The 57671-nt window shown below is 59.4% G+C and carries 50 protein-coding genes (2 of these 50 running past the window's edge); 23 read left to right on the forward strand and 27 right to left on the reverse strand.

Going from position 1 to position 57671, the window contains the following annotated elements:
• From ACR0M3_RS06970 to ACR0M3_RS06980, 3 genes are all read left to right on the forward strand, one after another.
• Positions 1-706 carry the 3' portion of an outer membrane protein assembly factor BamD gene (locus tag ACR0M3_RS06970; RefSeq protein WP_267363885.1) on the forward strand. The gene continues 158 nt to the left of window position 1, outside the view, so only the last 706 of its 864 coding nucleotides appear in the window; its start codon lies off the left edge, out of view; it ends in the stop codon at positions 704-706.
• Between the two features lie 36 nt (positions 707-742).
• Positions 743-2392 carry a DNA repair protein RecN gene (gene recN, locus ACR0M3_RS06975; protein ID WP_480910043.1) on the forward strand — a complete coding sequence of 550 codons (1650 nt, stop codon included), beginning with the start codon at positions 743-745 and terminating at the stop codon, positions 2390-2392.
• Positions 2393-2491: 99 nt separating this feature from the next.
• Positions 2492-4177, forward strand: a complete 1686-nt coding sequence (locus ACR0M3_RS06980) for a chloride channel protein (protein WP_480910044.1) — start codon at positions 2492-2494, stop codon at positions 4175-4177.
• 59 nt (positions 4178-4236) lie between these two features.
• Here the strand turns inward: ACR0M3_RS06980 and ACR0M3_RS06985 are convergent, their stop codons facing one another.
• The 5 genes from ACR0M3_RS06985 to cobS all read right to left on the reverse strand — a co-directional run bounded on the left by ACR0M3_RS06985 (position 4237) and on the right by cobS (position 10058).
• Positions 4237-4578 (reverse strand): DUF427 domain-containing protein, encoded by a 342-nt coding sequence (locus ACR0M3_RS06985; protein WP_267363889.1) that lies wholly within the window; start codon positions 4576-4578, stop codon positions 4237-4239.
• 63 nt (positions 4579-4641) lie between these two features.
• A complete protein-coding gene (locus tag ACR0M3_RS06990) occupies positions 4642-6432 on the reverse strand; it encodes an aminopeptidase P family protein (protein ID WP_480910045.1) in 1791 nt (596 codons plus the stop codon).
• A gap of 81 nt (positions 6433-6513) precedes the next feature.
• Positions 6514-8391: a cobaltochelatase subunit CobT gene (gene cobT, locus ACR0M3_RS06995; RefSeq protein WP_480545744.1), complete on the reverse strand. Its 1878-nt coding sequence runs from the start codon at positions 8389-8391 to the stop codon at positions 6514-6516.
• 158 nt (positions 8392-8549) lie between these two features.
• Complete coding sequence (locus ACR0M3_RS07000; protein WP_480910046.1) at positions 8550-9032, reverse strand: hypothetical protein; 483 nt, start codon at positions 9030-9032, stop codon at positions 8550-8552.
• Between the two features lie 39 nt (positions 9033-9071).
• Positions 9072-10058 carry a cobaltochelatase subunit CobS gene (gene cobS, locus ACR0M3_RS07005; protein WP_209504507.1) on the reverse strand — a complete coding sequence of 329 codons (987 nt, stop codon included), beginning with the start codon at positions 10056-10058 and terminating at the stop codon, positions 9072-9074.
• A gap of 447 nt (positions 10059-10505) precedes the next feature.
• On the opposite strand from cobS, the gene ACR0M3_RS07010 reads away from it, so the two are divergent.
• Positions 10506-11396, forward strand: a complete 891-nt coding sequence (locus ACR0M3_RS07010; RefSeq protein WP_480910047.1) for a Hint domain-containing protein — start codon at positions 10506-10508, stop codon at positions 11394-11396.
• A 157-nt stretch (positions 11397-11553) separates the two neighbouring features.
• Here ACR0M3_RS07010 and ACR0M3_RS07015 read toward each other — a convergent pair whose 3' ends face one another.
• From ACR0M3_RS07015 to ACR0M3_RS07025, 3 genes are all read right to left on the reverse strand, one after another.
• Positions 11554-12342: a hypothetical protein gene (locus tag ACR0M3_RS07015; RefSeq protein ID WP_480910048.1), complete on the reverse strand. Its 789-nt coding sequence runs from the start codon at positions 12340-12342 to the stop codon at positions 11554-11556.
• A gap of 101 nt (positions 12343-12443) precedes the next feature.
• Positions 12444-12992, reverse strand: a complete 549-nt coding sequence (locus ACR0M3_RS07020) for an NYN domain-containing protein (protein ID WP_480899142.1) — start codon at positions 12990-12992, stop codon at positions 12444-12446.
• Positions 12993-13123: 131 nt separating this feature from the next.
• Positions 13124-13750: a J domain-containing protein gene (locus tag ACR0M3_RS07025; protein ID WP_480475989.1), complete on the reverse strand. Its 627-nt coding sequence runs from the start codon at positions 13748-13750 to the stop codon at positions 13124-13126.
• Positions 13751-13856: 106 nt separating this feature from the next.
• Between ACR0M3_RS07025 and ACR0M3_RS07030 the strand changes: the two genes are divergently transcribed.
• On the forward strand, positions 13857-14111 hold the full coding sequence (locus ACR0M3_RS07030; RefSeq protein ID WP_267365906.1) for a BolA family protein: 255 nt from the start codon (positions 13857-13859) through the stop codon (positions 14109-14111).
• Positions 14112-14120: 9 nt separating this feature from the next.
• On the opposite strand, the gene cysK is transcribed toward ACR0M3_RS07030, so the two are convergent.
• The 7 genes from cysK to pepN form a co-directional block, all read right to left on the reverse strand.
• Positions 14121-15197 carry a cysteine synthase A gene (gene cysK, locus ACR0M3_RS07035; RefSeq protein WP_480899034.1) on the reverse strand — a complete coding sequence of 359 codons (1077 nt, stop codon included), beginning with the start codon at positions 15195-15197 and terminating at the stop codon, positions 14121-14123.
• A gap of 161 nt (positions 15198-15358) precedes the next feature.
• Positions 15359-15790 carry a DUF4177 domain-containing protein gene (locus ACR0M3_RS07040; protein WP_480910049.1) on the reverse strand — a complete coding sequence of 144 codons (432 nt, stop codon included), beginning with the start codon at positions 15788-15790 and terminating at the stop codon, positions 15359-15361.
• A gap of 80 nt (positions 15791-15870) precedes the next feature.
• Complete coding sequence (gene pepT / locus ACR0M3_RS07045) at positions 15871-17127, reverse strand: peptidase T (RefSeq protein WP_480910050.1); 1257 nt, start codon at positions 17125-17127, stop codon at positions 15871-15873.
• A gap of 147 nt (positions 17128-17274) precedes the next feature.
• Entirely contained in the window at positions 17275-18786 is a 1512-nt protein-coding gene (gene gatB / locus ACR0M3_RS07050; protein ID WP_267365910.1) for an Asp-tRNA(Asn)/Glu-tRNA(Gln) amidotransferase subunit GatB, read from the reverse strand.
• A gap of 81 nt (positions 18787-18867) precedes the next feature.
• A complete protein-coding gene (locus ACR0M3_RS07055) occupies positions 18868-20127 on the reverse strand; it encodes a hypothetical protein (RefSeq protein ID WP_480506276.1) in 1260 nt (419 codons plus the stop codon).
• Between the two features lie 129 nt (positions 20128-20256).
• The gene (locus tag ACR0M3_RS07060; protein WP_480910051.1) at positions 20257-20685 is read right to left on the reverse strand and encodes a hypothetical protein; all 429 of its coding nucleotides are present in this window, start codon (positions 20683-20685) and stop codon (positions 20257-20259) included.
• Complete coding sequence (gene pepN, locus ACR0M3_RS07065; RefSeq protein WP_480910052.1) at positions 20682-23234, reverse strand: aminopeptidase N; 2553 nt, start codon at positions 23232-23234, stop codon at positions 20682-20684. Before pepN ends, ACR0M3_RS07060 begins: the two co-directional genes overlap by 4 nt.
• A gap of 207 nt (positions 23235-23441) precedes the next feature.
• On the opposite strand from pepN, the gene ACR0M3_RS07070 reads away from it, so the two are divergent.
• The 3 genes from ACR0M3_RS07070 (at position 23442) to ACR0M3_RS07080 (ending at position 27061) form a co-directional block, all read left to right on the forward strand.
• Positions 23442-25577 carry a malate synthase G gene (locus ACR0M3_RS07070; RefSeq protein WP_480910053.1) on the forward strand — a complete coding sequence of 712 codons (2136 nt, stop codon included), beginning with the start codon at positions 23442-23444 and terminating at the stop codon, positions 25575-25577.
• 57 nt (positions 25578-25634) lie between these two features.
• Entirely contained in the window at positions 25635-26060 is a 426-nt protein-coding gene (locus tag ACR0M3_RS07075; protein WP_480481817.1) for a GlcG/HbpS family heme-binding protein, read from the forward strand.
• A gap of 221 nt (positions 26061-26281) precedes the next feature.
• The gene (locus ACR0M3_RS07080; RefSeq protein ID WP_480476009.1) at positions 26282-27061 is read left to right on the forward strand and encodes a gamma-glutamyl-gamma-aminobutyrate hydrolase family protein; all 780 of its coding nucleotides are present in this window, start codon (positions 26282-26284) and stop codon (positions 27059-27061) included.
• A gap of 59 nt (positions 27062-27120) precedes the next feature.
• Here the strand turns inward: ACR0M3_RS07080 and ACR0M3_RS07085 are convergent, their stop codons facing one another.
• Together ACR0M3_RS07085 and ACR0M3_RS07090 are read right to left on the reverse strand one after the other, a co-directional pair.
• Positions 27121-29361 carry a xanthine dehydrogenase family protein molybdopterin-binding subunit gene (locus tag ACR0M3_RS07085; protein WP_480910054.1) on the reverse strand — a complete coding sequence of 747 codons (2241 nt, stop codon included), beginning with the start codon at positions 29359-29361 and terminating at the stop codon, positions 27121-27123.
• 3 nt (positions 29362-29364) lie between these two features.
• A complete protein-coding gene (locus tag ACR0M3_RS07090; RefSeq protein WP_480506281.1) occupies positions 29365-29829 on the reverse strand; it encodes a (2Fe-2S)-binding protein in 465 nt (154 codons plus the stop codon).
• Positions 29830-29927: 98 nt separating this feature from the next.
• On the opposite strand from ACR0M3_RS07090, the gene ACR0M3_RS07095 reads away from it, so the two are divergent.
• The gene (locus ACR0M3_RS07095) at positions 29928-30506 is read left to right on the forward strand and encodes a TetR/AcrR family transcriptional regulator (protein ID WP_480506282.1); all 579 of its coding nucleotides are present in this window, start codon (positions 29928-29930) and stop codon (positions 30504-30506) included.
• Here the strand turns inward: ACR0M3_RS07095 and kynU are convergent.
• Positions 30499-31692: a kynureninase gene (kynU, locus tag ACR0M3_RS07100; protein WP_480506283.1), complete on the reverse strand. Its 1194-nt coding sequence runs from the start codon at positions 31690-31692 to the stop codon at positions 30499-30501. The two genes, ACR0M3_RS07095 and kynU, sit on opposite strands and share 8 nt — an antisense overlap.
• 172 nt (positions 31693-31864) lie before the next feature.
• Here kynU and ACR0M3_RS07105 point away from each other — a divergent pair, with 172 nt between their 5' ends.
• From ACR0M3_RS07105 to ACR0M3_RS07130, 6 genes are all read left to right on the forward strand, one after another.
• Positions 31865-32314, forward strand: coding sequence for a methyltransferase family protein (locus ACR0M3_RS07105; protein ID WP_267364290.1), 450 nt, complete (start codon positions 31865-31867; stop codon positions 32312-32314).
• Positions 32315-32443: 129 nt separating this feature from the next.
• Complete coding sequence (locus ACR0M3_RS07110) at positions 32444-34015, forward strand: Re/Si-specific NAD(P)(+) transhydrogenase subunit alpha (RefSeq protein WP_480481810.1); 1572 nt, start codon at positions 32444-32446, stop codon at positions 34013-34015.
• Between the two features lie 13 nt (positions 34016-34028).
• A complete protein-coding gene (locus tag ACR0M3_RS07115) occupies positions 34029-35483 on the forward strand; it encodes an NAD(P)(+) transhydrogenase (Re/Si-specific) subunit beta (RefSeq protein ID WP_480910055.1) in 1455 nt (484 codons plus the stop codon).
• A 155-nt stretch (positions 35484-35638) separates the two neighbouring features.
• Positions 35639-35995 carry a VOC family protein gene (locus ACR0M3_RS07120; RefSeq protein WP_209504483.1) on the forward strand — a complete coding sequence of 119 codons (357 nt, stop codon included), beginning with the start codon at positions 35639-35641 and terminating at the stop codon, positions 35993-35995.
• A 109-nt stretch (positions 35996-36104) separates the two neighbouring features.
• Positions 36105-37382, forward strand: a complete 1278-nt coding sequence (locus tag ACR0M3_RS07125; RefSeq protein ID WP_480910056.1) for a DUF3422 family protein — start codon at positions 36105-36107, stop codon at positions 37380-37382.
• A gap of 107 nt (positions 37383-37489) precedes the next feature.
• Positions 37490-38587: an MFS transporter gene (locus ACR0M3_RS07130; RefSeq protein WP_480910057.1), complete on the forward strand. Its 1098-nt coding sequence runs from the start codon at positions 37490-37492 to the stop codon at positions 38585-38587.
• A gap of 6 nt (positions 38588-38593) precedes the next feature.
• Here ACR0M3_RS07130 and ACR0M3_RS07135 read toward each other — a convergent pair whose 3' ends face one another.
• The 3 genes from ACR0M3_RS07135 to ACR0M3_RS07145 all read right to left on the reverse strand — a co-directional run bounded on the left by ACR0M3_RS07135 (position 38594) and on the right by ACR0M3_RS07145 (position 42374).
• Positions 38594-39574, reverse strand: a complete 981-nt coding sequence (locus ACR0M3_RS07135) for an ABC transporter permease (RefSeq protein WP_267366742.1) — start codon at positions 39572-39574, stop codon at positions 38594-38596.
• A complete protein-coding gene (locus ACR0M3_RS07140) occupies positions 39567-40574 on the reverse strand; it encodes an ABC transporter permease (RefSeq protein WP_209504480.1) in 1008 nt (335 codons plus the stop codon). Before ACR0M3_RS07140 ends, ACR0M3_RS07135 begins: the two co-directional genes overlap by 8 nt.
• Positions 40575-40667: 93 nt before the next feature.
• Complete coding sequence (locus tag ACR0M3_RS07145; protein ID WP_480486243.1) at positions 40668-42374, reverse strand: peptide ABC transporter substrate-binding protein; 1707 nt, start codon at positions 42372-42374, stop codon at positions 40668-40670.
• Between the two features lie 285 nt (positions 42375-42659).
• Here ACR0M3_RS07145 and ACR0M3_RS07150 point away from each other — a divergent pair, with 285 nt between their 5' ends.
• From ACR0M3_RS07150 to ACR0M3_RS07170, 5 genes are read left to right on the forward strand one after another with little or no spacing between them, the layout of a single operon-like run.
• Positions 42660-44480: an ABC transporter ATP-binding protein gene (locus ACR0M3_RS07150; RefSeq protein ID WP_480910058.1), complete on the forward strand. Its 1821-nt coding sequence runs from the start codon at positions 42660-42662 to the stop codon at positions 44478-44480.
• 4 nt (positions 44481-44484) lie between these two features.
• Entirely contained in the window at positions 44485-45651 is a 1167-nt protein-coding gene (gene argE / locus ACR0M3_RS07155) for an acetylornithine deacetylase (protein WP_480831594.1), read from the forward strand.
• Between the two features lie 43 nt (positions 45652-45694).
• Positions 45695-46861 (forward strand): M20 aminoacylase family protein, encoded by a 1167-nt coding sequence (locus ACR0M3_RS07160; protein WP_480910059.1) that lies wholly within the window; start codon positions 45695-45697, stop codon positions 46859-46861.
• A 15-nt stretch (positions 46862-46876) separates the two neighbouring features.
• Positions 46877-48040: a M20 aminoacylase family protein gene (locus tag ACR0M3_RS07165; RefSeq protein WP_480557501.1), complete on the forward strand. Its 1164-nt coding sequence runs from the start codon at positions 46877-46879 to the stop codon at positions 48038-48040.
• A gap of 24 nt (positions 48041-48064) precedes the next feature.
• Positions 48065-49228: a M20 aminoacylase family protein gene (locus tag ACR0M3_RS07170; protein ID WP_480910060.1), complete on the forward strand. Its 1164-nt coding sequence runs from the start codon at positions 48065-48067 to the stop codon at positions 49226-49228.
• 42 nt (positions 49229-49270) lie between these two features.
• Here the strand turns inward: ACR0M3_RS07170 and ACR0M3_RS07175 are convergent, their stop codons facing one another.
• Both ACR0M3_RS07175 and moaA read right to left on the reverse strand, forming a co-directional pair.
• A complete protein-coding gene (locus ACR0M3_RS07175) occupies positions 49271-50593 on the reverse strand; it encodes a 3-deoxy-D-manno-octulosonic acid transferase (RefSeq protein ID WP_480910061.1) in 1323 nt (440 codons plus the stop codon).
• 3 nt (positions 50594-50596) lie between these two features.
• Positions 50597-51604, reverse strand: a complete 1008-nt coding sequence (gene moaA, locus ACR0M3_RS07180) for a GTP 3',8-cyclase MoaA (protein WP_267362895.1) — start codon at positions 51602-51604, stop codon at positions 50597-50599.
• 90 nt (positions 51605-51694) lie between these two features.
• Between moaA and ACR0M3_RS07185 the strand changes: the two genes are divergently transcribed.
• On the forward strand, positions 51695-52126 hold the full coding sequence (locus tag ACR0M3_RS07185) for a hypothetical protein (RefSeq protein WP_480481801.1): 432 nt from the start codon (positions 51695-51697) through the stop codon (positions 52124-52126).
• Here the strand turns inward: ACR0M3_RS07185 and ACR0M3_RS07190 are convergent.
• From ACR0M3_RS07190 to glmU, 4 genes are read right to left on the reverse strand one after another with little or no spacing between them, the layout of a single operon-like run.
• Positions 52114-52800, reverse strand: coding sequence for a DNA alkylation repair protein (locus tag ACR0M3_RS07190; protein WP_480481800.1), 687 nt, complete (start codon positions 52798-52800; stop codon positions 52114-52116). The genes ACR0M3_RS07185 and ACR0M3_RS07190 overlap by 13 nt on opposite strands.
• Positions 52794-53348, reverse strand: a complete 555-nt coding sequence (locus ACR0M3_RS07195; protein WP_480481799.1) for a pyridoxamine 5'-phosphate oxidase family protein — start codon at positions 53346-53348, stop codon at positions 52794-52796. The genes ACR0M3_RS07190 and ACR0M3_RS07195 overlap by 7 nt, the downstream gene beginning before the upstream one ends.
• Positions 53349-53351: 3 nt before the next feature.
• Positions 53352-55175: a glutamine--fructose-6-phosphate transaminase (isomerizing) gene (glmS, locus tag ACR0M3_RS07200; protein WP_480910062.1), complete on the reverse strand. Its 1824-nt coding sequence runs from the start codon at positions 55173-55175 to the stop codon at positions 53352-53354.
• Between the two features lie 3 nt (positions 55176-55178).
• Entirely contained in the window at positions 55179-56531 is a 1353-nt protein-coding gene (gene glmU, locus ACR0M3_RS07205; protein WP_480910063.1) for a bifunctional UDP-N-acetylglucosamine diphosphorylase/glucosamine-1-phosphate N-acetyltransferase GlmU, read from the reverse strand.
• 134 nt (positions 56532-56665) lie between these two features.
• Between glmU and ACR0M3_RS07210 the strand changes: the two genes are divergently transcribed.
• The gene (locus ACR0M3_RS07210) at positions 56666-57337 is read left to right on the forward strand and encodes an HAD-IA family hydrolase (RefSeq protein WP_480506297.1); all 672 of its coding nucleotides are present in this window, start codon (positions 56666-56668) and stop codon (positions 57335-57337) included.
• A gap of 39 nt (positions 57338-57376) precedes the next feature.
• A protein-coding gene (locus ACR0M3_RS07215) for a DegT/DnrJ/EryC1/StrS family aminotransferase (protein ID WP_480910064.1) crosses the window boundary here: on the forward strand, positions 57377-57671 show its start. Its footprint extends 896 nt past the window's final position; 295 of the gene's 1191 nt are visible here — the first part of the coding sequence; it begins with the start codon at positions 57377-57379; its stop codon lies off the right edge, out of view.

Raw genomic sequence — 57671 nt, forward strand, 5'->3', positions numbered from 1 at the left:
CGAATACGAACTGTCGCAGAATCGCTCGGATGACGCGGCCTGGTATTTCTCCGAGGTCGAGCGTCTGTATCCCTATTCCGACTGGGCCAAGCGTGCGCTGATCATGCAGGCGTTCTCTTTCCATTCCGACAAGAACTACGAAGAAAGCCGGGCCGCGGCCCAGCGGTATATCGACTTCTATCCAACGGACGAAGACGCGGCCTATGCCCAGTATCTGCTGGCGCTCAGCTATTATGACCAGATTGACGAGGTCGGGCGCGATCAGGGGCTGACTTTTCAGGCGCTGCAATCGCTGCGCACTGTGATCGAGGTTTATCCCGACAGCGAATATGCCACCTCGGCAGTGCTGAAATTCGATCTGGCCTTTGACCATCTGGCCGGCAAAGAGATGGAGATCGGGCGCTATTACCTGCGTCAGGATCACTTTGTTGCCGCCATCAACCGCTTCCGCGTCGTGGTCGAGGATTTCCAGACCACATCCCACACCGCCGAAGCGCTTTATCGTCTGGTCGAGGCTTATCTGTCCCTCGGCCTGCTGGACGAGGCGCAAACCGCAGGTGCCATCCTTGGCTACAACTACCAATCCTCGGAATGGTATGACGATGCCTACAAGCTGCTGACCTCACGCGGGCTCCAGCTCAAGAGCCGTGGCAACAACTGGCTCAGCACGATCTATCGTCAGACCATCAAGGGTGAGTGGTTGTAATCGCCATGGCATTAGGCTTGGGACGCTGAAGACCCGATGCTGCGCGCCCTTGATATCCGCGACATGCTGATCATCGACCGGCTGGAACTCAGTTTTCAGCCGGGCCTGAATGCGCTGACCGGCGAAACCGGCGCGGGCAAGTCGATCCTTCTGGATTCGCTGGGCTTTGTTCTGGGCTGGCGCGGGCGGGCCGAACTGGTGCGGCAGGGTGCGGCGCAGGGCGAGGTTGTGGCCGAGTTCGAACTTTCCGCCGATCATCCCGCACATGCGATACTGGCCGAAGCGGGCTTGCCGGGCGGGGATGAGCTGATCCTGCGCCGGATCAACACCGCCGAGGGGCGCAAGACCGCCTGGGTCAATGACCGCCGCTGCTCGGGCGATGTGCTGCGGGCGCTGTCGGAAACCCTGATCGAACTGCACGGCCAGCACGATGACCGCGGGCTGCTGAACCCGCGTGGCCACCGGGCCATGCTGGACGATTTCGCCGGGGTTTCGAACCGGCTGACATCCGTTCGTGCGGCCTGGACCGACATGTCACGCGCCCGCAAGGCACTGGCCGAGACCGAGGCCGCTCTGGCTGCCGTCCGAAGTGAGGAAGATTTCCTGCGCCACGCGGTTGCCGAGCTGGATCAGCTTGATCCTCAGCCCGGTGAGGATGCCGAACTTGATGCCCGTCGCCGCATGATGCAGGGGGCCGAGCGTATCCGCGATGATGTCGCCCGCGCCTATGCCATGCTGACCGGGGACGGTGCCGAAGGGGCGATGTCCGACGCTATCCGCTGGCTGGAAGGTGTGTCCGGCAACGCAGGTGGTCAGCTGGACGAACCGATTGCCGCGCTGGGGCGCGCGATGATTGAGCTAGGCGAGGCGCAGGATGGCGTGAACGCCTGCCTTCAGGCGCTGGACTTCAACCCCTCGGAACTGGAACAGGCCGAGGAACGCCTGTTTGCCATCCGCGCACTGGCCCGCAAACATGACGTGGCCCCGGATGATCTGGGCGCGTTTGCTGACACTCTGCGCACCCGCCTCAACCAGTTGGAAGCAGGCGACGCCGACCTGGCGGACAGACGTGCTGCCGTGGACGCGGCACAAAAGGCTTATGACAACGCCGCCGCCGACCTCAGCGCGGCCCGCGCAGCGGCTGTGGGGCGGCTGGACGCTGCCGTCATGGCGGAACTGGCCCCGCTCAAGATGGAACGCGCGGTGTTCCGGACCGAACTCACCCCGGCGGAACCCGGCCCCGAAGGGACCGACGCGGTGGCCTTTACCGTGGCCACCAATCCGGGCGCGCCTGCGGGGCCGCTGAACAAGATCGCCTCGGGGGGTGAACTCAGCCGCTTCCTGCTGGCGCTCAAAGTGTGCCTGTCGGGCGATGACAGCGCTCGCACGATGATCTTTGACGAGATTGACCGCGGCGTCGGCGGGGCCACTGCCGACGCGGTCGGGCGCAGGCTGGCGTCATTGGCACAGGGCGGGCAGGTGCTGGTTGTCACCCATTCCCCGCAGGTCGCTGCCCGTGCGGCGCATCACTGGCGGGTGCAGAAACAGGTCACGGACGGACAAACCCTGTCCACCGTCATCCCTCTGGCCCAACCCGACCGGGTGGACGAGATTGCGCGCATGGTGGCGGGCGACACCATCACGGACGAGGCCCGCGCCGCCGCCCGGGCTCTGCTGCAGGCCTGATGCGCCCGTGGCACGAATTGGCCTCACACTGTCGCTATCTCACTTTTATTAGGGTGCTCCGTGGCTTACTAAGGGTTACGTGATGATCCCCGAGAGCCAATGACCCAGTCGACCCGCACCGTTCTGCGCAACCAGCTCAATCAGGCTCTGGCCGCGATCAGGGATGCGTGGCGGGTGATGCTGCGCCGGGGGCCAAGCCAGATCCAGTTCTGGTTCATCGCGCTGGTCATTGGTATCGCTGCCGGATTCATGGCGCTTGGGTTCCGCAAGGCCATCCGCGCGTTGCAGGCCTATCTCTACGACACCGACGACGTTCTGCTGCTGCACAGCCATGCCGAGAAACTGCCGTGGTTCATGGTCCTGATCATCCCGATCATCGGTGGGCTGGTCGTGGGCGTGATCCTGAACCGGTTCACCAGTGACGGGCGCGTCAGGTCTGTCGCTGATGTGATCGAAGGATCCGCCATCACCGACGGGCGGGTCGAGGTCAAGGCCGGAATTGCCTCGTTCTTTGCCTCGCTGATCACGCTCAGTTCGGGTGGGTCAACGGGCCGCGAAGGCCCCGTGGTGCATATGGCAGGGGTCATCTCCACCTGGGTCAGCAACCGCATCCATGCCGACGGGATCACGGGCCGCGACTTGCTGGGCTGTGCTGTCGCCGCCGCCGTATCAGCCAGCTTCAACGCCCCCATCGCCGGGGCCCTGTTCGCGCTCGAGGTCGTGCTGCGCCACTTCGCCGTGCATGCCTTTGCCCCGATCGTCATCGCCTCGGTCGCCGGAACGGTGATCAACCGGTTGGAATATGGCGACGTTACCGAGTTCACGCTGGAAACGCCCGGATCGCTGCAATTCTATGTCGAACTTCCCGCCTTCCTGATCCTCGGCCTGATCTGCGGCTTTGTCGCGCTGCTGCTTATGCGGTCGATCTTCTTTGCTGAAGATATCGGCAGCCATATCCAGAACCGCTTGTCCATTCCGGGCTGGCTGCGCCCGGCCGTGTCCGGCGCGATGCTGGGGCTGATGGCGATTTGGTTCCCGCATATCATCGGTGTCGGCTACCAAACCACGATCCGCGCCCTGACCGGTGATCTGGTGCTGACTACCGCGATCCTGTTTGCGGTGACCAAGACAGTGGCTGTGGCGATCACCATGGGCGGGCGCATGGGGGGCGGGGTGTTTTCACCGTCCCTGATGATCGGCGCGCTGACCGGGCTGGCGTTCGGACTGATCGCCACTGGGCTGCTGCCGGATGTGTCCGGCACGCATACGCTTTATGCCTTTGCCGGAATGGGCGCGGTGGCTGCTGCCGTTCTGGGTGCCCCGATCTCGACCACTCTGATCGTCTTTGAACTGACCGGAGACTGGCAGATCGGCCTTGCCGTGATGGTGACTGTATCCATATCCACCGCATTGGCGTCGCGCCTTGTGGACCGGTCGTTCTTCCTGACCCAGCTGGAACGCCGCGATGTCCACCTGGCCGCCGGGCCGCAGGCTTATCTGCTGGCGATGCTGCGCGCCGGGGCGGTGATGCGCCCCATCGGGGATGACCGCTCAATCACTGCGGACGAGGCGCGCGCCCTGATCGAACAGGGCCTGTGCATTCAGGCCAGCGCCACGCTTGAGGCCGCGATGCTCTATTTCGACCGCGACGACATACCCTGCATTCCGGTTATCGTTCTGGAACAGGACGGGTCCGAGACACCCGTCGGCGCGCTCTACCATGTCGACGCGCTCAAGGCGTACAACCGGGCCCTTGCAGCCACCGCGGCCGAGGAACATTCATAAGGCTCCCGCGACCGGGACAAGCGTTCCCAAAGCCTCCGCTGAAACCCTGTCCGGCACCTCTAGATCTGCTCCACCTTCACCGAGTCTACCGGATAAAACGCCAGATATCCCTTGATCTCGGCCACGGCGGAAATCGGGTCCTCATAGCTCCAGACCGCGTTTTCGGTCACCGAGGATTTGTTGACGATGGAAAAATGCGTCGCGTCACCCTTGCCGGCGCAATGCGTCACCTTGTCGGTCTGGTCCAGAAACGCCATCGCAACATCGCCGCGCGGAAAGTAAATCACCGGAGCTTTGTCGCCTTCGTGCAGTTCCAGCGCGTTGCTCGTTTCGCCCAGAATCGCGCCGCCCGAACGGACAGTCCATTTGCCCGGCGCTTTTTGGATCGTGATCTCAGTCATTTCTATTCCTTCCGTCGACGTATTGGGGCCTCTCCTCTGCCCGTTCTATGTAACAGGCGGGTGTCAGATCGGCGCAGTTGCGGCATCCAACCACAGTTGCGCGTCATGTCCCAGCCTTGGGCGGATTTTTTCCGCGACGTCGCGATGATAGGCGTTCAGCCAGCGGCGTTCGTCAGGCGTCAACATATCAACCATGATCAGCCTGCGGTCAATTGGCACAAATGTCAGGGTGCGCCAGCACAGCATCGCGCGTTCCGCATCGCCACCGGGCAGGGCCGGGGCTTCTTCCACAACCACAAGGTTTTCGATGCGGATGCCAAAGGCCCCTTCGCGGTAATATCCCGGCTCATTCGACAGGATCATGCCGGGTAGCAAGGGGACATGGCTGACCTTCGACAGGCGCTGAGGCCCCTCATGCACGCTCAGATAGGCCCCGACGCCGTGTCCGACACCATGGTTGAAATCCTGCCCCGCCGCCCATAGCGGCGTGCGGGCCACGCATTCGATATCGCGCCCGGCCAGCCCTGCGGGCCAGCGCAGCATCGACATGGCAATCATGCCCTTCAGCACGCGGGTGAAGCAGGTCTTTTCCTCCGCCCCGACAGAGCCGATGGCAAGCGTCCGCGTGATATCGGTGGTGCCATCCAGATATTGTCCGCCACTGTCCAGCACCAGCAGATGACCGTCCTGCAACCGGCTGTCGGTCTCGTCCGTCACGCGGTAATGCATGATCGCGCCGTTCGGACCCGTCCCGGCAATGGTATCGAACGAGATATCCTGCAACACATTGTCCCTGCGGCGGTTTTCTTCCAGCCGCGTGACCACCTGCGTCTCGGACAGGCTGCCGGGGGGCTGTGCGTCCAGCCAGCACAGGGTCTCGACCACCGCCACCGCATCGCGCAAATGCGCCTCGGCGCTGCCCGCGATTTCGGCCGGGTTCTTGCAGGCCTTGGGCAGGGCACAGGGGTCGCCGCCATCCACCATGGCATCGCCCAACGCGTCCGCCACGATCTGCGGCACCGTGCTCAGGTCCACCTGTACCGCACCGTCCAGCGCTGCCACCGCGTCCAGAAACTCCGCAGGGTTGTGCACCGTCACCTTCGGGTCCAGATGATCCTGCACCTCCAACAGTTTTGCCGCTGCCATGAACAGATCGACCCGGCCGTCGTCATGCAGGGTCGCAAACCCGTGGGCCACGGGGTTGTAAGCGATATCCGACCCCCGAATGTTCAGCAGCCACATGATCGAATCCGGCAATGTAATCACCGCAGCCTTTCGCCCGGCCTGCCGCAGGTCTGCGGCCAGTCGGGTAATCTTGCTGTCAGCGGTTTCGCCCGCAAACTCGATCGGATGCGCCTTGACCGCCTGCATCGGCGGTTCAGGCTGATCCACCCAAATGCGGTCCACCAGATTGCCGCAGCGCACCAGTTCGATGCCTGTACCCTCAAGCTCGCCAAGCGTGGACGAGATTTGCCCTGCCGCGTGCAACCACGGATCAAAGCCCACCTTACCACCACCGGGCAACTGCTCCTTCAGCCATGCACTCAGGCTGATGTCAGGCCACGGCACCGGCGTGAACACATCCGCGACCTGCGCCTTGACCTGCGTGCGATACCGCCCGTCGATGAACACACCGGCCATGCCGGTCAGCGCAGCACAGAACCCGGCCGATCCCGTAAACCCGGTCAACCAGGCCAGACGCTCATCCCGCGGGGCCACATACTCGCCCTGATGCGCATCCGCACGCGGGATCAGAAACCCGTCCAACCCTTCGCGCACCAGCTCAGCGCGCAACGCAGCCAGACGCGGCGGCCCCTGCTCGGGCCGCGCGGTCACCTCAAAGGACTGGAACATGCTACACCTCCCTCAGCCGGGCGGTCGATATCGCCGCCTTTTCATCTTTTGGGAAATACTCCCGCCGGAGGCAAGGCCAGCCTAGCTGACCTTCTTCATCCCCATCACCCGTGCCCGCGCGCGCGGATCACTGTCGAACAGGGCCGCCAGTTGTTCCGTCATCGCACCGGCCAGCTGTTCCACATCGGTGATCGTCACCGCACGGTCGTAATACCGGGTCACATCATGACCGATGCCAATCGCCAGCAGCTCGACCATCTTGCGCTTCTCCACCATGGCAATCACATCGCGCAGGTGCTTTTCCAGATAGTTGGCGGGGTTCACGCTCAGGGTTGAATCATCAACCGGAGCCCCATCCGAAATCACCATCAGAATCTTGCGCTGCTCGCGCCGCGCGATCATCCGGCGATGCGCCCATTCCAGCGCCTCACCGTCGATGTTTTCCTTCAGCAGGCCCTCTTTCATCATCAGGCCCAGATTGGGCCGCGCCCGCCGCCACGGCGCATCGGCGCCCTTGTAGATGATGTGGCGCAGGTCGTTCAGACGGCCAGGCTGCTGCGGGCGGCCATCGTTCAGCCATGCCTCGCGCGCCTGTCCGCCTTTCCACGCCCGCGTGGTAAAGCCCAATATCTCGACCTTCACATTGCAGCGTTCCAGCGTCCGCGCCAGAACATCGGCACAGATGGCCGCGATCGAGATCGGACGCCCCCGCATCGACCCTGAATTGTCCAGCAGCAGCGTCACCACCGTGTCGCGGAACTCGGTGTCTTTTTCGACCTTGAAACTCAGCGGAGTGGTGGGGTTGGCGACAACGCGCGCCAGACGGCCCGCATCCAGAATGCCTTCCTCGCGGTCGAATTCCCAACTGCGGTTCTGTTGCGCCTGCAACCGGCGCTGCAACTTGTTGGCAAGGCGCGAAACCGCCCCTTTCAAAGGCTCAAGCTGCTGATCCAGATAGGCCCGCAGACGTTCCAGCTCGGCCGGTTCCGCCAAATCCTCAGCGGCAATCTCTTCATCATGCGTGCTCAGATAGACTTTGTAATCCGGATCGGCCTCGGATGCGGGCGGCGGGGCAGGCGGCTCCAGCGGCGCTTCGCCATCAGGCATCTCGGCCTCGTCACCCAGCTCATCCTCGGCCATCTCATCCATCGAGACCTGCGCCTGAGATTGATCCTGCTGCTCTTCCTGCGTCTGCTCAGGCGTCGCATCCGCGTCCTGCTCGTCCTGATCATCCTGACCGGTGCTGTCGGGATCGGGCTGTTCCTCGGCGTCGTCCTCGGCCTGATCCTCCTGCTCGTCGTCCAACTCGTCGGGGTCATCACCCAGCTGGTCGCCATAGCCCAGATCCTTGATCATCTGCCGCGCGAACTTGGCAAACTCCGCCTGATCCGACAGCACGTCATCAAGGTTCTCCAACACGCCACCGGCCTGTTCCTCGATGAACCCGCGCCACAGGTTCATGATGTTCTCGGCCGCAGGCGGCAGATCGCGCCCGGTGGCCAGATGCCGGATCAGATATCCCGCCGCCACCGACAAGGGCGCATCGGCAGGCTGCTTGCACTGGTCATATCCGCGCCGGATCGCCTCATGCCCGATCTTGACGTCGATATTGCTGGCAGTGCCGGGCATGTCCCGCGCGCCCATCGCCTCGCAACGCGCCGTTTCCATCGCCTCGTACAAGTCCCGCGCCATATCCCCCGGAGGCGCATAGCGCGCATGGGTTGCGTCATCATGATACCGGCGCTGCAACGCCAAAGCGTCCGCCGTGCCGCGCGCCAGCAGAACCTCTTCCCGCGTCATACGCCGAGACACCTGCGGCAGCCGCATCGACTCGCCCGACAGGCCCGACGGATCGACGGTATAAGTTACCGACAGCTCAGGATCATCAGCCATGACCTTGGTGGCCTCGGCCAGCGCTTTCTTGAACGGATCAGCGGGGTTGTCGTTGGGTTTGCTCATCAGGCAGGTCCGGTCTTGTTCTGTCCCGGCAACCTAGTGCTATTCAGGGGCCTTGACCATAGGGCCAACCCCCTTTTCCCATCGAACCAGCACACCTGTACAGCAGGTTCTTATGCAATCAGATGCACTTGCCCCATTTAACCTATAGTCCCAGCTAATCACTCACCAGTTGGGAGATACTCAGGTAGCGAAACTTCCTGGGTGTTTTTCGAGTAGAAATCGCGACCATACTTAATAGTGATAGCGTGCGTGAATTCCGCACATGCAATTGTGTGGGCAGCGAGAAGTCTGCCTTCGTGAGCATTGTAAGGTTCGCCATCGTTAAGTTTGATTGGTGCCCAGTAGGTTTCGCCTTGGCTTCGCCAGTTTTTTTCCCAGCCGAGTGCTACTTTTTGCGCATCTGCTAAAACCGACATTCCTCCTATGGCCTCAAGTATCCAGTCGGCGGGTAGGTTGGTCTGAACTGTGTCGCCAAAGTAGATTTCGCGTGGCTTGGAGGACAAGTTGGCTATCTCCGAACCAACTAGTCCAGCTAGTGCGTTGGCATAGTTCACAGCCACACAGTGTTTGATCTTCTCGATTTCTGAAGCACCGGTCGGAAAAACGCTTGAAGATAGTTCGGCGTGCGCCAGAGTGGGCAACGAAATTAACGCTGCACCTATCGTTAGTCGTATCACCAATTAGCCCAAGCTCGCGCTCGCGGCGCTCTCCGGCAGCTCTTCATCAAAACAGCGCTGATAGAACTCGGCCACGGTCTGACGTTCCAACTCGTCGCACTTGTTCAGGAACGACAGGCGGAACGCATAACCCACATTGCGGAAAATCTCGGCATTCTGGGCCCAGTTGATCACGGTTCGCGGGCTCATAACCGTCGACAGGTCGCCATTCATGAAGGCGGTCCGGGTCAGATCAGCCACGGTGACCATCTGGCTGACGGTCTTGCGGCCCTCGGCGGTGTTGTAATGCGGCGCCTTCGACAGCACGATCATCGTCTCGGCGTCATGGCTCAGATAGTTCAGGGTCGAGACCAGCGACCAGCGGTCCATCTGTGCCTGGTTGATCTGCTGCGTGCCGTGATACAGACCCGTGGTATCGCCCAGACCCACGGTGTTTGCGGTGGCAAACAGGCGGAAACACGGGTTCGGCGTGATGATCTCATTCTGGTCCAGCAGGGTCAGCTTGCCATCATGTTCCAGCACCCGCTGGATCACGAACATCACGTCGGCACGGCCCGCGTCATATTCGTCGAACACGATGGCGACGGGGTTGCGCAGGGCCCAGGGCAGGATGCCCTCGTGGAATTCGGTCACCTGCTTGCCGTCGCGCAGTTTGATCGCGTCCTTGCCGATCAGGTCGATCCGGCTGATGTGGCTGTCCAGGTTCACGCGCACGGCGGGCCAGTTCAGGCGGGCGGCGACCTGCTCGATATGGGTCGATTTGCCGGTGCCGTGATAGCCCTGAATCATCACCCGGCGATTATGGGCAAAGCCCGCCAGGATCGCCAATGTCGTCTCGGGGTCAAACTTGTAGGTCGGGTCGATGACGGGCACACGGTCGGTGGCTTCGGCAAACCCTTTGACCTTCATATCCGTCTCAATGCCAAATACGTCACGGACCGAGATATCTTCGGTGGGTTTTGCGTTTACATCGATCGATCCGTCAGCCATTCGCCTTGTCCTTATCCTTTGGCCCGTATTGCCGGGTTTGAACCCGTGTGTGGTGCAACATATTGCGGGCAAGGGCAAGGGAAAGCCGCCCGCTCGGAAAGGTGAGCAGGTTTTTCTTTCAAACTGGCCCTATTGACGCGCGGGTGATCCTCAACTGCGACGGGTACAAGGCACAGATCACGCCGCGTTTCTCAATGACAGCGCGGCCTGATCGGATGCAGATGCCGAACCATGTGTCCGAAATGCTGCATGCAGGTGGGCATTCGGCAAACTATATGTTGTGGAAAGTGACCTTATCAGACATATAAAATGGTCTTATGGGGCGTTTTATAAGTGATCGGGTGTTGGTGAAACGGGAATGCCGGGTGCGGCTCCGTCTGCAATGTTGCTCTGGGTCGAGTGATCAGCAGGCGTCGATATCTGCCAACATGGCCTTGGTGACGCCAGGTGGCATTTAGCGTTCTTCTCCATACGGCCAAGACAACGGGCCAGAACGATCTCATCGTCCAGAACACGACACAATCCGCGATCATCAGCGGATCGATGGTGTCGTTTGACGGGGGCGCGACTTTCCAGCCTTACACCTATCTGGGGCAAGGAAACTACCGCGGAACCGGGGAAACCGGAGAATTCATTCAGGTCGGCGGGCAAATCTACGCCTGGGATGCCAATAACCCAACCGGTCCGATGACCACGGGCAACTGGAAGATCACCCCGAATGATCTGAACCCGACCGATCCGCCCTGTTTTGTTTCGGGCACCCTGATCGAAACGGATTGCGGCCCGCGCCCGGTCGAGGATTTGGCTGTGGGCGACCGGGTTTGCGTGGCCGGTGGGACCACGCTGCCCATCGAATGGATCGGCAAACGAACACTCAGCGCGCAAATCCTGCGCATCCGGCCCCAATACAACCCGGTTTGCATCCGGCGCGATGCGTTGGGCAAGGGCCTGCCGGACAGGGATCTTTACCTCTCTCCGCAACACCGGGTTGTGCTGGGGGGCTGGCGGGCCGAGCTTTATTTTGGCGCGCCAAGCGTGTTCTGCGCGGCCATTCATCTGGTCAACGATGATACCATCCGGCAGGTGACGACGGATGAGGCGGTGACATACTACCATATCGCCTGCGCCGAACATGTGATCCTCACCTCGCACGGTCTGCAAAGCGAAAGCCTGTTTCCGGGCGACATGGCGCTGAAATCGCTGCACCGCGACGATGTCGAGGAACTGCGCGCGCTCTTTCCGGGGTTGCTTTCAGACGCAGGACCGCCCCCCCAAACGCGCCTAAGCTGCCTGACCGGGCGCGAGGCACGCGCGTTGCGAGACGTGTTCGCAGATTAGTCCCGCGTTGCGGAAATCGTGGCGCCACTGATAGGCGCGCGTACCCGGACGATACCTCGCTGTTGGACGCTATGGCGCAGTAGTTGCTAATCAGGGACCAATCAAACAAGGATTGACGTCTTCATCCGCCGGGGATCACACCGGCATGGCACAGGTTTCAAGACCCGCTCATCCCACCCATTGCCCAATCGGCATGGGTCTCGATAACACTGGCCACGGAAAGTGCCTTTTCCGCGATATCCTCCGGTGTGTCCTCTGCGAACGCAATGCGGGTCATCCTGTCGTGCATCGCTTCCGAGGTGTAAAACTCAAAGGCCCGCGTATTGCCGGGGCTGTTCCAGAATGCGGTAATCCAGATCGAGTCCCGCCCCGGAATACAATATGCACACCAATCGCGCCACAGACGCAGCACCAATTCGGTATCCGGGCTTGCGGCGACCTGTTCGAACAGCGACTCCAGCGGCCATCCTGCCAGGGCGAACATGCACAGCGTATCGTCCAGACAACCGCGATCCCGTGCCATCTCGCGTTTCAGATATGCGCGCTGGAACCGGTCTAGAACCTGCCATTCCTCGGGCGACCAGTTCTTCGGGTTGCCGGTTTCATACCGGTTCAGGCTCACCTCCAGCCCAACGCTGGCGGGGTCTTCGTCCACGGCCAGAATCTCAAGGATCCGGGGCAGCAGGTATCCCCATGTGTTGCGGGCTATCCCCGCAGGATCACAAGCGGCAAAGAACCAGTCCTGAACGTAATGCAGGGGCAGCTCGGCAATGGGCGGCGTGAAGAAATCCGCCTCAATATCGGCGTCCATGCAGCAGCCTTCGCAAACTTCGATACTGCTCGGCTTTGGATAGGCGAAAACCCTGTAGGCTTCGCTGACGATGTCAGAAAACGGATGATCCGGCGGGATCTTGGCTTTTGGCGGTTTCTGCTCTTTGCGTGCCACGGTGCTTGCATCCAACACGGTTATTTCGGGGCAGGGGCCCGTCGGTATCACTCCTGAACGCTACGAAACCCGGATCGTTGCGTAAAGCTGTGGTCGCGTGTTCAAAGCGAAAACCAAAGCTCGTCCTTGCGAAAACCACCTTTCACAAGGCGATCCGCTTTCAACACATCCGGAAACTCGTCCTCCCAGTCGCGGAACCTGTCATTTGTCACGATACGCGCCCTGCTGTCCCGCGCGGCCTGCAAGATCAGGGGATCTGCCGGCGTGCCTTTGGGCGCCACCATGACTCGCTTGGCCCGCAAGCCCAGGGCGCGGCTCAGCGCCCGGTCGTTCATGTATTCCCCTTCGACCTTGTACCCGACATTCGCATCGAACACGACGCCCGGTTTGAACCCGGCTTGCTTCAGGCTGGCCAGAACCTGCCGCAACGTAGCCAGATCCGGTGCGCCGTCTTTCCAGTGCATCACGTTCGACCCGTCGACGATGATCCATGTGTTGGCCCTGCGCCAGCCGAACCAGGCCCGGATCAGAAGGATCGTACTGGCGAACACACAAAGCAGGGCCAAAAGGAACAGCCAGTCCATCTCGGTTGGATAGAACTGCGCCACGACCAGCCCGCAAAGTGAGGCAAGCAGCAAAAAGAAAGGCATACGCACAGCGGTTGCTCCGGGAAAAGCACTGTTTCAATTCCCACTACTATTGCGGGAATTGAAACAGGTTTCCAGACAGCATCCTCACAATCCGTTCAAACTGTGTAAACAGCTGGCGACTGACGGCGGCCCTACTTGAAATTCCGGCTGTCCTTGATCTGGTCCCAGGCCCAGACGACCTCTTGCAACTGCTCTTCCTGCGACCGGTCGCCGCCGTTCATGTCCGGATGCAGCACCTTGATCAGCTTCTTGTACGCCTTGCGCACTTCGGTTTTGGACCAGCTGTCATGGGCTTCCAGAATCTCGATTGCACGGCGTTCAGTGGGGGGCAGGCGACGTCCGCCACCACCCGAGGTGCGCCCCTTGTTCTGCGTGCTGTTAGCGCCCAGAACCTGATGCGGGTCCTCAATGCCCAGACGGGCCCAGGCGCGCGCCTCCGGGTCTCCCATCGGCTTGGTCTCACGTTCCCAAACCTTGTCCTTCGAGCGTTGCGCGTTCAGCTCGGCCTCGGTGGTGCCGTCGAAGAAATTCCACTTCTGGTTATACTCGCGCACGTGCTGCTGGCAGAACCAGAAATAGTCATCCAGCACATCCGGTGCCTTGGGGGCGCGGAACTTGCCCGGCTCGTCACACCCGTCGTGATCGCAGATCCGGACCGAGGTCTCGGACGCGCCCGACATGCCCCGGCGCCCACGCGGGTTCTTTTTCTTGGCGCTGGAAACGGACATATCGAATCCGAAGGGGTCTGATTTCGCCATGCTCTATCCTCACGAACGCATCTTTTCGACTCGGAGGCAGCAGTTTAGTCTAAGCAGCCGAAAGTAGAAGAGGGGGGCGGCAAAAATTTTGCCGCTGAGCAAAAAAATGAGCGTGACCGACGAAATCCGAACCTGCCTGCAAGCCGCCTTTGACCCGCATGAACTTGACGTGATCGACGACAGCGAAAGCCATCGCGGCCATGCAGGCCACAGGGAAGGCGGCGAAAGCCATTTCAACGTCCGCATCCGCGCCGCCGCATTCGCCGGTCAATCCCGCGTCGCCCGCCACCGGGCCGTGCACAAGGCGCTGGGCGATATCGTGCCCCGCATCCACGCGCTGGCGCTGGATATCGGAACCTGACGCTGCGCCCTATTCTGCGCTCATCTGCGCGGATGGGGTCGAGGCCGAGATCGCATATTCCTCATCCGTCATGACGTCTTCGATCCCCTCGAACAGAGGCGTCGACAGGTAACGCTCGCCCGTATCCGGCAGCATCACCAGCATGACGGATCCCGGCGCCGCGGTTTCCGCCAGATTCATGGCCACCGCAAAGGTCGACCCGCCCGAGATCCCGGTGAATATCCCCTCTTCCGAGGCAAGGCGGCGCGCCCATTCAATCCCTTGCGGCCCCGGAACAGGGATCAGCTGGTCGTAATAGGCGTTGTCGATGGCTTCCTGAAGGACCCATGGAATGAAATCCGGCGTCCAGCCCTGAATCGGGTGCGGCTCGAAATTGGGGTGGCTTTCGGTGGGCTGGTGATCGTCGTTGCGCGTGTTTACATAGCCTGATGACACGATGGCGGCATTTGCCGGTTCGGTCAGGATGATTTTCGTATCGGGCCGCTCTTTGCGCAAAACCCGTGACACTCCGGCGACCGTGCCGCCGGTGCCATACCCTGTCACCCAGTAATCCAGCTGCTTGCCTTCGAAATCCGCAAGGATTTCCCGCGCGGTCGTGTTCTCGTGAATATCGGCATTGGCGGCAGTCTCGAACTGGCTGGCCAGAAACCACCCGTTTTCCTCGGCCAGTTCCTTGGCCTTGGTATACATGCCGAACCCCTTTTGTGCCTTGGGGGTCAGAACAACCTTCGCGCCCAGAAAGCGCATCAGCTTGCGCCGCTCGACCGAAAAGCTTTCGGCCATCGTCACAACCAGCGGATATCCCTTGGCCGCACAGACCATGGCAAGCCCGATCCCGGTATTGCCCGATGTCGCCTCGACAACCGTCTGGCCGGGTTTCAGCCGCCCATCCCGTTCTGCCGCCTCAATGATATTCAGCGCCAGCCTGTCCTTGACCGACCCCGCCGGATTGAACGCTTCGAACTTCACATAAACGGTCACATGCTCCGGCGCGATCCGGTTGATCCGGATACAGGGCGTGTCGCCGACTGTATCAAGGATGCTGTCATACAGGCGTGCCCGCCCCTGTGTCTGCCGAATACCCATTTCAAAGTCCCTCCCGGTTGTCCGGCTAACATGCCACAGATTTCGCTGGGTTGATAAGCACATATCGCGCCCGCAGCGCCAAACCTGCCCGCAGGACAGCTGCTCAATCTCCGGTCGACAGCGTGTTTCAGGTGTGACCGCGGGTCAAACCCTGATCCGTCTCAGGCGTCTTTCTTGTCGCCCGCGGTATCCGTGTCCTGGTCAACCTGTTCCCGGCTTTTCAACGACAAGGGCGGCTCATGCGCGTCTTCCGAAATTGGTTTCGGCGCGGCCACCACACCGGGGCCGGGGATCGGTTGGGCCAATGGGGTGTCGTCAAACTCGGGTACGTCTCCGATCACCGACGCATCGACTTCCTCGGCCACGACCCGCCGGAACACCAGCACATTGCGCCAGTTTGTGGTCGATCCGGTCAGGCCCGAGCGTTCCTCGCTGGGCAGCAGCTCGGCGCGCTGGTATTCCCAGCCGTCCTGCGCCATCTGGTTCAGAACCTGTTCGACCGAGACCGCAAAGCGGCCCTCGGCCGTTTTCACGCCCTTGGCTTTCACGCCCTTTTGCGGCGCGGGGACGACCTTGTATTCAAAAAGCTGCATCAAGTGTTCCTAAATACCTGTTCACGCCAACTTACCACGCTGACCCCCGGGTGAAAGAGCCGTCGCCCGACCGTCGGTTTTCAGCCCTGATTATTGCCGCCAGCCTGTGCCGCCTTGGTCACAACCGACAGGCACAGCTCGGTCGCCACTGCCATGTCCTGTACCGATATCCACTCCAGCGGCCCGTGAATGCACTGCATTCCGGTGAACAGGTTGGGGCAGGGGGTGCCGAACTCGGTCAGGCGCGACCCGTCGGTGCCGCCGCGGATCGGGACCGACAGCGGCTCGATCCCCAGCTCGCGGCAGGCGTCGCGCGCCAGATCAACCGGTGTCATGTCGTTTTCCAGCCAATAGCGCATGTTCCTGTACTGGTGGCTGATATCGCAGGTGATGGTCGCGCGCGGTTCCGTGGCCTGCACGGCCGCACAGACCTGCCGCACGATGTCACGTTGCGCCTCAAGGCCCTCCATCTCGAAATCGCGCAGGATCAGCTTGATTTCCATCTCGGACGACCCGCCGCTCATGTCGGTGACATGGATGAACCCGTCGCGGCCATCGGTTGTTTCGGGTGTCATGGTGGCCTGCGGCAAGGTCTGCACGATCTTTGCCGCCAGATGGGTCGCGTTCACCATCTTGTCCTTGGCCAGTCCGGGGTGGATTGATACCCCCTCGATCCGGATCACGGCACGGTCGGCCGAAAAGCTTTCATATTCGATCTCGCCCACTTCGGCACCGTCCAGAGTATATGCGAAATCCGCCCCCAGATCCTTGGGCAGCTGTTCGGTAACGCCGCGCCCGATTTCTTCATCCGGGGTAAAGGCAATGCGGATAGGCCCGTGCGGGATATCCGGGTTTTCGATCAGATGCCGGGCCATAGTCATTAGGATCGACACCCCGGCCTTGTCATCCGCGCCCAGCAGGGTGGTGCCCGATGCCGTGATCAGATCATGTCCGATCTTTTCGGCCAGATAGGGGTTCTCGTCCGGAGACAGCACCAGATCCGGGTCGTCCGGAAAGGAAATGTCGCCACCGTTATACCCCTTGATCACCCGCGGCTTGACGCCCGTTGCATTGAACTGGGGGGCCGTATCCACATGCGCAAGAAAGCCTACCGTCGGGCCGGGTGCGGTGCCGGGGATGGTCGCGACGACCACGCTGTCACCTGTCAGCGTCACATCGCTGGCGCCGATCTCGGTCAGTTCCTGCTTCAGCAGGTTCAGCATGTCGAACTGTATCTGTGTGCTCGGCGTGGTCGCCGAGGTCTCGTCGCTCTGACTGTCGATCGCCGCGTAACGCACCAGCCGATCTTTGAGTTCCTGATCAAATCTGTTCTGCATGATACCTCACCTCTCTGGGTCGGAAGAAAGGGTGCAATCACAGGCGAAGTCAAGCCGATGAGCTGACCCCATTTCTTAAGAAATCGTGGAAATCTGATTGTACAAACCTGACAATTGCCACTGGCAGGCTTGTACAAAATGTAAGGTTCAGGAACTCAGCTTCTTGCTGACCAAATCGTTAACGGCCTTCGGGTTGGCCTTGCCGCCGGTCGCTTTCATCACCTGACCCACGAACCAACCCGCCAGTTTCGGGTTTACCTTGGCCTTCTCGACCTGTGCCGGATTGGCCGCGATGATCTCGTCCAAAGCGGCCTCGATTGCGCCGGTGTCGGTGACCTGTTTCATTCCGCGATCTTCGACGATCTGCGCCGGATCACCGCCTTCGGTATAGACGATTTCAAACAGGTCCTTGGCGATCTTTCCCGAGATAGCATCAGAGGAAATCAGGTCGATAATCCCACCCAGCTGCGCCGGAGAAACCGGCGACTCCGTGATGTCGTGGTCTTCTTTTTTCAGACGTCCGAACAGCTCGTTGATCACCCAGTTCGCGGCCAGTTTGCCATTGCGGCCCTGCGCGACTTCTTCGAAATAGGCCGCCGATTCAACTTCGGCAGTCAGTACCGAGGCGTCATAGTCGGTCAGGCCGAACTCACTGATAAAGCGCGCTTTTTTGTCGTCAGGAAGCTCTGGCAGATGGGCGGCGATATCGTCCACCCATGCCTGTTCGATCTCCAGCGGCAGCAGGTCGGGATCGGGGAAATAGCGGTAATCATGCGCTTCTTCCTTGGACCGCATCGACCGGGTTTCGCCCTTGTCCGGATCATACAGGCGGGTTTCCTGCTCGACCTTGCCACCGGCTTCGACAATAGCGATCTGGCGGCGGGCTTCGACCTCAATGGCTTGCTGGATGAACCGCATCGAGTTCATATTCTTGATCTCGCAACGGGTGCCTAGATGCGAAAAGTCCTGTGTTTCCTGATACTTCTCATACGCGCCCGGCAAACAGATCGAGACGTTCACATCCGCCCGCAGGTTGCCGTTCTGCATGTTGCCGTCACAGGTGCCCAGATAGCGCATGATCTGGCGCAGCTTGGCAATGTATGCAGCGGCCTCTTCCGGCCCGCGAATATCAGGGCGGCTGACGATCTCCATCAGGCAGACACCGGTCCGGTTCAGATCGACAAAAGACATGTGCGGGTCCATGTCGTGGATCGATTTGCCGGCGTCCTGCTCCATGTGGATACGTTCAATCCGCACCATGCGCGCAGTGCCGTCACCCATCTCGACCAGAACCTCGCCTTCGCCCACAATGGGATGATAAAGCTGGGAAATCTGGTAACCTTGCGGCAGGTCAGGGTAGAAATAGTTCTTGCGGTCAAAGGCCGATTTCAGATTGATATCCGCCTTCAGGCCCAGCCCGGTGCGCACTGCCTGTTCCACGCAGAACTCGTTGATCACCGGCAGCATTCCCGGCATTGCCGCATCCACGAAAGCCACGTTCGAGTTCGGCTCGGCCCCGAATTTTGTGGACGCGCCCGAGAACAGCTTGGCATTGGATGACACCTGCGCATGCACCTCCATCCCGATCACCAGTTCCCAATCGTGCTTGGCCCCGGCAATGGTTTTGGGTTTGGGCATTTCGTATGTCAGGTCGAGCATGGCGCGCCTCATTTCCGCAGAAGTCTAAACCTGCGTATTAGGCCCGGCAGGGCCTAGGGGCAAGGGGGAATCCTGACGCGTTCAGTTCTTGGAAAACTGCAGACCGGACGGTGTGAAGGTTACATCCTTGCCGCTGCGCAGTTCATCCCGGAACAAATCCGAGATGGCGCGCAGCGCGTCGCGCTGACCGCGCGCAGCAAACCGCTCGGGCGAGTTGATGCGGACAGAGTTGTTGAACCCGTTGGCGGCATGGGCCCAGATCAGGGGGTGAAGCTCGGTCAGGTGATCGCGGATCAGCCAGTTTGCGGTGTCGCGCATATGGGCACGGACATTGTCTGCCTTTTCGTTCAGCCCGCGACCATTCTGAATGGTGATTGCACAATAGGCCGACAACATATTGATCATCTGTTGGTCAGGGCGCAAACCTACGATATCGCGCAATCCTTCAAGGAAATATTCGACATCGACCTGCGCGCAGGCCTCTTCGTCCAAAGCGATGGCATCGAATTGCACCCACGTATATCCACCTGCGCCCCAGACATCCTGTGTCCGGACGGCATTGCGCAAGGCTTGCAATTCCAGTTCTGCGTAGCTGCCGAACCACCGGGGCAAAAGGTGGCTGCCCATCGCGCGCATGTGACGCTGATTGCGCGGGTCCAGTGTGATCAGGCGCTCGTACTCATCGGCAACGCGGGCGTTTGACTTGCGCTGCCCGGCCAACAGGGCACAACCGGCGGCCGCAATCAGAGGGCTGTCCGGTGCATCCGCCTTGCATTTGGGAAGGATCGCAGCGGCCCGGTCGAAATGAGCGGCGCATCGCGAGCGGTGCAAGGGCGGCAAGGCCGTGTCCGTGGCGTTCCCGCGCCAAGCCCAGGCCAGATCGATATGGGCCAGCGCCACAACAGCAGCGATCATCGGATCGCCGGGATTGTCTGACAACTCGCCTTCCAGTTCCGAAATACCACCCAGCAAATCGTAGTCAGATATGGCCTTGCCGTCCGACAGCGCATGTTCCGCAGCCAGAACCACGTCAGATCGGGCCCCGAACGCCAAAAGATCGGCAATCGGCATACCATCCGACACGGCAGCACGATCCTGATCCGCTGCACGCATTTCGTCGGACAACTCGGTCCAGCGATCCTGTCTGGCCAGATAGCGCCCATGTTCGATTGTTGAGTGTCCAATCAGATTGTCGCAATTCGACGTTGCCACTGGAATGTTGAGCTGCCCATGTTCAGGCAGTGCAGCAGCCAACGCGGATTTCGTTGCGCACAGATCTTCTGAGGCGTCCGTGGGATTGGATGAAGGCTGGGCAAACAGCGCCCTTATCGACCGAAACATGGTAAAACTCAAAACTGTAAAAACACTTAACTGAGTCCGAATTCTGGCGAGGTCTTGGGTTCAATTCAAGTAATTTGCTTAATAAACTTTGTTTTTTGTGTCCAATGAGCCCGTAGATCACGCAGTGTTTCAGAAAACAGTGAAATGATGACGGTCTACGCGAAAACCTTCCTGTTTTAGAATGGTTTCCAGATTCCGATGCGGTGGCAGAGACTCATCTGGCAGCCGGATTCGTTTCTCGGATTTCAGGACGATGGATACGCGAACGGAAAAGTCCCACCGGGTGTCAAATCGGAAATGGTCGATATCCCGCACTGGGATATCGCCCTGCCGATTGCCCGTGAACCAGCGTACGGCATCCCGGTCCAGCTGCACGCCTGCGCTGGTATTCTGGATCACGTCCCATAGCGCGGGGAGGGTGGCCAGAGACAGCAGACCGACAACCCACCAAGCCGCGTCGAACAGGATGACCAGCGCCAGCAGGGCCGCGTAGACATTGGCCAGAATGACCAGTGTTCGTGTGTTCCGGTTGCGGCGGGTAAAGCTGTAGGGTGTCATGCGCCGAGGATGCGGGATACCATTTCCGTCGTGTCGCGCGACAGGTTCGGCGTTTCCGCAATGCGAGAAAGCTGCGTGCGCATCAGGTTCTGACGCCCGGTGTCGTACCGTTTCCAGGCCTGGAAGGCAGAACACATCCGTGCCGTGGTTTGCGGGTTCACAGGATCAAGGCGGATCAGCCAATCGGCCAGCAGGCTGTACCCGGCGCCATCCGACTGGTGGAACCCCGCGTGGTTCATCGCCAAGGCCCCCATGACAGCGCGGAACCGGTTCGGGTTCTTCCAGTTGAAGTCGGGATGCCAGGTCAATGCCTTCGCTGCTTCCGGTGTCGCCTCGGGGGCGGCCATGGTCACCTGCAAGCCAAACCATTTGTCCATGACCAGCCGGTCATGCTGCCATTGGTCATAGAAGGCGGCCAGCTGCGCCTCGCCCTTGCGGGCGCGCAGCAGGCAGGACAGGGCTGTCAGTTGCAGGGTCATGTTATCCGCTTTGGCATACACAGTGGCCGCCATTGCCCCTCCGTCCAGACGAGAGGTCAGTGCCAGTGCCGCACTGCCAAGGGCGCGTTTTCCGGATTGCTGGGCATCCGGGCTGTAGGGGCCATCAACCAACGCCTCGCTGTGCAGGCGGGGCAGCAGATCCTGCACATGCTGCGCCGTGGACTGCCGCAGCGTTTCGACCGCTGACCAGATTGCCATCGGATCGGGCGTCTGGCCGCGTTCATGCAACGCCGCAGCCAGTTCGGATTGCGTCGGCAGCCCAAGCATCAAGGCGCGATAGGCCGGGTCCAGCGTGTCGTCGCGCAGCACGGCCAGCAGCCCGTCAAGGTAATCGGCGTCCGGGGTTGCTTCGTCCAAGATCATCCGCAGCAAGGTGTCCTGCGCCAGCGATCTGCCAGCCTGCCAGCGGTTGAACGGATCTGTGTCATGCGCCAGCAGAAACGCGCGTTCGGCGTTTGAATGATCGTGTTCCAGAATGACCGGTGCCGAGAAATCGCGCAGGATCGAAGCTGTGGGCCTTGTCGCAAGCCCGGTGAACTGAAAACTCTGCTCGGCCTCTGTCAGTTCCAGCACTTCGGTCGCGCGGACCTCATCCCCGTTTGACCCCAGCAGGCCAATGGCGACCGGGATCACCTGGGGCAGTTTCTCTGCCTGACCCGGTGTGGGATCGGTGCGCTGTTTCAGCGTCAGGGTAAAGGTCCCGTCGGCCCAATCTTCAGATACGGTCAAACGCGGTGTGCCCGACTGGCTGTACCAACGTTTGAACTGGGTCAGGTCGCGGCCCGTGGTGTCTTCGAACACTTTCAGCCAATCCTCGATCGTGCAGGCCTGCCCGTCATGGCGGTCAAAATAGAGGTCCAGCGCCTTTGCATAGGCCTCATCCCCGACCAGCCGCTTTAACATGCCGATGACTTCGGCACCTTTTTCGTAAACCGTGGCCGTGTAGAAATTGTTGATTTCCTGAAAGCTTTCGGGCCGGACCGGGTGCGAGAGCGGGCCGTTATCCTCGGGGAATTGCCGCGCGCGCAGGTCGATGGCGTCGTGAATGCGTTTCACAGGGCCCGAGCGCATGTCGGATGTGAATTGTGCATCGCGGAAGACGGTCAGACCTTCTTTCAGACACAGCTGGAACCAGTCGCGGCAGGTGATGCGGTTGCCCGTCCAGTTGTGAAAATACTCATGCGCGATGATCGCCTCGATCCGTTCGAAATTGGCATCGGTCGAGGTTTCAGGACTGGCCAGAACAGCCGAAGAGTTAAAGATGTTCAGCCCCTTGTTTTCCATCGCGCCCATGTTGAAGTCATCGACGGCGACGATGTTGAAGACGTCCAGATCGTATTCCCGGCCATAGACATCTTCGTCCCATTTCATGGACTTCTTCAGCGCCTCCATGCCGAAGGCGCACTTGCCTTCATCCCCCGGACGCACCCACAGGTTTAACTCAACATCCCGGCCTGATCTGGTGGTGAACCGATCAGGATGGGCCACAAGATCCCCAGCGACAAGCGCAAACAGATAGGCAGGCTTGGGCCACGGGTCGGTCCATTCGGCCCATCCTTCGCCCTTGCCCGAGGGGTTGCCGTTCGACAGAAGAACCGGCAGGTCGCCATTGATGCGCACGGTAAAGGTGGACATGACATCGGGGCGATCCGGAAAATATGTGATCTTGCGGAAACCTTCCGCCTCGCACTGGGTGCAATACATGCCGTTCGACATATAAAGCCCCTCCAACGCCGTGTTGTTGCCCGGATCGATCTCAACCTCGGCTTCCCAGAGGAACGGGGCGTCGGGAACACCGGCGGTCAGGCCCTTGTCCGTGACGTCAGGTGAAACTTCGGATCCGTTGATGGACGCGCGGATCAGGTTCAGATCTTCGCCGTGCAAAAAAAAGGTGCGGTCGGTCGCGTCGGGGTTTGGACGAAACGCGATACGCGACTTGACCCGTGTGGCATGTGCAGACAGATCGAAGGTCAGGTGCACGCTGTCCAGCAGATAACCAAACGGAGTGTAGTCTTTCAGGAAGATCGTGGTGGGGGCAGCGTCGCGCATGGGGACCTCGCATCGGTTCGTGTCTGGCGCGACGTTAGGGGTATCGTTCCAGAGCTGCAACTGGCCCCCGCCATTCCCTTGATGTTTTTGAAACAGCTTCCGTTCGATCCGAATAACCCAAACGCTAAGTCGAAAGTTGCCTATCGGAAACTTTCGGCCTAAGTCACTTACGCATACAATGGCACACAATCGCAGGAGAGCAGGAAGATGAGTGGCAGACAAACCCTGAGCGGGCTGCAGATCGATCCAATACTGGCAGAGTTTATCGAGACGCAGGCATTGCCGGGTACGGGTGTGTCGGCACAGGATTTCTGGGCGGGTCTGGCGCGACTGGTGTCTGAACTGGGGCCGAAGAACCGCGCGCTTCTGGCCAAGCGGGCCGATATTCAAGGGCGCATCGACAGCTGGCAAATAGCGCGCAAGGGTCAGAGCATTGATCCCACTGACTATCAGGCTTTTCTAAAGGAAATTGGTTATCTGGTCGAGGAAGGCGACGGGTTTCAGGTCGACACGACGCATGTCGACCCCGAGATTGCGCTGACGCCGGGTCCGCAGCTGGTTGTGCCGATAACCAACGCGCGCTTTGCGCTGAACGCGGCGAATGCGCGATGGGGCAGCCTGTATGATGCGCTTTATGGCACCGATGCGATAGGCGATCTGCCAACAGGCGGTGGGTATGATGCGGCGCGCGGTGCACGGGTGATTGCATGGGCGAAAGCTTTTCTGGATGACGCTGTTCCTCTGGCTGGTGGGTCTTGGGTCGACGTGTCGGGACTGCATGTCGAAGAAGGTGTTCTTTCCCCAGCACTGGCAAACCCTGCTCAATTTGTTGGTTTCGGTGGCGCGGCAGACAAGCCGGATTTTGTGCTTCTGAAAAACAATGGCCTGCATATTCAGATCATGATCGATCCGACTGGCGCTATCGGTGCCACTGATCCCGCAGGTATCGCCGATGTCCGGCTGGAATCCGCTCTTTCAACGATTATGGACTGCGAGGACTCGGTCGCTTGTGTTGATGCAGCAGATAAGGTCGCGGCCTATGGCAACTGGCTGGGCTTGATGAAGGGTGATCTGACTGAAGACGTCACCAAGGGCGACGCAACGTTTACCCGCAAGCTGGCAGAAGATCTGAGCTTCACCACACCGACAGGTGAGCAGGCGACCCTGAAAGGCCGTTCGCTGATGCTGGTGCGGAATGTCGGCCACTTGATGACGAACCCGGCCGTTCTGGACGCCGAAGGGCGCGAGATTGGCGAAGGGCTGATGGACGCGCTCTGCACCACTCTGATCGCAATGCATGACCTGCAACGGGATGGGGGTAACTCGGTCGAAGGGTCGGTCTACGTGGTGAAACCCAAGATGCACGGTCCGGAAGAGGTTGCCTTTGCGGTTGAGATTTTCGACATGGTCGAAGACATCCTTGGCCTGCCGCGCAACACCGTGAAGCTGGGCATCATGGATGAGGAACGCCGCACCTCGGTCAACCTCAAAGAATGTATCCGCGCCGCAAAATCGCGCGTCGCCTTCATCAATACCGGTTTCCTGGATCGCACGGGGGATGAGATTCATACCTCAATGGAGGCTGGCCCGATGCTGCCCAAGGGCGACATCAAGAACACGCCCTGGATTGCGTCTTATGAAGACCGCAATGTCGATATCGGTTTGGCCTGTGGCCTTAAGGGCAAGGCGCAGATCGGCAAAGGCATGTGGGCGATGCCGGACCGGATGGGCGATATGCTTGAGGCCAAAATCGGTCACCCGCTGGCCGGTGCTACCTGCGCCTGGGTGCCGTCGCCTACTGCTGCGACGTTGCACGCCACGCATTACCACAAGGTCAACGTACTGGCCCGTCAGGACGAGATCGCAGCGGCGGGTGCCCGAGGAACGCTTGACGATTTGCTGACCATTCCCCTGCTGGGGGGCCGCAACCTTGGTGACGAGGAAATCTCGCGCGAGGTCGAGAATAATGCACAAGGCATTCTGGGCTATGTCGTGCGTTGGGTCGATCAGGGCGTGGGATGCTCCAAAGTGCCCGACATCAACGACATCGGGTTGATGGAAGACCGTGCGACCTGCCGGATTTCGTCTCAGGCGCTGGCCAACTGGTTGCATCATGGCATTGTCGACGAAGCACAGGTGATGGCTGCGATGCAGAAAATGGCGGCTGTTGTGGACCGCCAGAATGCAAGTGATCCGGGTTATGTCCCGATGGCGCCGGGCTTTAACGGAATCGCTTTTCAGGCGGCTTGTGACCTTGTGTTCAAAGGTCGTGTGCAGCCCTCGGGCTACACCGAGCCGGTCCTGCACGCGCGCCGTCTGGAATTGAAGGCGGCCACAGCGTAAAACGAAGGGGGCGATCCGCCCCCTTTCTTCTTTCGACATGCAGACACAGGAATGCACATGGAAGTTTCCCTTCGCAAAGCCCGCACCATTATCCGCAAAGCGCTTGAGAAAGGCCGCGAGATGGAGCTTAAGCCACTTTCGGTGGTTGTTCTGGACGCAGGCGGCCACGTCATCGCGTTCGAGCGTGAGGATGATGCAGCACCGGGCCGCTTTGCGATTGCGCATGGCAAGGCATATGGCTCTGTCATGCTGGGAATGGCGGGCACGGCACAGATGCAACGGGCCGAGGCGCAAGCCTACTTTATGGCGGCGGTAAACGGAGTGTATGGCGGGCAGGTCGTACCAGTTCCGGGCGGGGTCTTGCTGCGGGGTCGAAAAGGGGACGTGATCGGTGCCGTTGGGGTAACCGGCGACACGTCAGAAAACGATGCTGCCGTTGCGATGGCGGGAATTGAGGCCGCCGGGTTGGACGGCGAGATTTAAGTCCGACCATTGAGAGCAGCTCCGTCAAAGCAATGACTTGGCGCATGTTTCCGACTTGAAGTTTTAGGCGGGGAAAACGAGCCGTGACTTGACTGATCGCGGGGGGTATTTGTGCACCCCTGAACACGTCCCTGCGCTGTCACGCAGGAGGTGTATTCTTGCACGACTGTGAAGCTGCGGTTAGCTTCCTTTTCAAGGGGATGTATAACAAGGAAAGCGGAATGTCTCGACCCGTTGTTGGTATTATCGGCAACTCATACCTCATGAACGATCAATACCCGACCCATGCAGGGGGGACGATGAATTCGGACGCTGTGGCGAACGTATCGGGATGTTTGCCGCTGCTGATCCCCGCCGATCCCCGTTATGTGTCGGTTGAGGAGTTGCTGGAGGTTTGCGACGGCTTTCTTCTGACCGGCGGTCGCCCCAATGTGCATCCCGAAGAATATGGTGAACCGGCTACCGAGGCGCATGGAGAGTTTGACCGCGCGCGTGACGCGATCACCCTGCCGCTGGTTCGGGCCTGTGTGGAACGGGGTCAGCCGTTTCTGGGCATTTGCCGCGGATTTCAAGAGGTCAACGTGGCCATGGGCGGAACACTCTATCCGGAAATTCGTGATCTGCCGGGGCGGATGAACCACCGGATGCCGCCCGATGGTACACTTGAGGAAAAATTTGCGCTGCGCCACGTGGTGAAACTGACGGAAAACGGTGTGTTCCACGACTTGTTTGGTGCGCAGGAGGTCATGACAAACACGCTGCACGGGCAGGGGATCAAGTGCATCGGACAGCGTGTGGTGATCGATGGGCATGCGCCGGACGGAACGCCCGAGGCGATCTACATCAAGGACGCGCCCGGATTTACGCTGTCCGTGCAATGGCATCCCGAATGGGATGCGATCAACGACCCGGTTTCACGCCCCTTGTTCGAAGCCTTCGGCATGGCTGTGCGGGGATGGGCGGCGGGGATTGCCTGTCAGGCAGTTCAGAAATCAGCCTGACTTGGGCACCGGACCGTGCGGGCGCGCGACGGACCGGTGCAGGGGAAGGTGAATGGCAATCAGACCAGCAGGTTGAACTGATTGACCAGCGGCAGGCTGCGCGCGCGGTTTCCCGTCAAATCAAACAGGGCGTTGCCCAGTGCGGGCATCGAGGGGGGCGTGCCGGGCTCACCAGCGCCGCCCATATGGCGGTTGGTTTCCAGAACGCGCACCTCGACTTGTGGCGCGGAATGCATGCGAAGGGCGTCATAGTCGGGGAAATTGAACTGCTCGACTTCCCCGTCGGCAAAGGTAATCTCGCCGAAACACGCGGCTGACAGGCCATACATCATGCCGCCAAACATCTGCGCCTTGACGTTTTCCGGGTCCAGCGCCAGCCCCATGTCGCAGGCGATCCAGGCCTTGTGGATGCGGATGGCACCGTTTTCGTCGACCACTTCGATAACCTGAGCCACCGGAGTGCCGAAGCTGTAGGTGAAGGCCACGCCACGGCCTACACCGTCAGGTGTTTTTCCGGTCCAGTTGGACATTTCCCTGACCGCCTCCAGACATCCTGCAGATGGGGCATGTTCGGTTCTCATCAGTTCTAGCCGGAAGTCCAGCGGGTCGCGCCCTGCGGCATGGGCCAATTCGTCCATGAAGGTCTCGTGGAAAAAGCCGTTGTGGCTGTTGCCGACCGAACGCCAGAAGCCCACCGGGACAGCCAGATCAGCGACGTGGCCGCTCATCCGGTAGTTTGGCACGGCGTAAGGCTGGTTGAAGAACCCTTCGACCAGCACTTTGTCGGGTCCGCCTCCGGGGAAGCCGGTGTAACGCTCGACCGCCTGTTGCGTGCAGGACTGCGATGCAACCTTGCCGTCAATAAGAACGGCCTTGCCGTCCTGAACAGCGCCGCGCATCCGGGCGATGGCGCCGGGGCGGAAGTAGTCGTGACGCATGTCTTCTTCGCGGCTCCAGGTTGTCTGGACCGGTGTGCCAGGCATGGCCATGGCGACCTTGGTGGCGATTTCTCCGAAATCCAGTTCGCCCCGGCGGCCAAACCCTCCCCCCAGATAGGTGGTGTGAATCTGAACAGCCTCAGTGTCCAGATTTGCGGTATTCGCAGCGCGAAAACGGATCAGCGTCGGGGCCTGATTGCCGCACCACAGTTCCAGAGCGTTTCCGGTATAGAGCGCGGTGGCATTCATCGGCTCCATCGTGGCGTGCGCCAGATAGGGCACTTGGTATTCGGCAGTGACCTCGGTTGCGCCATCCGGCGTCACGCTGACATCGCCATCATCGCGCATGGTCGAGTTCGGCGCTTCGTCAAACGCCTCGGCAATCTTTGAGAAAATGCCATCGGTATCAGGTGGATATGGCGCATCGCCCCAGTCGATCTCAACAGCCTCAACCGCCTGATTGGCCAGCCATGTGTTGTTCGCGATCACGGCAACACCTGTGCCCAGATCAACAACTTTTTCGACCCCGGGCATGGTTATTGCAGCACTGTCGTCAAAGCTGTTCATCGCGCCGCCCAGTTTGGGGTTCATGCGCACGGCAGCAAATTTCATACCGGGCAGGCGAACATCGATGCCGAACTCGGCAGTGCCTGTCACTTTGCCCACCATGTCCAGTCGCGGTTGTGCCCGTCCCAGATAACGCCATTCGGACGGGTCTCGCAAAGGTACCTCGACGGGTTCCAGTCCGGCCGCTTCCACTGCAAGATCGGTATAAGCGATCTTGTCACCGGTCGGCGCGATGACATGGCCTGAAGCTGTTTTCAGATCCGAGGGGTCGATACCCAACCGATCAGCGGCGGCGCGTTTCAGCGTTTCACGGGCCGAAGCACCGGCTTGCCGCATCCTCTCGAACCCGTCCTTCATCGAGGTGGAGCCGCCTGTGACCTGCAGGCTAAGGGCCTTGCCAAGAACACCCAGTGCTTCACCTAAGTTGTGCTGGAAGTCCGAGATGTCGTAGCCCTTGTTTGGCAGTCCCTCGCCCATCATGGCTGAGTTGTAATAGGCGGCGGCTGCCGGACCGTGCAGAACGGTGATCTGATCCAGATCGACATCCAGTTCTTCGGCGATCAGCGCGGCCCACGTGGTTTTCACGCCCTGTCCCATCTCGGCACGGGGCGCGAACAGGGTGATGCCATTCTGATCGATCAGTACGAAGGGGTTCAGGGCCGCTTCACCCTCTTTCGGTTTCAGCGGGTTGGGGGCAGGGCGGGTGACATAATACGCGCCAAAGGCGACGCCGCCGACAATTGCGGCTGAGCCGATCAGGAACGTGCGGCGGATAATTTTGCCAACAGAAGCCATCTCTTACGCCTCCTTCAACTTGGAGGCTGCGTCGTGGATCGCGGCCCGGATGCGGGGGTAGGTGCCACAGCGGCACAGGTTTCCCTGCATCGCCTCATCGATCTCTGCGTCCGTGGGCGCAGGGTTCTCCGCAAGCAGGGCAGCGGCCTGCATGATCTGGCCCGACTGGCAATAGCCACATTGCGCCACCTGATGGTCAGCCCAGGATTGCTGGATCGTAGCCAGTGCTTCTGGCGTGCCGACGCCTTCGATTGTGGTCACGTCACCCCAGACATCCGACAGCGCCACTTGGCACGAACGTACCGCCTCGCCATCGATATGAACCGTACAGGCGCCGCAAGCGGCGACGCCACAGCCAAACTTGGTGCCGGTCAGGCCAACCTCATCCCTCAGAACCCAAAGCAGGGGGACATCATCCGGCAGGTCGATCTGATGAGGAGTTCCGTTAATCTTCAGGGCCGTCGCCATGGCGCACCTTTTGTAACTGTGGCAGGTTCTGACATAATGGTTGTGAAGTGTCAGTCTGTCAATTGACAAATTACACAAAAAATGTCAGAGATTTGCGCATGAAAGATACGAGTGACGAATCCCGGCAGAAAGCGATCCTAGCATCTGCTTTTCAGGCCTTTTCCGCATACGGGTTCCGCAAGACCTCGATGGATGACATTGCGCGCGGTGCGGGGATGTCACGGCCAGCGGTTTATCTGTATTACAGGAACAAGGAAGCGATCGTTCGCAAGCTGACTGAACGGCATTACGAGGAAAAGTCCGCAGTGGTGGCCGCGGCGCTGAACAGCGAAGGCTCGGTTTCAGAACTTGCCAGAAAGGCGATCCACGCCCAGACCGAGGGCATGGCTGCGATTTTGGCGTCGCCGCATGGGCTTGAGATGCTGGACACGACCAAATCCATGGCCATCGACATTGTCGAACGGGGCGAAGGTGAACTAACCGCGCTTTATGCCGAATGGCTGAGGCGAGAGCAGGGTGCTGGCCGCGTTCGTCTGTTCGACACGCCTGAAGAAACGGCGAAAACACTTACGGTCACGCTGAAGGGGATCAAGCTGACTGCGTCAGACGCCGAGGAATTTGAAAGGCGCACCAACCAGTTGGCGGCCCTGATCGGGGCCGGGCTGGAAATCAGGTAACGCGCTGCCGGGTTTTGTACTCGGGCGTGTCCCAAAGCTTGTTCTGCATGACATCCGCCAGAATCCCGACTGCACGCTCGACATCGCTTTCATCGATATACAGCGGCGTGAAACCAAACCGCATTGTGTCAGGTGCGCGGAAATCTCCGACGACACCACGCGCGATCAGCGCTTGCATCGCGGCATAGCCTTCCTTGAAGCGGAATGAAACCTGACTGCCACGCTGCTCGGGCGCGCGCGGACTGTCCAATTGCAAGTCTGGGCAGGTCGCCTCGACCTGACGAATGAAAAGCTCGGTCAATTCAATGGACTTGGCGCGCACATCCGCCATGTCGGCCATATCCCAGATATCCATGGCCGCCGACAGCGCGGTCATTTGGATGATCGGAGGTGTTCCCACGCGCATACGCTCAATCCCGCTTCCGGGGCGATAGTCCAGGTCAAAGGCAAAGGGCTCTTCGTGCCCCAGCCAGCCGGACAGGGCCGGGCGCACACTATCTGCCAGTCGGGGCGCAACATAAATGAACGCGGGCGCACCGGGGCCGCCATTGAGGTATTTATAAGTACACCCGACTGCGAAATCCGCATTGCACCCTGCAAGGTCAACGGGAATGGCCCCTGCGGAATGCGCCAGATCCCAAACCGTCACGACACCGTTGGCGTGGGCCAGTTCCGTCAGTGCCTTCATGTCGTGCATCCGGCCCGTGCGGTAATCCACTTCGGTCAGCATCAGGACTGCGACCTCTTCGGTGATTGCATCTGCGACGTCCTGCGGGTCGACGACGCGCAGTTCGTATGGGCTCCCAAGGGATCGCAGCAGGCCATCGACCATGTACAGGTCTGACGGAAAGTTCCCATTGTCGGAAAGCACAACCTTGCGGGTCGGGTTCAGTTCAAGGGCAGAGGACACGGCCTGATAAACCTTGATCGACAGGGTGTCGCCGGTCACGACGCTGCCTGGCTCGGCTCCGATCAGGCGGCCAATTCGATCTCCAAGCCCCATGGGAAGGCCCATCCAACCGGCTTTGTTCCAGCCGGTGATCAGCATTTGCCCCCATTCCTCGGTCAGCATGTTCTGCACACGAGACGCAGCCGTTTTAGGCAGCGGGCCCAAAGAGTTGCCGTCCAGATAAATCACGCCCTCGGGCAGGTCGAACATGGCTTTGGTTGCTGCAAAATCGGTCATGAAGGCTCACTCACTTGTGTGGTCGTCTTTTGTTGCATTTGGGGTAGCCGATCCTGACATGTCTGTCTATCGATGCGACATACTGGTCTTTTGCTAATCTGGCCGAAAAACGGTAGGACGTCGGTCAGAAGCGACACACACCCGACACCGTCGTCGTTCATGAGGGCTTAGAATGCGCTGGATAGATGTACCGCCAGTTTGGTTGATCGCTTTTGCGGTGCTGGCATGGGCACAAGCCAGATACATGGCGCTGGGCCTGTCACTAGAGAGCGGCCTGACCGACCTTCTCAGTGGAGTTCTGATCGGCGGTGGCGTTCTGATGGCCGTTCTGGCCATTGTCGAGTTTCGCCGCCATAAAACAACCGTCATTCCCCATGAGACACCGACCGCGATGGTGCAAACGGGCATCTACAAACGCAGTCGAAACCCGATCTACGTCGGGGACGTACTGATTCTTGCGGGTTTGATTCTGCGGTTTGACGCCGTGTTGTCACTGGTTTTGGTTCCGGTCTTCGTCTGGGTGCTGGAGCGCCGGTTTATCCTGCCGGAAGAAGACCGCCTGCGCCGGCAGTTCCGCACGGATTTCGCACGCTATGAACGCAAGACGCGGCGTTGGATCTAAAGTGGCTGATCTTGTGATGTCACGTAAAAAATGCTGCGCTTGCGAAATAATGTTGCGCAGGATACATCTTTGCTTAACAAAGAATACCGACCACCCGCTCGGACAGAGTAAAAATTAGGGGGACTGCCAGTGAAGATAGGCACGCCAAAGGAAATACTGGACGGTGAGAACCGGGTTGCAATGACGCCCGACTCGGCCGTGCAATTGCAGAAACTGGGCTATGAGTGCCTGATCGAGAAAGGCGCGGGCGCGGCTGCCGGTTTTTCGGATGCCGCATACGAGGCCGTAGGCGTTGAGGTGGTCAAGACCGCAGCGTCGCTGTGGAAGACTGCGGATATCATTGCCAAGGTTCGGATCCCGACTGAGGCCGAACTGAAACGGTTGACCAAGGGCAAGACCCTGATTTCGTTCTTCAATCCTGCGGGCAACGAAGAAGGAATGGAGCTGGCCAAATCCAAGGGCGCCAACGTGATCGCCATGGAGATGGTGCCACGCATCTCGCGCGCGCAGAAGATGGACGCGCTGTCGTCGATGGCAAATATCGCAGGCTATCGCGCCGTGATCGAGGCAGGCAACAACTTTGGCCGTTTCTTCACCGGCCAGGTGACCGCCGCCGGTAAAGTTCCTCCTGCCAAGGTGCTGATCGTTGGGGCCGGTGTGGCCGGTCTGGCCGCAATCGGGACGTCCACGTCGCTGGGCGCGATCACCTACGCGTTCGACGTGCGCCCTGAAGTGGCCGAACAGGTCGAATCGATGGGGGCTGAGTTCGTCTATCTGGACTTCGAAGAAGAGCAGCAGGACGGCGCGGCCACAGGCGGGTATGCCTCGGTCCAGTCGGAAGAATTCCGCAACGCCCAGCTGGCCAAGTTCCGCGAACTTGCGCCCGAGATGGACATCGTTATCACCACCGCCCTGATCCCCAACCGTCCGGCGCCCAAGCTGTGGCTAGAGGATATGGTCAAGGCGATGAAGCCGGGTTCGGTCATCATCGACCTTGCAGCCGAGCGTGGCGGTAACGTCGAAGGCACCGTGCCGGATGAGAAAGTTGTCACCAACAATGGCGTGACCATAATCGGTTATACCGACTTCCCCAGCCGGATGGCGGCACAATCCTCGTCGCTTTATGCCACCAACATCCGTCACATGATGACAGACCTGACGCCCGAAAAGGACGGTCAGATCAATCACAACATGGAAGACGATGTGATCCGCGGCGCGACCGTGACGCATGAAGGTGAAATCACCTTCCCGCCACCGCCGCCCAAGATTCAGGCGATCGCCGCACAGAAAAAGCCCGAGGTCAAGGAACTGACCCCGGAAGAGAAAAAGGCGCAGGAGATTGCGGCCTTCAAGGCGCAGACCAGGCAGCAGTTTACATTGTTGGGTGTCGGCGGTGCGCTGATGCTGCTGGTGGGGCTGGTTGCCCCGGCCAGCTTCATGCAGCATTTCATCGTCTTCGTGCTGGCCATTTTCGTGGGCTTCCAGGTGATCTGGAATGTCTCGCACAGCCTGCATACGCCGCTGATGGCGATCACCAACGCGATCTCGTCGATCATCATCGTTGGGGCCTTGATGCAGATCGGATCGGGGTCGTTCCTGGTCATTCTGCTGGCGGCACTGTCTGTCTTCATGGCCGGGATCAACATCTTCGGCGGCTTCCTCGTAACCCGGCGCATGCTCGCCATGTTCCAGAAATCTTAAGGAGGCCGGGCACATGGAATTTGGCTTCACCACTGCCGCCTATGTTGTTGCGGCTGTTCTGTTCATCCTTTCCCTTGGCGGGTTGTCGAACCAGGAAAGCGCCAAGCGCGCGGTCTGGTACGGCATCGTCGGTATGGCGCTGGCGGTCTTTGCCACGCTGGTTGGCCCCGGTTCTGGGCTGTGGCTGCTGTCGATCCTGCTGATCATTGGCGGCGGTCTGATCGGTCAATACGTGGCGCAGCGCGTCCAGATGACCGAGATGCCGCAGCTGGTGGCCGCGATGCATTCACTGGTCGGTCTGGCGGCTGTGTTCGTCGGCTTCAACGCGCATTTTGAAATCGGCAACGTGGCACAAGTCATGGCAATTGCGGATACGGCGAAAGAGGCGGATCTGCATGATCTGGGCACCTTTGCCAAACTGATCGCCAAGAAGACGCCGGCCGAACTGGCAATCCTGCATGTGGAACTGTTCCTTGGCATCTTCATTGGTGCGATCACCTTTACCGGCTCGGTCGTGGCCTATGGCAAGTTGGCGGGTAAGTTGACTTCGGCGGCGACAAAGCTGCCCGGTGGTCATGCGCTGAACGCGGCGGCAGCGGGTCTCTCGCTGATCTGTCTGATCTGGTACACTGCGTCTGGCGGGCTGTTGCCGCTGATCCTGATGACCCTGGCGGCGCTGTTCATCGGTTATCATCTGATCATGGGTATCGGTGGCGCGGACATGCCGGTGGTTGTGTCGATGCTGAACAGCTATTCGGGCTGGGCCGCGGCGGCGATTGGTTTCTCGCTGGGCAATGACTTGCTGATCGTGGTCGGTGCGCTGGTGGGCTCAAGCGGTGCAATCCTGTCCTACATCATGTGCAAGGCGATGAACCGTCACTTTGTCAGCGTGATTCTGGGCGGCTTTGGTGGCCCGCAGGGTGAACAGATGGCCGTTGAGGGCGAGCAGGTGGCCATCGAGGCGGATGGCGTTGCTGCAGCCCTGAACGATGCCGACAGCGTTATCATCATTCCCGGTTATGGGATGGCGGTGGCGCAGGCACAGCAATCGGTCAGTGAACTGGTCCGTAAGCTGCGCGCCAAGGGTAAAGAGGTGCGTTTTGCGATCCACCCGGTCGCGGGCCGTTTGCCGGGCCATATGAACGTGCTGCTGGCCGAGGCGAAGGTGCCCTATGATATCGTTCTGGAAATGGACGAGATCAATGACGACTTCCCGGATACGGATGTGGCCATCGTCATCGGCTCGAATGACATCGTGAACCCTGCGGCGCAGGAAGATCCCAACAGCCCGATTGCCGGTATGCCGGTTCTGGAATGCTGGAAGGCCAAGCAGGTCTTCGTGTCCAAACGCGGTCAGGGTACAGGGTATTCGGGTATCGAAAACCCGCTGTTCTTTAAGGAAAATACCCGCATGTTCTATGGCGACGCCAAAGCATCGCTGGACAAGCTGCTGCCGATGATCGATTGATCCACCGGTCTGATCCAATTGCAAAGGGCGCCTTTGGGCGCCCTTTTCTTTACTTGTACTATTGGGGGCTTTGCCCCCAAACCCCCAGGATATTTATGGCCAGATGAAGCGGGCGGGTTGTGGTATAATAGACATGCGTATTGTTGGAGCGAAGCATGGAGAAAGTGAACGGTATCGGGGGCGTATTTTTTCGGGCCAGTGATCCCGAGGCATTAAGCCGCTGGTACGAAGAACATCTGGGCGTAAACCACTATGATCCGGTGCCCTGGAAGCAACGCGAAGGGTATACGGTGTTTGCGCCGTTCGCGAAAGACACTGAGTATTTCGGAAACCCGGATCAGCAATGGATGATCAATTTTCGGGTCGACGATCTGGGCGCGATGATACAGCAGCTTGAAGCTGCCGGAATCGCTGTTGAGACCCGCCCCGACTGGGACAGTGAGATCGGAAAGTTCGCGCGGCTTCACGATCCGGAAGGTAATCCGATCGAGCTGTGGCAGCCAAATCAATGAGATAGTCGGTTTGTATACCTTTGTATTCGTGTAAGTATATGAAATAAAATAAGAATTGATGTATCCGAGTTGTGACGTATAGTGCGGACACCGCTATCGGAGCCTCTGAATGACGCCAATCGATGATCACCCGCTGCGCTATGCGCTGGCCAATGAACTTCATGCCCGCCCGTTTCCGGCCGCCGATACGCCGTGCACGGTCGCATTTATTGCGATCAAGAAGCCTGAAGCAGCCGTCGCTCGGGACCGCAATCAGGATATTGCGCATCTGATCGATCTGCTTGACCGGCATGGGGCGCAACATCCGCAGCCGGGGGCCACGCATTATGCCGGGCAGATAGGACGCCATTGGCTGAAATGGGAGCAGCACACAGAGTTTGTCACCTATACGGCGATTGTGCCGAACGTCAGCGGCCGCCCTTTCAACCCGGCTGATTTCGAAGTGTTTCCCCCAGATTGGCTGATGGCCAGCCCGGGCCAGAGGATCACTTCGCTGCTAATGCGGGTGGTACCGCGCCCGGAAGATGCAGCTGTAAAGGTCGCTCTGGCTGATTGGTTCGAACCTGAAAGTCTGGCGGTGTCGCGGGTGTTGGATGCTTCGGCGATTTGCGCCAGTGATTTCCGCATCGACCCGGCTGGTCACATGCGTTTTGCCCTGTTCGTGACCGAAGGCACGGGCACGCGCCGAACAGGGCGTATTATCCAGCGGCTGTGCGAGATCGAGACATACAAGGCGATGTCGATGCTTGGCTTTGCCCGCGTCAAACAATTGGCCCCCCGGATCGAGGAACTGGACGCCCAGCTGGCGAAGCTGATGGTTGAAATGACAGATGACACCACACCACCAGATGCGCTGTTGCCTCAATTGCTGGCCACATCGACCGAGCTCGAGACCATATCGGCCCGCAGTTCGTTCCGGTTTGGGGCAACCGGCGCTTACGAGGCGCTGGTGAATCAACGGATCGACGTCCTGCGCGAGGAAAGGTTCGAAGGCGGCCAAAGCTTTGCCGATTTCATGATGCGCCGTTATGACCCTGCGATCCGTACCGTGAAATCAACCGAACGCCGCCTGCAGGCGCTGTCTGACCGGGCGATCCGTGCGGGTGAGTTGCTGCGCACAAGGGTGGACGTCGAGCGGAGTGCACAAAATCAGGCCCTGTTGGAAAGCATGGATCGTCGGGCCGATCTTGCCTTGCGCTTGCAACACACGGTCGAGGGGCTTTCTGTGGTGGCCATCAGTTATTACGCGGTCTCACTGGTTGGCTACCTTCTGTATCCGTTGACGGCCACCGGTATAAGCAAGGGAATGCTGACGGCGGCGGCGACGATCCCGGTTGTAGCGGGCGTATGGTTCGCCGTTCGGCGTATCCGCAAACGCCTGGGTTAAGCTGCAATTGCCAATTTGCGCCCAACCTGTAGAACAGGTGGGGCGGGCGGACAGCACGAGGTTCTCTGTTGATAGGCGTTTTCTCGGCATGGCGGGCAGTTGCGGCCATGTTCATCCTGAACGGGGCCTTGTTTGGCATCTGGGCCTCGCGCATTCCGGCCGTGCGCGACCGGTTGGAGCTGTCCCATGACGCGTTGGGGTACGGGTTGTTGTTCATGGCAGCCGGGGCTGTCTGTTCGTTTCCGGTCACAGGGCGGTTGACGGATCGGTATGGCGCAGTCTCGGTAACCCGGATAGTGGCCGTTCTGTACACGCTGTCGCTGGTTCTGCTTGCTGTTGCTGGCGGGTTTTGGGCGCTGGCGTTTTGTTTGTTTGTTTTCGGCGCGTTCCACGGATCGATGGATGTGGCAATGAATGCCTGGGCCGCCGAGGTCGAGCAAGCTTATGACAAACCCGTAATGTCGTCATTCCACGCCATGTGGAGCCTTGGGGCCGGTCTTGGCGCGCTCAGCGGGTATGTGGCAGTTCAGATGGGGCTGACGGTTCTGGTGCATTTCCTATTGGCGGGTGGCGCGGTTGTTGCCTTCGCGCTGGCCTTGTCGTGGGTGCGTTGGACGTCGAATCGGTCCGAACGGTCAAAAAGCTCGGTTTTTGCTTTGCCCTCGGGCGCGCTGATACTGGTCGGATTCGCGGCCATGTGCGGTGCATTGGGTGAAGGCGCCGTCGCGGACTGGAGCGCGATTTTCCTGCGAGACGTGTCCGGTGCGCCCGAAAGTGTTGCCGCATTGGGCTATGCCGTGTTTTCCGTGGCGATGGTTGCGTTTCGACTTGCAGGTGCTGTTGTCATCACTTGGTTTGGTCCTGCCGCCACGGCTCGGTTTGGCGGGATCTGCGCGGCACTGGGCGTTTTCGTTGTGGTTTCTTCGGTCGTGCCCTTGCCCGCATTGGCGGGGTTTGCGCTGATGGGTATAGGGTATGCGGTGATCATGCCGCTGGCGTTCAGCCGTGCAGCCAGCGATCCGCATGTGCCGCCGGGGCAAGCCATCGCGAGTGTAGCTACGCTGGGATATGGCGGGCTGTTGATTGGGCCGCCGCTGATCGGATTTTTGGCGGAACTGTTCGGCCTGCGTCTGGCGTTCGCCGTGCTGTTGCCATTGGCCGTTCTGATCGTGCTGTTGGCCGGCGCGCTGAAGCGCGCCGACTAACTTGTTTCAGCGTCCGCGAATGCGGGGATCCAGCGCGTCGCGCAGACCATCACCCAGATAGTTGACGCTCAGAACAGTCAGCGAGATTGCCAGACCGGGCCAGAATACACGCTCGGGGTATTGCTGAAGATAGTCGACACCATCAAACAACAGGCGGCCCCATGTCGGGAAGTCGGGCGGGAAGCCCAGCCCAAGGAAGGACAGCGCGCTTTCGGTGATGATCGCTGTGGCAATCCCCAGTGTTGCCGACACCATGATCGGCGAAAGAACGTTCGGCAGGATATGCCGCGTGATGATCTGGCTGTTGCTGGTGCCGATGGAGCGTGCGGCCAGAACGAATTCACGTTCCTTGATGGCCAGGACGTCACCGCGCACGATCCGTGCAGTCGGCATCCATGAGGTGATGCCGATGGCGCAGACGATCAGGATGAAGATCCCGCGCTCCAGCCCGAAAGCCGCTGACAGGGGCTCGCGGAACAGAAGCATCATGACCAGCAGCAAAGGCAGCAGGGGCAGGGCCAGAAACAGGTCGGTCAGGCGCATCAGCGGCCCATCGAGCCGCCTGAAGAATCCCGCCAGAACGCCGATGAACGAACCCAGAAACAGCGCCAGCAACATTGCGGTTATGCCAACCGAGACTGAGGTTTGACCACCCGACATCATGCGCGCAAGAATGTCGCGACCCAATTGGTCGGTGCCAAAGGGATGCGCCCAACTGGGCCCCTGATTGCGCGACCGGATATCGATCTGGGTTGGATCAATGCTCCACAGATACGGGCCCAGATAGACACCGGCAACGATGATGATAAACAGGATCGCCCCGACCATTGCGCCTTTGTGGGTCTTGAACTGATCCCAAACATCGCGCCATTGGCTGCGGGGAGGGGTGGCCAGTTCTTCCATCACGTCGGCTGTCGGCAAGGCGGTTGAAGCTGGTGCAAGTCCTTCGTCCGGGACCAGCGTATCGGTACGATCATGATCAGTCATATCGAATCCTCGGGTCCAGAATGCCATAAAGTACGTCAGCGATCAGGTTGAACAACACGATCAGTACGGCGAAAATAAAGGTCAGGGTTTGCACCATCGGCAGATCATTGGCCTGAATCGCGCCGATCAGCAACTGCCCGATTCCGTTCACCTTGAACACCTGCTCGGTGATGATGGCGCCACCAAAGATGGACGGAATACCCAGCGCGATCACGGTGACCACCGGGATCATCGAGTTTCGCAGGACGTGAACCATGACCACGGTATATTCGCTGAGACCCTTGGCGCGGGCGGTGCGAACGTAATCCTGATTGAGGTTATCCAGCATGGACGCGCGCATGAACCGGCTGAGTTGTGCGGTGATCTGCAAGGCCAGAACCATGACCGGCATGATCATCTGTTTGAGCTGCACAACAAAGCTGTCCCAGCTGTTGACCACCAGCGTGGTGTCATAGATCGACGGGAACCAGCCCAGCTGGACTGAAAAGATCACGATTACCAGCACGCCCGAAAAGAAGGGTGGAACGGAAAAGCCGACCATCGACACGAAAGTACCCATCTGGTCGAACCAGGAATACTGACGGTAGGCCGAATAGATGCCGATGGGCAGCGCGATCAGGATGGCGACCACATAGGCGGTGCCGACAACCCACAGGGTCTGCGGGATACGCTGAACGACGATGTCCATTACCGGCGAACGGGTCTGCCAGGAAATCACGCGCAGGTCGCCTTCGGAGAAGGTTGTACCAAATACAGAATCGACCAATACCTGCGGTTCAATCCAGAAGAACTGCACGATCCATTTCCAGAACCGGATATGCATCGGCTGGCCGAGGCCAAGCGCCTCGCGCATCTTCTCTTTGACTTCCGGGGGAACGGTGAGTGGAACCTGTGCCATCGGGTCGCCAGGGGCAAGCTCGAGCAGCAGGAAGATGACGAGGCTGATGAACAGCAGTGTGGGCACGGCCAACACCAGTCGTCTGATTGTAAAGTTGAGCATTCAAAGGCGCCTTTGTTGATGCGTCTTCTTGTTGGAGCGGCCTGCAAATGACCGCGCCCCGAAGATCGGGGCGCGGCTTGGCAGGTTTAACGCTTAGGACCCGGTCTTGCGGTACCAGTCCGCAACGTTCCAAAGCTCGCTGTCCCAAGTGTTCAGGATCACGCCACCCAATGTGTTGGAATGTGCAGAGACCCGTCCACGATCAACCAGCGGAACCACGACATAGCTGTCCTTGGTCAGCATATCGTTGAGTTTACGGGCAATTTCGCCACGTTTTTCAAGCTCGCCGGTGCGGCCCAGTTCGGCCACCAGCTTGTCGTACTCGGCATCACAATAGCGGTTGATGTTCTCGCCCTGCCACTGGCTTTCCGGTTTCGGTGCCTTGTCACAGGTGTGCTGCGCAAGATAGCTTTCCGGATCGGTGCCATCGAAGTTGTTGGCGTACATTTCAACGTCTGCATAGAAACGCTGGAACGTGTCCGGGCTGCCCGGGTCACCACCAAAGAAGACCGACGCGTTGATGTTGCGCAGCTCGGTTTCAACACCGATCTGGCTCCACCATTCCTTGATCAGCGCCTGGAAGTCCTGACGAACAGCGTTGGTCGAGGTTTGATAGACCAGCGACAGTCTTACACCATCCTTGGCGCGGACACCGTCAGCACCTTTCACCCAACCGGCTTCTTCCAGCATCTGGTTCGCGCCGTCGATGTCCTGTGTCAGACATTCGGTGTTGTCGCTTGCGTACAATGCCGGGGCCGGTACCAGGTTGCAGGTCGGGCGACCGGCTTGGCCGTAGCCAATCTCAACCAGCAGATCACGGTCGATTGCCATCGACAGTGCCTTGCGAACCGCCAGTTCCGACAAGGCCGGGTGCGGATGTTTTGCGGTTGAACGTTCACCTTCAGGCAGGCTGGGGGACGGATCCGTCATGTTCATTTCGATCCGTTCAACCAAGGTCCCGAACGCCGCGATCGGAGTACCCTTGCCGCCTTCTTTCATCTGCTCGATGACTTCGGGCGCCAGTTGCAGGTTCCACGCATAGTCGAATTCGCCGGTTTCCATCACAGCACGGCCAGCCGCTGTCGCATCACCGCCACCTTTGAAGGTCAGCGTGGCAAAAGCGGGCTTGTTCGGGTCACGATAGTTCGGGTTGGCCGACATGGTGATCACGTCGTTTGGCTTGAATTCGTCCACCACAAACGGGCCGGTTCCGATCGGGCCAAAGTTCTGATCTGTACATTCGGGCGCCTTGGAGCCCATGCAGTTCTGAAACTGGGCCATCTGGATAATTGGGGACTGGCCACCCATGAATGGGCCATAGGGGTTCGGCTTTGGTTCGGCAAAGTTGACCTTGATGGTCAGATCGTCGATTGCCTCGACGCTTTCGACGCCTTCAAACTTGGCAAGCTGGGCGCAACCACCTTCCGGATGCATGCAATAATCCGCGGTGAACTTTACGTCGGCCGACGTCACGGGCGATCCATCGGACCAGACCAAACCGGATTTCAGCTTCCACGTGATCGATTTCAGATCCGACGAAACACCACCGTTTTCCACGGTCGGGATATCCTCGGCGAGATAGGCTACAAGGTTCCCGTCTTGGTCATAGCGACCGAGCGGTTCAATCACCAACGAAGCCGATTCGATGTCTTTGGTGCCCGAGGACAGGTACGGGTTCAGGATCGACGGAGCCTGCCAGTAAATGATGCTGACATTGCCGTCCGATCCACGCTCGGCCATAGCCACAGGGGCCATCGCCGTGCTTGCAATCGCACCAAGCAAAAGGGTTTTGATTTTCATAAGTTACTCCCAAGTTGGACACGTTCGTGTCTCGATTATCTCCGCAAGGCCTGCGGGTTTGGCGTTGCCGCCCCAAGGTAAGGTTCTGATCAACAAAGATAATAGCGCTAACGATTTCGGTCTGCGCCGCCTCCCCAGGTCGGTTACATGGCGTATCGAAACAGAACCTGAGAAAAATGCAAGTAGTGCCGTCGCGAAAATGTGTAATGGGTTTGACTTTTCCCGGCGGCCCGCCTTAGCGTTCGGAATTCAGAAAAAGAATACCGTCGTCAAGGGAGCGCGCGCGTGCTGGATCAGCCTATTGCACAGATTAAAAAACTGCGGGTGGAGTTTCAGACGAAGGATGGCCCCGTTGTCGGTGTTGAGGATGTCTCGTTCGAGGTCAAACCGGGTGAAACCGTTTGTATCGTTGGCGAATCGGGCTCGGGGAAATCGGTGTCGTCGCTGTCGCTGATGCGGCTGGTCGAGTTCGGAGGTGGCGAAATCGCGGGTGGTGAACTTCTGTTTGACCGCCGCGACGGGAGCGAGATGGACCTGTCCAAAGCCGATCCGGATCTGATGAAACAGATTCGCGGCAACGAGATCGGGATGATTTTTCAGGAGCCGATGACGGCGCTTAATCCGGTTTTTACCGTTGGCCGCCAGTTGACCGAAGGTCTGCGCATCCACAAGCAGATGTCAAAGGCACAGGCCGAGGACCGGGCGCTTGAGTTGCTGCGCCAGGTTCGCATCCCCGAGCCCGAGCGTCGTCTGAAACAATACCCGCACGAGCTGTCGGGCGGGATGCGCCAGCGTGTCGTCATCGCGATGGCCATGGCCTGCGAACCCCGCCTGCTGATCGCCGATGAACCAACCACAGCGCTGGACGTGACCATTCAGGCCGAGATCCTGGCCCTGATGGATCGTCTCAAGCGCGAAACCGGAACTGCGGTGATGTTCATCACCCACGACATGGCCGTGGTTGCCCAGATGGCTGACCGTGTTGTTGTCATGTATCGCGGCAACAAGGTCGAAGAGGGGACCGTCAAGGAAATCTTTGAAAACCCGCAGCATGATTACACCAAGGCCCTTTTGGCCGCAGTACCGAAGCTGGGTGAAATGCAGGGCAAGTCGGCACCTGAACCGATGAAGTTGCTGGGTGTCGAGGGGCAGAAAATTGCGCCCATTCCCGGAACCGAAGAAGTTTTGTTGACCGTAAAGAACCTGACCACGCGGTTCCCGGTCAAAGGTGGTCTTCTGCGGCGCACGATCTCGAACGTTCATGCGGTCGAGGATGTGTCATTCACACTGAACAAAGGTCAGACACTCAGCCTTGTGGGCGAATCCGGGTGCGGCAAGTCCTCGGCCGGGCGTTCGATCCTGCGGCTGGTCGAGCCGATGGCGGGTGAGGTCAATCTGGACGGTGTCGATATCATGAAGCTGGACCCGTCCGGCCTGCGCAAGGCGCGGTTGGACATGCAGATGATCTTTCAGGACCCGTTCGCCTCGCTGAACCCACAGATGCAGTTGGTCGATCAGGTTGCCGAGCCGATGCGCAACTATGGCGTGGCGTCGGGATCAGAGTTGCAGGACCGCGTCGCGCAGTTGTTTGACAAGGTGCAGCTGCCGCGCAGCTTCATGCGTCGTTTCCCGCATGAAATGTCCGGAGGACAGCGCCAGCGGATCGCGATTGCCCGCGCACTGGCCCTGAACCCCAAGCTGATCATCGCGGATGAGGCAGTCTCGGCCCTCGACGTGTCGGTTCAGGCGCAGGTTCTGAACCTGATGATGGAGCTGCAGTCCGATTTGGGGCTGTCCTATCTGTTCATCAGCCATGACATGGCCGTGGTTGAACGTGTCAGCCACTATGTTGGCGTTATGTATCTGGGCCGCATTGTGGAACTGGGCCCGCGTGCACGTGTGTTTGAAAACCCGCAACACCCCTATACGCAGGCGTTGATGAAGGCAGTTCCAATTGCTGATCCGAACAAGCGAAAGACTGAAAAAGACCTGAACTTCAAACCGATCCCGTCACCGATCCATCCTGTCGATTACAAACCGGAACCCTCGCAATATCAAGAGGTTGAACCGGGTCACTTTATCCTGACCACAGACAGTGGGTACTGACACGATGGCCAAGCGCCTGACGCCGCTTGAGATCATGACCAAGCTGATCTCATTCCCAACCGTGAGTCGTGACACCAACCTGCCGTTGGTCGACTGGGTGGAAGAATACCTGCAAAGCCATGGGATCACGTCGCACCGCTGGCCTGATCCGGATCAGCCGCATAAGGCGGCGATCTTTGCGCATGTTGGCCCTTTGGAAGAAGGCGCAGTTGTGCTGTCCGGGCACACGGATGTCGTACCGGTTGACGGGCAACCCTGGGACACCGACCCCTTCACCGTGACCGAGGAGGACGGCAAATATTTCGGGCGCGGCACCTGTGACATGAAGGGATTTGATGCGCTTGCCATCTGGGCGCTGGTCGAGGCGCATTACGCACGTGTGAAACGACCGCTCCAACTTGCGCTGAGTTTTGATGAGGAAGTCGGGTGTACCGGGGCGCCGCCGATGATCGAGGCGATGCAGGGCGTTCTTCCCAAAGGCTCGGCGGTGGTTGTGGGCGAACCATCGATGATGCAGGCGGTGACGGGTCACAAGGGTGGGTTCGGCTTTGACACCCATATGGTCGGGTTCGAAGTTCACAGCTCGATCATGCACACAGGCGTCAACGCCATCATGGCGGCGGCCCCGTTGATCGACTGGGCCAACCAACAGAACGCGCGAAACATGGCGGCGCAACCCAGTACCGTTGCTGCCGTGTTCGATCCACCCTGGACAACCTGCCACGTCGGTATGATTGAAGGCGGAACAGCCCATAACATTACCGCCAAAGACTGCCGGTTCATGATGGATTTCCGGACTGTGCCCGATGAAACGCAGGCCCAATGGCGCGATGCCTATTTCGAACAGGTTCGGCAAGTTGAGGCTCAGATGCAGGCCGTTCACCCGGATACCCGCATCGAACTGACTGAAAACTTCGCGATTCCGGGGTTGATCCCGGAAGAGGATGGTGAAGCCGAAGCTCTGGTACGCGCCCTGACCGGAGACAACGCAAGCCATGTGGTCAGTTATGGGACCGAGGCAGGCCAATTTCAGGAGGCCGGGTATTCTGCCGTGATATGCGGACCCGGAGACATAGCGCAGGCCCATCAGCCGAATGAGTTCATTACGATTGAACAATTCGAAGCCGGTCATAAATTCATGCAGCGATTGGTTGAAAAACTATGCGCCTAGCCCGGTCTAAAATGGTGTCAGCGGTTGAGAGGGAGGTCTTGAGATGCCCGTAAAAAACAGACTTGCAAAAATGCATGGCGAGATCACCGAATGGCGTCGCCACCTGCACGCCCATCCGGAGCTGATGTATGACGTCCATGAAACTGCGGCGTTTGTCGCTGCCCGTCTGAAAGAATTTGGAGTGGACGAGATCACTCCGGGCGTTGGCAAAACGGGCGTTGTCGGGGTGATCAAAGGGCGCACGGACACGCAGGGGCGCGTCATCGGCCTGCGTGCAGACATGGACGCGCTTCCGATTGAAGAGGCGACAGGGCTGGACTATGCCTCGACCGTGTCGGGCAAGATGCACGCCTGCGGTCATGACGGGCATACTTCGATGCTGCTTGGGGCCGCGCAGTACCTTACCGAAACGCGCAATTTCGATGGCACCGTAGTTCTGATCTTCCAGCCTGCCGAGGAAGGCGGGGCCGGCGGTCTGGCCATGTGTCAGGACGGGTTGATGGACCGCTGGGGCATTCACGAGGTCTATGGCATGCACAATATGCCCGGTCTTCCGGTGGGAGAGTTCGCAATTCGCCCTGGCGCGTTGCTGGCCTCGTCCGATGAGTTTGAAATCACCGTCACTGGCAAGGGCGGACACGCCGCTGCACCGCACGAGGCAGTGGATACAACGCTGGTGGCCTCGCACATCGTTGTTGCCTTGCAATCGGTGGTGTCCCGGACCGTTGACCCGATCAAGCGAGTTGTCCTCACCGTTGGGACGTTTGTGACGGACAGCGTAGCGTCAAACGTGATAGCTCATACGGTTCGTTTGCAGGGAACCGTGCGGACACTTGACCCCGAATATCGCACAATCGCCGAAGAACGCGTGCGCCGGATCGCCGAGGATACGGCCTCGGCCTTTGGCGCGAAGGCGGAGGTTATCTGGACACCGGGATACCCGGTGACAGTGAATTCCGAGGCTGAGACGGGCTATGCGGCCGAGGCGGCAGCAGCGGTTGCGGGCAAGGTCAATGACAGCACGGACCCGGTCATGCCGTCCGAAGATTTTGCCTATATGCTTGAAGAACGCCCCGGCGCGTACATCTTTATCGGGAACGGGGATACGGCCATGTGCCACCACCCGCAATACAACTTTGACGACGACGCGATCCCCGCCGGTTGCAGCTGGTTTGCCGAGCTTGTGGAACGACGATTGCCTGTCGCATGAAACAGGGAGAATGACATGCCGATCAAGAACCGTCTCGCAGAGATGCATGATGAGATCACCGGTTGGCGGCGTGACATTCACCAACACCCGGAAATTCTGTACGACACCCACCGCACCAGTGCGCTGGTTGCGGAAAAGCTGAACGAGTTTGGTTGCGACGAGGTCGTGACCGGCATCGGTCGCACCGGAGTCGTCGGGGTCATTCGCGGCAAAAGCGACACGCGGGGCCGTGTGATTGGCTTGCGCGCCGATATGGATGCCCTGCCGATGCAGGAACAGACCGGGTTGGACTATGCCTCAGAAATACCGAATGCGATGCATGCCTGCGGTCATGACGGGCATACTGCGATGGTTTTGGGGGCCGCCAAGTATCTGGCGGAAACCCGCAACTTTGATGGCACGGCAATTGTGATCTTTCAGCCTGCCGAAGAGGGTGGGAATGGCGCCGAGGCCATGTGCAAGGACGGTCTGATGGATCGGTTCGGCATTCAGGAAATCTATGCGATGCACAATGTGCCGGGTGTTCCCACCGGGCAGTTTGCCATTCGCTCAGGCCCGTTGCTGGCAGCGGCGGACGAGTTTGACATCCAACTTGAAGGGCGCGGCGGCCACGCGGCAAAACCTCATCAGACGATTGATACAACGGTGATGCTGTCGCAGCTGATCGTGGCGTTGCAGACGATCGTGTCGCGCAACGCGGATCCGATTTTGCAGGCCGTGCTGTCTGTGACCTCGGTCGAGACATCTTCGAAAGCGTTCAACGTGATCCCGCAATCGGCGCGGATACGCGGCACCGTTCGGACCCATTCCAACGAGTTGCGCGACCTGATCGAACAACGGCTGAAGGAAGTCTCGGAAGGGACCGCCGCAACATTTGGCGGGTCCGTGAACGTCACCTATACGCGCGGTGTTCCAGTGACGATCAATGCCGAAGCCCAGACGGGATATGCAGCAGAGGCTGCGGTGTCGGTCGGGGGCAGTTGCATTGAAGCGCCGATGGTGATGGGGGGCGAGGATTTCTCGTTCATGCTGGAAGAGAGGCCCGGGGCATTCATCGTCTTGGGCAACGGTGACAGTGCCGGGCTGCACCACCCCGAATACAATTTCAATGACGAGATCATCCCCATTGGGTGCTCGTGGTTTGCGGAAATGGTCGAGCGCCGGATGCCGGCGGCGTGACCTGAATCAGGAGAGAGAAAAGACATGCCAGTCAAGAACCGCTTTGCCGAATTGCAGAATGAAATCACGGAATGGCGAAGGGATCTTCACGAAAATCCAGAGATCCTGTTTGAGACCCACCGCACCAGCGCGAAGGTGGCCGAGAAGCTGAAGGAGTTCGGATGCGATGAGGTTGTAACCGGTATCGGACGTACCGGCGTTGTGGGGGTGATCAAAGGCAAGTCGGACAGCAAGGGAAAGGTGATCGGCCTGCGCGCAGATATGGATGCATTGCCGATACATGAGGCGACGGGGTTGGACTATGCCTCGAAAACGCCGGGTGCGATGCATGCCTGTGGTCATGACGGGCACACAGCGATGTTGCTGGGGGCGGCAAAGTACCTGTCGGAAACCCGCAACTTTGACGGCACCGTTGTCGTGATCTTCCAACCTGCTGAAGAAGGGGGCGGCGGGGGGCGCGAAATGTGCGAAGACGGCATGATGGACCGCTGGAACATTCAGGAAGTTTACGGAATGCATAACTGGCCGGGACAGCCTGTCGGCAAGTTCGCAATCCGACCGGGGTCGTTCTTTGCGGCGACCGATCAGTTCGACATCACCTTTGAGGGTCGCGGCGGACATGCGGCCAAACCGCATGAGACCGTGGATACCACAGTTCTGGCAGCGCAGGCTGTCCTAACGCTGCAAACGATTTCTTCGCGCAATGCCGACCCGATTGATCAGGTTGTGGTGTCAGTGACATCGTTCGAGACGTCATCCAAGGCGTTCAATGTGATCCCTCAGACCGTGCAGATCAAAGGCACGGTGCGCACCATGAGCAAGGGCATGCGGGATCTGGCTGAAAAGCGGATCAACGAGATTTGCAACGGTGTTGCGGGCACGTTTGGCGGTACCGCTGACGTGACCTATATTCGTGGATATCCGGTGATGGTGAACAGCGACGAGCAAACAGAGTTTGCGGCGGATGTGGCCCGGTCGGTGTCCGGTGATTGCGACGAGGCACCTTTGGTCATGGGGGGCGAAGATTTTGCCTTTATGCTGGAGGAACGTCCAGGCGCCTACATTCTTGTGGGCAACGGTGACACCGCAATGGTTCATCACCCGGAATACAATTTCAACGACGAAGCCATTCCGGCCGGATGCAGCTGGTGGGCGGAGATTGTCGAACAGCGGATGCCAGCCGCTTGATGGAGAGGGTGGGGGCTCTGCCCCCACACCCCCGGGATATTTCTAGCCAGATGAAGCGGGATCCTCTGCTTGCAGATCAAGCACCGTGCAGAGGGTTTCGACGACGGTATCCAAGGCGGTCGACTGTGTATTGACGCAGGATTGTGCAGCCCTTCGGGCGGCTTGAAGGGCATTCTGGTCCGACAGCCAATGTGAAACGGCCTCAGAGAGGTCAGTGGATGTTTGGACCTCGACAGCGCCCTTGGCGTCGATCAGCGGGGCAAAGGTTTCTGCAAAGTTGAAATACCCCGGGCCGGTGATCACGGCGGCCCCGGCCTGAGCCGGTTCAAATGGGTTGTGTCCGCCAATCTCTTTCAGTGATCCCCCAAGGAAAACGATCGGGCAAAGCGCGTACCAGGTTCCGGTTTCGCCCAGTGTGTCGGCAACATACACGCGCGTCGTATTTGTGATGGGTTCATTTTTTGACCGGAAAGACGCGTTGAGCCCGGCGTTGTTCAGAAGGCCCGCCACCTCGCCGCGCCGTTCGGGGTGGCGTGGGATCAGGAGCAGCAGAAGGTCGGGCCAATGCTGCAATAATGCCTTGTGGGCTGTCAGAACGCTGTCTTCTTCTCCGGCATGGGTGGAACTGGCGATCCAGACCGGTCTGGCAGCTAATTGCGCGCGAATGTCATCCAGCGTATTCTGGTCCACAGGCAAAGGGTCGGACATGGCCTTGAGGTTGGTGCCGGGCTGCACGCGTTGGGCAGGGGCACCCATGGCAATCAGGTCGGCAGCTGTTTTGTCGTTTTGCGTCAGGAACAGGCGAAACTTATCCAGGATAAACCTTGCCGTTTTAGGGCGCTTTTTCCATCCGGTGACAGATTTGTCCGACAATCGTGCATTCAGCAGAGCCAGCGGAATGTCGCGCGCCGCGCTTTCGACAATCAGCCGCGGCCAGATCTCGCTTTCGACGAAGATCCCGGCATCGGGTTGCCAATGGTCCAGAAAGCGCCGGACCGGGCCGGCTGTGTCAAGCGGTGGGTACTGGTGCCGGGTGCGGGGCGGCAGGCGCTTTTCGATCAGGGCCGCTGAGGTTGGCGTGCCTGAGGTGATCAGAAACTCGGATTTGGGAAGGCGGGTGCCCAGCCGATTGATCAGAGTAAGGACCGACAAGCTTTCGCCGACGCTGGCGGCGTGGAACCAGATCAACTGCCCTGCGGGGCGGGGCTGACTGGCATGGCCAAGACGCTCGTGCTGGCGGTTGGCTGCTACGCCCGCAGCCTCAAGTTTCTTTCGGACGGTTCTCCAGACCAGAGGTGCGGCCAGAGAGATCAGAGCGCAGTACAGGTAGTACAGCGCTGTGGGTCGGTCTTGGGGATCCGGCATGTATCAGCCGCCTGTATGGCTCATATGGCGGCTCATCCGGCCATCGACGGACTGGCGGGAATAGTCGAAGTCGTGACCTTTTGGTTTCAGGTTGATCGCCGCGCGGATGGCATCTTCAAGCGGCTGTTCTGTATCGGGGTGATCCCGCAATGCGCCGCGCAGATCAGCCATGTCCTCCTGCCCAAGACACATATAAAGCTCGCCAGTACAGGTCAGGCGCACGCGGTTGCAGCTTTCGCAGAAATTGTGGGACAGGGGCGTGATGAAGCCGATCTTCTGACCGGTTTCTTCCAGCCTGATATAGCGGGCCGGGCCGCCAGTGCGTTCGGCCAGATCCGTGATTGTGTAATGGTTTTCGTACTCTTTGCGCACGTCCTTGAGCGACCAGTACTGGTCCAGGCGATCCTCGTTGCCGATATCGCCCATCGGCATGACCTCGATCCAGGTCAGGTCCATGTCGCGCTCGGCGCACCATTCAGTGATCTTGGGCAGTTCGGGTTCGTTGAAACCCTTGAGCGCAACAGCGTTGATCTTGATCCGCAGCCCTGCCTTCTGCGCCGCGTCGATGCCGTTCAGTACCTGTTTGAGGCGGCCCCAGCGTGTGACCTTGGCAAATTTGTCGTCATCCAGAGTATCCAGGGATACATTCACACGGCGCACACCGGCGGCATATAGATCTTCGGAGAAGCGATGCAATTGCGAACCGTTTGTCGTCAGCGTCAGCTCTTTCAACGCACCGCTGTCCAAGTGGCGAGTCATGGCGTTGAAGAAAGTCATGATATTGCGACGAACCAATGGCTCACCGCCGGTAATGCGCAGTTTCTCAACGCCCATTCTTACAAAGGTCGAGCACATGCGATCCAGCTCTTCCAGCGTAAGAAGGTCTTTCTTGGGCAGAAAGGTCATGTTTTCGGACATGCAGTAGACGCAACGAAAATCACAGCGGTCCGTAACGGAGACGCGGAGATATGTGATGGCGCGGGCAAACGGGTCGATGAGCGGAGCAGACATGCGACATAGGTAAAGCTGTAACCTGCCTGCGACAAGTGCGAACTGCGCTTTGCACTGGATCACGCCAGCATGGGGTTGTAGTTTCCGGGCATGAAAAAGACATTTGTATTTCTATGCGTTGTTTTGACCGGGTGCGACACTGTCCGGGCAACGACGGAACGTGTATTCGGGTCCGGGGGTGAGGCGGCTGAGGCCGTATCGGATGTCGAAACTGCGCCGGTTGTCGCTGAGGAGGTTCTTCAGCCCGAACCGGTTGCGGCACGCCCCAGTTGGGTCGGGGCCAAAACAACCATTGCCGGGCTTGGTGATCCGACCACGCCAGGACGCTGGATGCAGACGCCGCTGGTCGATAGCGAGGTAACGGCGCGGGTTGTTGTGCCCAAAACCGGCGCGCAGGCCTATATCACTCTGGTTCCTGCCGCAGGCCCGGAAAGTAGCGGCAGTCGCTTGTCGCTGGATGCCATGCGGGCCCTTCTGGTGCCATTGGACGAACTGGTCGAAGTCGCGGTTTATGCCGACTGACTTTTCAGGTATTTGGCTGCTTCGCGGCGGGCAAACGGCTTCATGGCACCACCATGTCTGTCCAAAAACGCGATCACGCGTTCGGGGTCGTGTTTGGACAGTTCCCGCAGCCACCAGGCGATTGATTTCTGAATAAACCAGTCGCGGTCAGGGACATATCCGGCGGCCCAGCCGAGGATACAGTCGCGACGTTGCAGGTCTTCGGGCTTGGGGTGGTTCTGTTTGGTCCAGGGCAGTGTTGCGACAAGGGCCGCGCGCCGGGTCCACATGTGATCGGACTGAGTCCACTGTTCGACGACAATCAGTCTCTCGGGGTCGGCCATCAGTCGTTTTTGCATCGCCATGCAGGCATGATCGGCGACGGCCCAGGCGTCAAAATCCGGTAGCCAGCTTTGAAGCAGGTCCCAAACCTGATCGTCGGGCCGGATGCGGGCCTGGGTCAGAAGCTTGGCCGCGGCAAGGCGCCCTTCGTGGATATCGGTTTGCCACAGCGCCCTGGCCAGCGTGACGCGTTTGTTCACATCCAGCTCTTGCCGCCATGTTTTGGTCAGATCGTTGAGAACCGGATTGGCGACACCCAGATAGACGCGATCCGCCTTGTGATAACTGGCCATCTGACCCGCACGTTCGGGGTCGGCATGGGCTTTGATCTGATCAAGAAAAGGGGTCAGCATTGGGGGCAGACCGGAGCGCCTGTCGGTTCGCCGTCAATCGTCTGGCTGTTCTTTTCGGCCCAATAAGACCGGATGTCGCCGTCCGTCTTGCCATCGACCCATTTCTGCATCGTGTCGCGGTCGGACTTGAATTCCATGAACGGCACTGCATACCCGCAAGAGGTCTGAACCATTTCGATCGACTGGTCATAGATCTGTCGCGCGCTGCGGTGGTTGGGGAAAAGATTGGCCAGTTCATCCCAGCCCTCATCTCTGACGTGCAGAGTGCGGGCTGTGCCATATGTGCGCAGGATCAGTGGGCGCGTGGTGAAGGAGCACCACATCAGTGTCATCCTGTTGACCTGCATCAGATGCCCCGCCGTCTCGTTGCCGCTGCCAGTCAGGTTCATCCAGACGATGCGGTTTGGCCCCAGCACCCGCAGCGAGTCCATACCTTTGGGCGAGATATTGACCTTTCCCTCGGTCCCGGCGGTGCCGACGAAGAACATATGCTGATCTTCGATGAACTTTTGATGCGCGTCATCAAGCCGGGGAAACTGTTTGGACATGGGTCACTCTACCGTCACTGATTTTGCCAGATTGCGCGGCTGGTCTACATCCGTCCCTTTGGCTACAGCTGTGTGATAGGCCAGCAACTGTGCGGGAACCGAATAAAGGATCGGCGCAAGACTGGTGTGAACATGCGGCATCCGGATCGTGCTCCAGACTCCGTCTCCGGCCTCGTCAATTCCATCATCATCAGACACAAGGATCACTTTGCCCTTGCGCGCCATCACTTCCTGCATGTTTGACACGGTCTTGTCGAACACCGTGTCTCGGGGCGCCATGACAACCACGGGCATATGTTTGTCGATCAGGGCGATGGGGCCATGTTTCAACTCTCCTGACGCATAACCTTCGGCGTGGATGTAGCTGATTTCCTTGAGCTTCAGCGCCCCTTCCATTGCCAGCGGATACATCAGGCCACGGCCCAGGAACAGAACGTCGCGCGCCTCGGACAGGCGTTGGGCCGCCTTGCGGATCGCCCGGTTCTGATCCAGTGCCGTGTTCAGCACGGTCGGCAATCCGCGCAGCGCAGCGGCATGATCGGCGATTTCCTCATCCGTCAGGGTGCCGCGATCTGTCGCCGCCTTGAGCGCGAGCATCAGCAAAACGCTTAGTTGACAGGTGAAGGCCTTGGTCGAAGCCACACCGATTTCAACGCCAGCATGGATCGGCAGGGCGATATCGCTTTCCCGAGCAATCGAACTTTCAGGGACATTGACGACAGAAACGATCTTGTCCGCCTTGCCCTCGCAATAGCGCAGCGCGGCCAGGGTGTCCGCGGTTTCTCCTGACTGGCTGACAAACAGCGCCAGTGTGCGACCCGTGATCGGAGGTTCGCGATAGCGAAACTCGCTGGCGATATCGACCTCAACCGGCATCTTGGCCAGTTGTTCGAACCAGTATTTCGCGGTCAGGCAGGCGTAAAACGCGGTGCCGCAGGCGACCATGGTCAGACGGTCCAGCTTGCTGAAATCCAGCTCGGCGTCGGGGAACACCACTTGATCACCGCCCGTGGGCAGGTAGGATCGGATGGCCTCGGCCACGACGATAGGCTGCTCAGCGATTTCCTTGGCCATGAAATGCTTATGCTCGCCCTTGTCGGCGCGCGCATGATCCAGCTTGATCTTGCGCTTTTCCCGGTTGGCCAGTTCACCGGCTTCGTTGCGGATTTCCAGCGATGTTCGGGTCAGAACCGCGCGGTCGCCTTCCTCAAGATAAGTGATCTGGTTGGTCAGCGGCGCAAGGGCAATGGCGTCCGAGCCCACATACATTTCACCATCGCCGTGGCCGATGGCCAGGGGTGATCCTTTGCGGGCCGCTACAATCAGGTCATCCTCACCATCGAAAAGGAATGCAAGGGCGAAGGCACCTTCCAACTTGTCGATGGTCTTGAAAGCGGCCTCGACCGGGGACATGCCTGTGTTGAGGTGATGTTCCGTCATCAGCGCGACGGTTTCAGTGTCGGTTTCGGTCTTGAAGGCCACGCCGTGTTTGGCCAGTTCCGCCCTCAGGTCGCGGTAGTTTTCGACAATTCCGTTGTGAACCACGGCCACCGGGCCCGCCTTGTGGGGATGCGCGTTGTTGACGGAAGGCGCACCATGTGTGGCCCATCGGGTGTGACCAATGCCGGATTTACCGGGCAGCGGATCATGCACCAACAGATCGCTGAGGTTGACCAGTTTGCCGACCGCACGGCGACGACCCAGGACACCGTCATTAACGGTTGCAATCCCGGCGCTGTCATAGCCGCGATATTCCAGCCGTTTCAGGGCTTCTACCAGTATAGGAGCCGCTTCATGCTGCCCCAAGACACCTACAATTCCACACATATCTCAGGCCTCGTTATCGCGGCGAGCCTTCTTCGCCTTCAACATATCAAACAGTTTTCTCGCGTAGCCGGGTTTGTTTTCCTGCTTGGCACGCGCCACGGCCAACGCCTCGGGCGCCACGTCTTTGGTCACCACGGTGCCTGTCGCTGTCATTGCGCCATCGCCCACAGTGACCGGGGCCACGAGCATGGTATTGGAGCCGATAAAGACATTCGCACCAATGGTGGTCTTGTGCTTCATCACGCCATCATAGTTGCAGGTGATTGTTCCCGCGCCGATATTCGTCGCAGCACCCACTGATGCGTCCCCGATATAGCTGAGGTGGTTGACCTTCGCGCCTTCGGCAATTTCTGCATTCTTGATCTCGACGAAATTGCCAACCCGCGTGTTTTCGGCCAGTTCCGCGCCGGGGCGCAGCCGCGCGTAGGGGCCGACAATGGCGCCGCGACTGACATGGCACCCTTCCAGATGGGAAAAGGCCCGGATGGTTGCACCGCTTTCGACGGTCACTCCGGGGCCGAAGACCACGTTGGGTTCGATTACTGTGTCACGCCCAATCACAGTGTCTGCGGACAAGTATACCGTATCCGGTGCCATCAATGTGACACCCATATCCAGCAGTTCTGCCCGCGCGCGCGCCTGAAACACCGCGTCGGCGGCAGCCAGATCAGCGCGTGAGTTCACGCCCAGCGTCTGGGCCTCGTCACAGGCGACGGCGGTTACGTTCAGACCGCGTTTGCGGGCGATCTCAACTACGTCTGTCAGGTAGTATTCGCCTGAGGCATTGTTGTTTTCAACGGAGTCAATCAGCGAAAAAAGCAACTGGGCATTACAAGCTAAAAGGCCCGAGTTGCAAAATGTTATGGTGCGCTCTTCATCTGATGCGTCTTTGAATTCGACAATGCGTTCCAACGTGTCGCCATTCATGACCAACCGGCCATAGCGGGCCGGATCAGCCGCTTCGAACCCAAGGATGACCAGGTCGTTCCCAGATCGAGCCTCGACCATCCGTTCCAGCGTGTCGTGTTGTAAAAACGGGGTGTCGCCGTAAAGAACCACGATATCACCGTCGAACCCGTCCAGTGCCGTCCTGGCCTGACCGACCGCGTGGGCCGTACCCAACTGTTCTTCCTGAACGGTTATCCGGGCATCTTCGTCTTCGTCCTGAGCAACCTTTGCTACAGCATCGGACCCGTGGCCGGTAACGATCACCGTACGTTCGGGCGACAGGACAGACCCGGCGCGCATCGCGTGAACAAGCATCGGAGCCTGAGCGATGGGATGCAGGACTTTGGGAAGATCCGAATTCATCCTGGTGCCTTTTCCGGCGGCAAGGATGACAAGGGCAATGGTCATGAAATCGTTTTCTCTTTGTGTTTTGTTGCCGACCGTTTTATCCGCTGAGGGCAAAGGCGCAAGCTGTTCGGCCATCAAACAAGATTGCCGATTGAAACAGGGCACGGCGAAAACCTGCCGAAACAGGAGGCTACATGCGGACCGTCATCTTCGATCTGGACGGCACATTGGCGGATACATCGGGCGATTTGCTGGCTGCGGCGAACCATTGTTTTCGCGAAATGGGGCATGGTGATGTGCTGGTCCATGGGCAGGATGCAGGCATTGCGTTGCGCGGCGGGCGCATGATGTTAACCCAAGGGCTGAAACGCGTTGGAGCTTACGACGAGGACACCGTTCAGACCTATTATCCTGTTCTGCTTGAGGCTTACGCGCAGGATATCGACACCCACACAAGCTTCTATCCGGGAGCGTTACAAGCCGTCGAGATGCTGAGTAACGCGGGCTACGGTGTCGGCATTTGCACCAACAAGCCGGAACATCTGGCCGAATTGTTACTAACGCGCATGGGAGTGCGGGATCGTTTTGCCTCGTTGGTCGGTGCGGATACGCTGCCGGTGCGCAAACCGGACCCGGCCCCTCTGCGCGAGGCTGCGCGCCGTGCCGGTGGCGACCCGGCCTGTTGCGTGCTGATCGGCGACTCGGATACTGACCGCAATACCGCCCGGGCGGCAGGGGTCCCATCGGTTTTGGTGACTTTCGGACCGTCAGGGGAGGACATGGCAGCGCTGGAGCCCGAAGCGCTGCTGCATCATTTTGATGACTTGCCCGATCTTGTGCCTGATCTGATTGGTGCGGCAGCCTGAAACCTTGACCGGACCCTGTCGGAGAGCCAGAAAAAGACCATGACGGAAACATTCACTGGTAATTTCACGCAGCAGGAACCCCTTCCAGACGATGCAATCGAGGCAGCGCTGGCTGTTCTGCGTCACGGGCGGCTGCATCGTTATAACGTGGTCCCCGGTGAGTTGGGGGAAACGGCCCTGTTGGAGCAGGAGTTTGCGGCACAGATGGGGGCCAAGTATTGCTTGGCGGTTTCCTCTGGCGGTTATGCGCTTGCCACCGCGTTGCGGGCCGTCGGTGTGCAGCCGGGCGACCCGGTTCTGACCAACGCGTTCACTCTGGCCCCGGTGCCGGGAT

The sequence above is a fragment of the Ruegeria sp. O5 genome (assembly GCF_056535105.1).

What these genes read in the sequence shown, in the direction of transcription:
- recN (WP_480910043.1), top strand. Translation starts at nt 743, where the DNA reads ATGCTGCGCGCCCTTGATATCCGCGACATGCTGATCATCGACCGGCTG.
- ACR0M3_RS06980 (WP_480910044.1), top strand. Translation starts at nt 2,492, where the DNA reads ATGACCCAGTCGACCCGCACCGTTCTGCGCAACCAGCTCAATCAGGCT.
- ACR0M3_RS06985 (WP_267363889.1), bottom strand. Translation starts at nt 4,578, where the DNA reads ATGACTGAGATCACGATCCAAAAAGCGCCGGGCAAATGGACTGTCCGT.
- ACR0M3_RS06990 (WP_480910045.1), bottom strand. Translation starts at nt 6,432, where the DNA reads ATGTTCCAGTCCTTTGAGGTGACCGCGCGGCCCGAGCAGGGGCCGCCG.
- cobT (WP_480545744.1), bottom strand. Translation starts at nt 8,391, where the DNA reads ATGAGCAAACCCAACGACAACCCCGCTGATCCGTTCAAGAAAGCGCTG.
- cobS (WP_209504507.1), bottom strand. Translation starts at nt 10,058, where the DNA reads ATGGCTGACGGATCGATCGATGTAAACGCAAAACCCACCGAAGATATC.
- ACR0M3_RS07020 (WP_480899142.1), bottom strand. Translation starts at nt 12,992, where the DNA reads ATGCCTTTCTTTTTGCTGCTTGCCTCACTTTGCGGGCTGGTCGTGGCG.
- ACR0M3_RS07025 (WP_480475989.1), bottom strand. Translation starts at nt 13,750, where the DNA reads ATGGCGAAATCAGACCCCTTCGGATTCGATATGTCCGTTTCCAGCGCC.
- ACR0M3_RS07030 (WP_267365906.1), top strand. Translation starts at nt 13,857, where the DNA reads ATGAGCGTGACCGACGAAATCCGAACCTGCCTGCAAGCCGCCTTTGAC.
- cysK (WP_480899034.1), bottom strand. Translation starts at nt 15,197, where the DNA reads ATGGGTATTCGGCAGACACAGGGGCGGGCACGCCTGTATGACAGCATC.
- ACR0M3_RS07040 (WP_480910049.1), bottom strand. Translation starts at nt 15,790, where the DNA reads ATGCAGCTTTTTGAATACAAGGTCGTCCCCGCGCCGCAAAAGGGCGTG.
- pepT (WP_480910050.1), bottom strand. Translation starts at nt 17,127, where the DNA reads ATGCAGAACAGATTTGATCAGGAACTCAAAGATCGGCTGGTGCGTTAC.
- gatB (WP_267365910.1), bottom strand. Translation starts at nt 18,786, where the DNA reads ATGCTCGACCTGACATACGAAATGCCCAAACCCAAAACCATTGCCGGG.
- ACR0M3_RS07055 (WP_480506276.1), bottom strand. Translation starts at nt 20,127, where the DNA reads ATGTTTCGGTCGATAAGGGCGCTGTTTGCCCAGCCTTCATCCAATCCC.
- ACR0M3_RS07060 (WP_480910051.1), bottom strand. Translation starts at nt 20,685, where the DNA reads ATGACACCCTACAGCTTTACCCGCCGCAACCGGAACACACGAACACTG.
- pepN (WP_480910052.1), bottom strand. Translation starts at nt 23,234, where the DNA reads ATGCGCGACGCTGCCCCCACCACGATCTTCCTGAAAGACTACACTCCG.
- ACR0M3_RS07070 (WP_480910053.1), top strand. Translation starts at nt 23,442, where the DNA reads ATGAGTGGCAGACAAACCCTGAGCGGGCTGCAGATCGATCCAATACTG.
- ACR0M3_RS07075 (WP_480481817.1), top strand. Translation starts at nt 25,635, where the DNA reads ATGGAAGTTTCCCTTCGCAAAGCCCGCACCATTATCCGCAAAGCGCTT.
- ACR0M3_RS07080 (WP_480476009.1), top strand. Translation starts at nt 26,282, where the DNA reads ATGTCTCGACCCGTTGTTGGTATTATCGGCAACTCATACCTCATGAAC.
- ACR0M3_RS07085 (WP_480910054.1), bottom strand. Translation starts at nt 29,361, where the DNA reads ATGGCTTCTGTTGGCAAAATTATCCGCCGCACGTTCCTGATCGGCTCA.
- ACR0M3_RS07090 (WP_480506281.1), bottom strand. Translation starts at nt 29,829, where the DNA reads ATGGCGACGGCCCTGAAGATTAACGGAACTCCTCATCAGATCGACCTG.
- ACR0M3_RS07095 (WP_480506282.1), top strand. Translation starts at nt 29,928, where the DNA reads ATGAAAGATACGAGTGACGAATCCCGGCAGAAAGCGATCCTAGCATCT.
- kynU (WP_480506283.1), bottom strand. Translation starts at nt 31,692, where the DNA reads ATGACCGATTTTGCAGCAACCAAAGCCATGTTCGACCTGCCCGAGGGC.
- ACR0M3_RS07105 (WP_267364290.1), top strand. Translation starts at nt 31,865, where the DNA reads ATGCGCTGGATAGATGTACCGCCAGTTTGGTTGATCGCTTTTGCGGTG.
- ACR0M3_RS07115 (WP_480910055.1), top strand. Translation starts at nt 34,029, where the DNA reads ATGGAATTTGGCTTCACCACTGCCGCCTATGTTGTTGCGGCTGTTCTG.
- ACR0M3_RS07120 (WP_209504483.1), top strand. Translation starts at nt 35,639, where the DNA reads ATGGAGAAAGTGAACGGTATCGGGGGCGTATTTTTTCGGGCCAGTGAT.
- ACR0M3_RS07125 (WP_480910056.1), top strand. Translation starts at nt 36,105, where the DNA reads ATGACGCCAATCGATGATCACCCGCTGCGCTATGCGCTGGCCAATGAA.
- ACR0M3_RS07130 (WP_480910057.1), top strand. Translation starts at nt 37,490, where the DNA reads ATGTTCATCCTGAACGGGGCCTTGTTTGGCATCTGGGCCTCGCGCATT.
- ACR0M3_RS07135 (WP_267366742.1), bottom strand. Translation starts at nt 39,574, where the DNA reads ATGACTGATCATGATCGTACCGATACGCTGGTCCCGGACGAAGGACTT.
- ACR0M3_RS07140 (WP_209504480.1), bottom strand. Translation starts at nt 40,574, where the DNA reads ATGCTCAACTTTACAATCAGACGACTGGTGTTGGCCGTGCCCACACTG.
- ACR0M3_RS07145 (WP_480486243.1), bottom strand. Translation starts at nt 42,374, where the DNA reads ATGAAAATCAAAACCCTTTTGCTTGGTGCGATTGCAAGCACGGCGATG.
- argE (WP_480831594.1), top strand. Translation starts at nt 44,485, where the DNA reads ATGGCCAAGCGCCTGACGCCGCTTGAGATCATGACCAAGCTGATCTCA.
- ACR0M3_RS07160 (WP_480910059.1), top strand. Translation starts at nt 45,695, where the DNA reads ATGCCCGTAAAAAACAGACTTGCAAAAATGCATGGCGAGATCACCGAA.
- ACR0M3_RS07165 (WP_480557501.1), top strand. Translation starts at nt 46,877, where the DNA reads ATGCCGATCAAGAACCGTCTCGCAGAGATGCATGATGAGATCACCGGT.
- ACR0M3_RS07170 (WP_480910060.1), top strand. Translation starts at nt 48,065, where the DNA reads ATGCCAGTCAAGAACCGCTTTGCCGAATTGCAGAATGAAATCACGGAA.
- ACR0M3_RS07175 (WP_480910061.1), bottom strand. Translation starts at nt 50,593, where the DNA reads ATGCCGGATCCCCAAGACCGACCCACAGCGCTGTACTACCTGTACTGC.
- moaA (WP_267362895.1), bottom strand. Translation starts at nt 51,604, where the DNA reads ATGTCTGCTCCGCTCATCGACCCGTTTGCCCGCGCCATCACATATCTC.
- ACR0M3_RS07185 (WP_480481801.1), top strand. Translation starts at nt 51,695, where the DNA reads ATGAAAAAGACATTTGTATTTCTATGCGTTGTTTTGACCGGGTGCGAC.
- ACR0M3_RS07190 (WP_480481800.1), bottom strand. Translation starts at nt 52,800, where the DNA reads ATGCTGACCCCTTTTCTTGATCAGATCAAAGCCCATGCCGACCCCGAA.
- ACR0M3_RS07195 (WP_480481799.1), bottom strand. Translation starts at nt 53,348, where the DNA reads ATGTCCAAACAGTTTCCCCGGCTTGATGACGCGCATCAAAAGTTCATC.
- glmS (WP_480910062.1), bottom strand. Translation starts at nt 55,175, where the DNA reads ATGTGTGGAATTGTAGGTGTCTTGGGGCAGCATGAAGCGGCTCCTATA.
- glmU (WP_480910063.1), bottom strand. Translation starts at nt 56,531, where the DNA reads ATGACCATTGCCCTTGTCATCCTTGCCGCCGGAAAAGGCACCAGGATG.
- ACR0M3_RS07210 (WP_480506297.1), top strand. Translation starts at nt 56,666, where the DNA reads ATGCGGACCGTCATCTTCGATCTGGACGGCACATTGGCGGATACATCG.